Origin of the sequence: Streptomyces sp. NPDC048420 (assembly GCF_040651535.1) — a bacterium.
In the GTDB taxonomy this organism is placed as follows: domain Bacteria; phylum Actinomycetota; class Actinomycetes; order Streptomycetales; family Streptomycetaceae; genus Streptomyces.
In genome coordinates this window covers 1-56,654 of record NZ_JBEZKG010000026.1, presented here as the reverse complement: position 1 = coordinate 56,654, position 56,654 = coordinate 1, and the positions used below count along the sequence as shown (strand labels likewise).

The 56,654-nt window shown below is 71.1% G+C and carries 49 protein-coding genes, 1 tRNA gene and 2 pseudogenes (1 of these 52 running past the window's edge); 19 read left to right on the top strand and 33 right to left on the bottom strand.

Going from position 1 to position 56,654, the window contains the following annotated elements:
* Positions 1–697: the 5' portion of an AraC family transcriptional regulator gene (locus tag AB0D34_RS37500; RefSeq protein WP_362670174.1), read on the bottom strand. Its footprint begins 218 nt before the window's first position; the window shows 697 of its 915 coding nt (coding positions 1–697); its start codon is at positions 695–697; its stop codon lies beyond the left edge, outside the window.
* A 146-nt stretch (positions 698–843) separates the two neighbouring features.
* Here AB0D34_RS37500 and tkt point away from each other — a divergent pair, with 146 nt between their 5' ends.
* From tkt to AB0D34_RS37460, 8 genes are all read left to right on the top strand, one after another.
* Entirely contained in the window at positions 844–2,919 is a 2,076-nt protein-coding gene (tkt, locus tag AB0D34_RS37495) for a transketolase (protein WP_362670171.1), read from the top strand.
* A 19-nt stretch (positions 2,920–2,938) separates the two neighbouring features.
* Positions 2,939–4,084, top strand: a complete 1,146-nt coding sequence (tal, locus tag AB0D34_RS37490; RefSeq protein WP_362670169.1) for a transaldolase — start codon at positions 2,939–2,941, stop codon at positions 4,082–4,084.
* On the top strand, positions 4,081–5,640 hold the full coding sequence (gene zwf, locus AB0D34_RS37485; protein ID WP_362670166.1) for a glucose-6-phosphate dehydrogenase: 1,560 nt from the start codon (positions 4,081–4,083) through the stop codon (positions 5,638–5,640). Before tal ends, zwf begins: the two co-directional genes overlap by 4 nt.
* Positions 5,637–6,572, top strand: a complete 936-nt coding sequence (opcA, locus tag AB0D34_RS37480) for a glucose-6-phosphate dehydrogenase assembly protein OpcA (RefSeq protein WP_362670164.1) — start codon at positions 5,637–5,639, stop codon at positions 6,570–6,572. Before zwf ends, opcA begins: the two co-directional genes overlap by 4 nt.
* On the top strand, positions 6,565–8,217 hold the full coding sequence (gene pgi / locus AB0D34_RS37475) for a glucose-6-phosphate isomerase (protein WP_362670162.1): 1,653 nt from the start codon (positions 6,565–6,567) through the stop codon (positions 8,215–8,217). The genes opcA and pgi overlap by 8 nt, the downstream gene beginning before the upstream one ends.
* 10 nt (positions 8,218–8,227) lie before the next feature.
* Complete coding sequence (gene gnd / locus AB0D34_RS37470) at positions 8,228–9,106, top strand: phosphogluconate dehydrogenase (NAD(+)-dependent, decarboxylating) (protein WP_362670306.1); 879 nt, start codon at positions 8,228–8,230, stop codon at positions 9,104–9,106.
* 7 nt (positions 9,107–9,113) lie between these two features.
* Positions 9,114–9,701 (top strand): histidine phosphatase family protein, encoded by a 588-nt coding sequence (locus tag AB0D34_RS37465; protein ID WP_362670159.1) that lies wholly within the window; start codon positions 9,114–9,116, stop codon positions 9,699–9,701.
* A 102-nt stretch (positions 9,702–9,803) separates the two neighbouring features.
* On the top strand, positions 9,804–11,267 hold the full coding sequence (locus AB0D34_RS37460) for a membrane-associated oxidoreductase (RefSeq protein WP_362670157.1): 1,464 nt from the start codon (positions 9,804–9,806) through the stop codon (positions 11,265–11,267).
* Positions 11,268–11,274: 7 nt separating this feature from the next.
* Here AB0D34_RS37460 and AB0D34_RS37455 read toward each other — a convergent pair whose 3' ends face one another.
* Positions 11,275–12,150, bottom strand: coding sequence for a shikimate dehydrogenase (locus AB0D34_RS37455; protein ID WP_362670154.1), 876 nt, complete (start codon positions 12,148–12,150; stop codon positions 11,275–11,277).
* Between the two features lie 130 nt (positions 12,151–12,280).
* Here AB0D34_RS37455 and AB0D34_RS37450 point away from each other — a divergent pair, with 130 nt between their 5' ends.
* Both AB0D34_RS37450 and AB0D34_RS37445 read left to right on the top strand, forming a co-directional pair.
* Complete coding sequence (locus AB0D34_RS37450) at positions 12,281–12,946, top strand: TetR/AcrR family transcriptional regulator (RefSeq protein ID WP_362670152.1); 666 nt, start codon at positions 12,281–12,283, stop codon at positions 12,944–12,946.
* Positions 12,947–13,070: 124 nt separating this feature from the next.
* A complete protein-coding gene (locus AB0D34_RS37445; RefSeq protein ID WP_362670149.1) occupies positions 13,071–14,411 on the top strand; it encodes an MFS transporter in 1,341 nt (446 codons plus the stop codon).
* Positions 14,412–14,622: 211 nt separating this feature from the next.
* On the opposite strand, the pseudogene AB0D34_RS37440 reads toward AB0D34_RS37445, so the two are convergent.
* The 3 genes and pseudogenes from AB0D34_RS37440 to AB0D34_RS37430 form a co-directional block, all read right to left on the bottom strand.
* Positions 14,623–15,204, bottom strand: a pseudogene (locus AB0D34_RS37440) (VOC family protein).
* Between the two features lie 35 nt (positions 15,205–15,239).
* Positions 15,240–15,650, bottom strand: a complete 411-nt coding sequence (locus AB0D34_RS37435; RefSeq protein WP_362670146.1) for a VOC family protein — start codon at positions 15,648–15,650, stop codon at positions 15,240–15,242.
* Positions 15,651–15,921: 271 nt separating this feature from the next.
* Positions 15,922–16,365 (bottom strand): PPOX class F420-dependent oxidoreductase, encoded by a 444-nt coding sequence (locus AB0D34_RS37430; RefSeq protein WP_362670143.1) that lies wholly within the window; start codon positions 16,363–16,365, stop codon positions 15,922–15,924.
* A gap of 156 nt (positions 16,366–16,521) precedes the next feature.
* On the opposite strand from AB0D34_RS37430, the gene AB0D34_RS37425 reads away from it, so the two are divergent.
* Complete coding sequence (locus tag AB0D34_RS37425; RefSeq protein ID WP_362670141.1) at positions 16,522–17,748, top strand: serine hydrolase domain-containing protein; 1,227 nt, start codon at positions 16,522–16,524, stop codon at positions 17,746–17,748.
* 3 nt (positions 17,749–17,751) lie between these two features.
* Here AB0D34_RS37425 and AB0D34_RS37420 read toward each other — a convergent pair whose 3' ends face one another.
* From AB0D34_RS37420 to ribA, 5 genes are read right to left on the bottom strand one after another with little or no spacing between them, the layout of a single operon-like run.
* The gene (locus AB0D34_RS37420; RefSeq protein ID WP_362670139.1) at positions 17,752–18,906 is read right to left on the bottom strand and encodes a saccharopine dehydrogenase family protein; all 1,155 of its coding nucleotides are present in this window, start codon (positions 18,904–18,906) and stop codon (positions 17,752–17,754) included.
* Positions 18,899–19,963 carry a saccharopine dehydrogenase gene (locus tag AB0D34_RS37415; RefSeq protein ID WP_362670137.1) on the bottom strand — a complete coding sequence of 355 codons (1,065 nt, stop codon included), beginning with the start codon at positions 19,961–19,963 and terminating at the stop codon, positions 18,899–18,901. Before AB0D34_RS37415 ends, AB0D34_RS37420 begins: the two co-directional genes overlap by 8 nt.
* Complete coding sequence (locus tag AB0D34_RS37410) at positions 19,960–21,093, bottom strand: FAD-binding oxidoreductase (protein ID WP_362670134.1); 1,134 nt, start codon at positions 21,091–21,093, stop codon at positions 19,960–19,962. The genes AB0D34_RS37415 and AB0D34_RS37410 overlap by 4 nt, the downstream gene beginning before the upstream one ends.
* Complete coding sequence (locus AB0D34_RS37405) at positions 21,090–22,052, bottom strand: ornithine cyclodeaminase family protein (RefSeq protein WP_362670131.1); 963 nt, start codon at positions 22,050–22,052, stop codon at positions 21,090–21,092. Before AB0D34_RS37405 ends, AB0D34_RS37410 begins: the two co-directional genes overlap by 4 nt.
* A gap of 45 nt (positions 22,053–22,097) precedes the next feature.
* Positions 22,098–22,757 (bottom strand): GTP cyclohydrolase II, encoded by a 660-nt coding sequence (ribA, locus tag AB0D34_RS37400; protein ID WP_362670129.1) that lies wholly within the window; start codon positions 22,755–22,757, stop codon positions 22,098–22,100.
* 38 nt (positions 22,758–22,795) lie between these two features.
* On the opposite strand from ribA, the gene AB0D34_RS37395 reads away from it, so the two are divergent.
* Positions 22,796–23,548 (top strand): creatininase family protein, encoded by a 753-nt coding sequence (locus tag AB0D34_RS37395; protein ID WP_362670126.1) that lies wholly within the window; start codon positions 22,796–22,798, stop codon positions 23,546–23,548.
* Between the two features lie 113 nt (positions 23,549–23,661).
* On the opposite strand, the pseudogene AB0D34_RS37390 reads toward AB0D34_RS37395, so the two are convergent.
* From AB0D34_RS37390 to AB0D34_RS37370, 5 genes and pseudogenes are all read right to left on the bottom strand, one after another.
* A pseudogene (locus AB0D34_RS37390) lies at positions 23,662–24,786 on the bottom strand (lysylphosphatidylglycerol synthase transmembrane domain-containing protein); the annotation flags it as partial.
* Positions 24,783–25,790: a class I SAM-dependent methyltransferase gene (locus tag AB0D34_RS37385; protein ID WP_362670123.1), complete on the bottom strand. Its 1,008-nt coding sequence runs from the start codon at positions 25,788–25,790 to the stop codon at positions 24,783–24,785. The pseudogene AB0D34_RS37390 and the gene AB0D34_RS37385, both read right to left, overlap by 4 nt.
* The gene (locus tag AB0D34_RS37380; protein ID WP_362670121.1) at positions 25,787–26,971 is read right to left on the bottom strand and encodes a glycosyltransferase family 4 protein; all 1,185 of its coding nucleotides are present in this window, start codon (positions 26,969–26,971) and stop codon (positions 25,787–25,789) included. The genes AB0D34_RS37385 and AB0D34_RS37380 overlap by 4 nt, the downstream gene beginning before the upstream one ends.
* On the bottom strand, positions 26,968–27,366 hold the full coding sequence (locus tag AB0D34_RS37375; RefSeq protein ID WP_020123858.1) for a 6-carboxytetrahydropterin synthase: 399 nt from the start codon (positions 27,364–27,366) through the stop codon (positions 26,968–26,970). Before AB0D34_RS37375 ends, AB0D34_RS37380 begins: the two co-directional genes overlap by 4 nt.
* 116 nt (positions 27,367–27,482) lie before the next feature.
* Positions 27,483–28,463 (bottom strand): zinc-binding alcohol dehydrogenase, encoded by a 981-nt coding sequence (locus AB0D34_RS37370; protein ID WP_362670119.1) that lies wholly within the window; start codon positions 28,461–28,463, stop codon positions 27,483–27,485.
* A 122-nt stretch (positions 28,464–28,585) separates the two neighbouring features.
* On the opposite strand from AB0D34_RS37370, the gene AB0D34_RS37365 reads away from it, so the two are divergent.
* On the top strand, positions 28,586–29,377 hold the full coding sequence (locus tag AB0D34_RS37365) for a CDP-alcohol phosphatidyltransferase family protein (protein WP_362670304.1): 792 nt from the start codon (positions 28,586–28,588) through the stop codon (positions 29,375–29,377).
* 3 nt (positions 29,378–29,380) lie between these two features.
* Here AB0D34_RS37365 and AB0D34_RS37360 read toward each other — a convergent pair whose 3' ends face one another.
* The 5 genes from AB0D34_RS37360 to AB0D34_RS37340 all read right to left on the bottom strand — a co-directional run bounded on the left by AB0D34_RS37360 (position 29,381) and on the right by AB0D34_RS37340 (position 35,731).
* Positions 29,381–29,827 carry a GNAT family N-acetyltransferase gene (locus AB0D34_RS37360; RefSeq protein ID WP_362670116.1) on the bottom strand — a complete coding sequence of 149 codons (447 nt, stop codon included), beginning with the start codon at positions 29,825–29,827 and terminating at the stop codon, positions 29,381–29,383.
* Between the two features lie 881 nt (positions 29,828–30,708).
* Positions 30,709–31,920 (bottom strand): MFS transporter, encoded by a 1,212-nt coding sequence (locus tag AB0D34_RS37355; protein WP_362670113.1) that lies wholly within the window; start codon positions 31,918–31,920, stop codon positions 30,709–30,711.
* Positions 31,917–33,704 (bottom strand): ABC transporter permease subunit, encoded by a 1,788-nt coding sequence (locus tag AB0D34_RS37350; RefSeq protein ID WP_362670110.1) that lies wholly within the window; start codon positions 33,702–33,704, stop codon positions 31,917–31,919. Before AB0D34_RS37350 ends, AB0D34_RS37355 begins: the two co-directional genes overlap by 4 nt.
* A gap of 3 nt (positions 33,705–33,707) precedes the next feature.
* Positions 33,708–35,198: an ABC transporter substrate-binding protein gene (locus AB0D34_RS37345; RefSeq protein WP_362670107.1), complete on the bottom strand. Its 1,491-nt coding sequence runs from the start codon at positions 35,196–35,198 to the stop codon at positions 33,708–33,710.
* The gene (locus AB0D34_RS37340) at positions 35,195–35,731 is read right to left on the bottom strand and encodes a GNAT family N-acetyltransferase (RefSeq protein ID WP_362670104.1); all 537 of its coding nucleotides are present in this window, start codon (positions 35,729–35,731) and stop codon (positions 35,195–35,197) included. Before AB0D34_RS37340 ends, AB0D34_RS37345 begins: the two co-directional genes overlap by 4 nt.
* Positions 35,732–35,849: 118 nt before the next feature.
* Between AB0D34_RS37340 and AB0D34_RS37335 the strand changes: the two genes are divergently transcribed.
* Both AB0D34_RS37335 and AB0D34_RS37330 read left to right on the top strand, forming a co-directional pair.
* Positions 35,850–36,809: an ATP-binding protein gene (locus AB0D34_RS37335; RefSeq protein WP_362670102.1), complete on the top strand. Its 960-nt coding sequence runs from the start codon at positions 35,850–35,852 to the stop codon at positions 36,807–36,809.
* A 56-nt stretch (positions 36,810–36,865) separates the two neighbouring features.
* Positions 36,866–37,258 carry an SCO5389 family protein gene (locus AB0D34_RS37330; protein WP_362670099.1) on the top strand — a complete coding sequence of 131 codons (393 nt, stop codon included), beginning with the start codon at positions 36,866–36,868 and terminating at the stop codon, positions 37,256–37,258.
* A 360-nt stretch (positions 37,259–37,618) separates the two neighbouring features.
* On the opposite strand, the gene fusA is transcribed toward AB0D34_RS37330, so the two are convergent.
* The 3 genes from fusA to AB0D34_RS37315 all read right to left on the bottom strand — a co-directional run bounded on the left by fusA (position 37,619) and on the right by AB0D34_RS37315 (position 41,289).
* The gene (fusA, locus tag AB0D34_RS37325) at positions 37,619–39,652 is read right to left on the bottom strand and encodes an elongation factor G (protein ID WP_362670302.1); all 2,034 of its coding nucleotides are present in this window, start codon (positions 39,650–39,652) and stop codon (positions 37,619–37,621) included.
* 341 nt (positions 39,653–39,993) lie between these two features.
* Complete coding sequence (locus AB0D34_RS37320; RefSeq protein ID WP_362670096.1) at positions 39,994–41,103, bottom strand: serine hydrolase domain-containing protein; 1,110 nt, start codon at positions 41,101–41,103, stop codon at positions 39,994–39,996.
* Between the two features lie 98 nt (positions 41,104–41,201).
* Positions 41,202–41,289 (bottom strand) — tRNA-Leu (locus AB0D34_RS37315).
* A 158-nt stretch (positions 41,290–41,447) separates the two neighbouring features.
* Here AB0D34_RS37315 and AB0D34_RS37310 point away from each other — a divergent pair.
* Complete coding sequence (locus tag AB0D34_RS37310; RefSeq protein ID WP_362670094.1) at positions 41,448–41,882, top strand: PAS domain S-box protein; 435 nt, start codon at positions 41,448–41,450, stop codon at positions 41,880–41,882.
* A gap of 58 nt (positions 41,883–41,940) precedes the next feature.
* Here AB0D34_RS37310 and frc read toward each other — a convergent pair whose 3' ends face one another.
* Positions 41,941–43,212: a formyl-CoA transferase gene (gene frc / locus AB0D34_RS37305; RefSeq protein ID WP_362670091.1), complete on the bottom strand. Its 1,272-nt coding sequence runs from the start codon at positions 43,210–43,212 to the stop codon at positions 41,941–41,943.
* 29 nt (positions 43,213–43,241) lie between these two features.
* Positions 43,242–44,990 (bottom strand): oxalyl-CoA decarboxylase, encoded by a 1,749-nt coding sequence (gene oxc / locus AB0D34_RS37300; protein ID WP_362670089.1) that lies wholly within the window; start codon positions 44,988–44,990, stop codon positions 43,242–43,244.
* A gap of 255 nt (positions 44,991–45,245) precedes the next feature.
* Here oxc and AB0D34_RS37295 point away from each other — a divergent pair, with 255 nt between their 5' ends.
* Positions 45,246–46,832: a FadD7 family fatty acid--CoA ligase gene (locus AB0D34_RS37295; protein WP_362670088.1), complete on the top strand. Its 1,587-nt coding sequence runs from the start codon at positions 45,246–45,248 to the stop codon at positions 46,830–46,832.
* Positions 46,833–46,850: 18 nt separating this feature from the next.
* On the opposite strand, the gene AB0D34_RS37290 is transcribed toward AB0D34_RS37295, so the two are convergent.
* From AB0D34_RS37290 to AB0D34_RS37270, 5 genes are all read right to left on the bottom strand, one after another.
* Positions 46,851–47,783 (bottom strand): LysR family transcriptional regulator, encoded by a 933-nt coding sequence (locus tag AB0D34_RS37290; protein WP_362670086.1) that lies wholly within the window; start codon positions 47,781–47,783, stop codon positions 46,851–46,853.
* Between the two features lie 109 nt (positions 47,784–47,892).
* Positions 47,893–48,075 carry a formate dehydrogenase subunit delta gene (locus tag AB0D34_RS37285; protein WP_362670083.1) on the bottom strand — a complete coding sequence of 61 codons (183 nt, stop codon included), beginning with the start codon at positions 48,073–48,075 and terminating at the stop codon, positions 47,893–47,895.
* A gap of 31 nt (positions 48,076–48,106) precedes the next feature.
* Entirely contained in the window at positions 48,107–50,917 is a 2,811-nt protein-coding gene (gene fdhF / locus AB0D34_RS37280; RefSeq protein ID WP_362670081.1) for a formate dehydrogenase subunit alpha, read from the bottom strand.
* Positions 50,914–52,515 (bottom strand): NADH-ubiquinone oxidoreductase-F iron-sulfur binding region domain-containing protein, encoded by a 1,602-nt coding sequence (locus AB0D34_RS37275; protein ID WP_362670078.1) that lies wholly within the window; start codon positions 52,513–52,515, stop codon positions 50,914–50,916. The genes fdhF and AB0D34_RS37275 overlap by 4 nt, the downstream gene beginning before the upstream one ends.
* Positions 52,516–52,523: 8 nt before the next feature.
* On the bottom strand, positions 52,524–53,003 hold the full coding sequence (locus AB0D34_RS37270; RefSeq protein WP_362670075.1) for an NAD(P)H-dependent oxidoreductase subunit E: 480 nt from the start codon (positions 53,001–53,003) through the stop codon (positions 52,524–52,526).
* A gap of 254 nt (positions 53,004–53,257) precedes the next feature.
* Here AB0D34_RS37270 and AB0D34_RS37265 point away from each other — a divergent pair, with 254 nt between their 5' ends.
* Positions 53,258–53,947, top strand: a complete 690-nt coding sequence (locus tag AB0D34_RS37265; RefSeq protein WP_362670072.1) for a GntR family transcriptional regulator — start codon at positions 53,258–53,260, stop codon at positions 53,945–53,947.
* A 63-nt stretch (positions 53,948–54,010) separates the two neighbouring features.
* On the opposite strand, the gene AB0D34_RS37260 is transcribed toward AB0D34_RS37265, so the two are convergent.
* Positions 54,011–54,898, bottom strand: coding sequence for an acyl-CoA dehydrogenase family protein (locus AB0D34_RS37260; protein ID WP_362670070.1), 888 nt, complete (start codon positions 54,896–54,898; stop codon positions 54,011–54,013).
* Between the two features lie 164 nt (positions 54,899–55,062).
* On the opposite strand from AB0D34_RS37260, the gene AB0D34_RS37255 reads away from it, so the two are divergent.
* Entirely contained in the window at positions 55,063–55,755 is a 693-nt protein-coding gene (locus AB0D34_RS37255; protein ID WP_362670067.1) for a GntR family transcriptional regulator, read from the top strand.
* Between the two features lie 34 nt (positions 55,756–55,789).
* Here AB0D34_RS37255 and AB0D34_RS37250 read toward each other — a convergent pair whose 3' ends face one another.
* Both AB0D34_RS37250 and AB0D34_RS37245 read right to left on the bottom strand, forming a co-directional pair.
* Positions 55,790–56,311 carry a carbonic anhydrase gene (locus tag AB0D34_RS37250; RefSeq protein WP_362670066.1) on the bottom strand — a complete coding sequence of 174 codons (522 nt, stop codon included), beginning with the start codon at positions 56,309–56,311 and terminating at the stop codon, positions 55,790–55,792.
* A gap of 37 nt (positions 56,312–56,348) precedes the next feature.
* The coding region (locus AB0D34_RS37245; RefSeq protein ID WP_362670064.1) for a CoA transferase at positions 56,349–56,654 on the bottom strand (306 nt) is incomplete at its 5' end.

Genomic DNA, 56,654 nt, shown 5'->3' with positions numbered 1-56,654 from the left:
TCCGGCGGGAGTAACCGAGCGCGTCCGCATACGCGCTGACGCTGTGATTGGTGGCGAAGCCCTTCTCCACCGCGTCCCGGAACAGGGTGAACGTCGACTCCGCCTGCCGCCCCGCGTCCGCCGAACTCGCCGCCAGATGGGCGAGGCGCAGCAGGAACGCGGTCAGGGTGTGCCGCAGGACCGCGGTGTGCAGGCTCAGCGGGAGGGTCGCCGCGTCCTCGTACTCCCTCCCCAGTTGGGCCAGCCCCGCTTCGAGGCCCGCCAACTGGGGCCCGGAGGGCCGGAGCAGCGGCGGCAGGTCGTACCGGTAGAGCCCCGTCGCCTCCACCGTCGCCCGCGGCAGAAACCCGGGCTGCATGGTCAGGACGGTTCCGCGGTACTCGCTCGTCGGCGAGAAGCGGTGCACCTGGCCCGGACGGATCCACAGCAGGTCACCCGCCGTCGCCTCGTACTCGGCGAAGTCGATCATGTGGCGGACGGGGCCGCCGTCGAAGAGCATCACGACATGGAAGTCGATGCGGTGGACGCGCTCCAGCGGGGCATCCGCGTGCCAGGTGCGGCCCACTCCCATCGGGCCGACCTGCATACCGACTCCGCACACACTCAGCTCGCTGGGGAAGGGGAACGTTCTGATCGCGTCCACTCCGCCGTCACCGTCTCCACCTTGGATGGAGTCTTGGGTTGTTCTGTCCGCCATGTCCTGCTCGTGCCGCCTGCCTGGAGCGATGCGTGTCCCACTTTCACCACAGGCTGGCACACCGCGACCTACCCCCGTAAAAGTCAGACTTTTAGATTTGAACGCGTCAGAGTAGCTACCCCGCTCCGATCGAGGACTTCTTGAAGATGAGCACGCAGACACCGGACAGCTTCGAATGGACCGACCTCGACCGGCGTGCCGTCGACACCGCCCGGGTGCTCGCGGCCGACGCCGTGCAGAAGGTGGGCAACGGCCACCCCGGCACCGCGATGAGCCTGGCGCCGGCGGCGTACACGATCTTTCAGAAGGTGATGCGTCACGATCCGGCCGACCCCGAGTGGACCGGACGTGACCGTTTCGTCCTCTCCCCCGGCCACACCTCGCTGACGCTCTACACCCAGCTGTTCCTCTCCGGGTACGAGCTGGAGCTCGACGACCTCAAGGCCTTCCGGACCCACGGCTCCAAGACGCCCGGTCACCCCGAGTACGGGCACACCGCCGGCGTCGAGACCACCACCGGGCCGCTCGGACAGGGCGTCGCCAACGCCGTCGGGATGGCCATGGCCGCCCGCTACGAGCGCGGCCTCTTCGATCCCGAGGCCCCCGAGGGCGAGTCCCCCTTCGACCACACCGTCTGGGCGATCGTCTCCGACGGCGACCTGGAGGAGGGCATCTCCGCCGAGGCCTCCTCCCTCGCCGGCCACCAGAAGCTCGGCAACCTGGTCTTCGTCTACGACGACAACCACATCTCCATCGAGGGCGACACCGCGACCGCGTTCTCCGAGGACGTCCTGAAGCGCTACGAGGCCTACGGCTGGCACACCCAGCGCATCGAGCCCGGCGCCGACGGCGACATCGACGTACCCGCCCTGTACGCGGCCCTGAAGTCCGCGCAGGCCGAGACCGAGCGGCCCTCGATCATCGCGATGCGCACGATCATCGCCTGGCCCGCCCCGAACGCCCAGAACACCGAGGCCGCCCACGGCTCCGCGCTCGGCGCCGACGAGGTCGCCGCCACCAAGCGGGTCCTCGGCTTCGACCCCGAGCAGTCCTTCGAGGTGGCCGACGAGGTCCTCGCCCACGCCCGCAAGGCCCTGGACCGGGGCGCCGAGGCGCACGCGGCCTGGGACAAGCGGATCGCCGTGTGGCGCGGTGAGCAGCCCGAGCGCGCGCAGCTCTTCGACCGGGTCGTCGCCGGTCAGCTGCCCGAGGGCTGGGAGTCCGCGATCCCGGTGTTCGAGGAGGGCAGGTCCGTCGCCACCCGTGCCGCCTCCGGCAAGGTGCTCCAGGCGCTCGGCGCGGTGCTCCCCGAGCTGTGGGGCGGCTCCGCCGACCTCGCGGGCTCGAACAACACGACGATCGACAAGACCTCGTCCTTCCTGCCGAAGGGCAACCCGCTGCCCGAGGCCGACCCGTACGGCCGTACCGTCCACTTCGGTATCCGCGAGCACTCGATGGCCGCGGAGATGAACGGCATCGCGCTGCACGGCAACACGCGGATCTACGGCGGCACCTTCCTGGTGTTCTCCGACTACATGCGCAACGCGGTGCGCCTGTCCGCGCTGATGCAGCTGCCCGTCACCTACGTCTGGACGCACGACTCCATCGGACTCGGCGAGGACGGCCCCACGCACCAGCCGGTCGAGCATCTCGCGTCCCTGCGCGCGATCCCGGGCCTGAACATCGTCCGCCCGGCCGACGCCAACGAGACGGCGATCGCCTGGGCCGAGATCCTGAAGCGGCACGCCACCAACCCGGCCCCGCACGGCCTCGCCCTCACCCGTCAGGGTGTGCCGACGTACGCGCCGAACCCGGACGCCGCCAAGGGCGGTTACGTCCTTGAGGACTCGTCCAAGGAGACCCCGGACGTCGTCCTCATCGCCACCGGCTCCGAGGTCCGGCTCGCCGTCGCCGCACGGGAGCAACTGGAGGCCGAGGGCGTCGGCACCCGGGTGGTGTCGATGCCGTCCGTGGAGTGGTTCGAGGAGCAGCCGCGGGAGTACCGCGAGAGCGTCCTTCCGCCGTCCGTGCGAGCCCGCGTCGCAATCGAGGCCGGTATCGGTCTCACGTGGTACCGCTTCACAGGTGACGCAGGACGCATCGTCTCCCTCGAACACTTCGGCGCCTCCGCCGACGCGAAGACCCTGTTCGCCGAGTACGGCTTCACCGCCGAGAACGTCGCCGCCGCAGCCCGGGAATCCCTCGCTGCCGCCCGCGGTTGATCCGATCGCCAGAAAGAAGATGATCACAGTGACCGAAGCAACCGCGACCGCGGGAGCGCTCAAGCGCCTGTCCGACGAGGGCGTCTCCATCTGGCTGGACGACCTGTCGCGGCGGCGGATCGAGTCGGGGAACCTCACCGAGCTCATCGCCACGAAGCACGTCGTCGGCGTCACCACCAACCCCTCCATCTTCCAGGCCGCCATCGGCTCCGGAGAGGGCTACGAGGAGCAGCTGACCGACCTCGCCACCCGGGGCGTCACGGTCGACGAGGCCGTACGGATGATGACCACCGCCGACGTACGCTCCGCCGCCGACGTCCTCCGCCCGGTCTACGACGCCACCGGCGGCCGGGACGGCCGGGTCTCCATCGAGGTCGACCCGCGGCTCGCCCACGACACCCGGGCCACCGTCGCCGAGGCCAAGCAGCTCGCCTGGCTCGTCGACCGCCCGAACGTCATGATCAAGATCCCGGCGACCACGGCGGGCCTCCCGGCGATCACCGAGGTCATCGGCCTCGGGATCAGCGTCAACGTCACGCTGATCTTCTCCCTGGAGCGCTACCGCGAGGTCATGGACGCCTACCTCGCCGGTCTGGAGAAGGCCGCGAAGAAGGGCCTCGACCTCTCCACGATCCAGTCCGTGGCCTCCTTCTTCGTCTCCCGCGTCGACTCCGAGATCGACAAGCGGCTGACGGTCCTCGGCACGGACGCCGCCCTCGCCCTCAAGGGCAAGGCCGCCCTCGCCAACGCGCGGCTCGCCTACCAGGCGTACGAAGAGGTGTTCGCCGGTGACCGCTGGACCGCCCTCTCCGGCGCCCAGGCGAACAAGCAGCGCCCGCTGTGGGCCTCCACCGGCGTGAAGGACCCGGCCTACAAGTCGACCCTCTACGTCGACGACCTGGTCGCCCCCGGCACCGTCAACACCATGCCGGAGGCCACGCTGAACGCCACCGCCGAGCACGGCGAGATCACCGGCGACACGGTGACCGGCGGCTACGCCCAGGCCCGCGCCGACCTGGCCGCCGTAGAGGCGCTGGGGATCTCGTACGACGAGGTCGTGCAGCAGCTGGAGGACGAGGGTGTCGCCAAGTTCGAGGTGGCCTGGCAGGACCTGCTGGACGCCGTCACCAAGTCGCTGAACAGCAAGGGGGTCGAAGGGGAATGACCGAGCTTCCCGCCATCGACGAGCTTTCCACCACCGACTGGGACAACCCGCTGCGCGACCCGCGCGACCGGCGGCTGCCCCGTATCGCGGGCCCGTCCGGGCTCGTCATCTTCGGCGTCACGGGCGACCTGTCCCGCAAGAAGCTGATGCCCGCCGTCTACGACCTCGCCAACCGCGGCATGCTCCCGCCGGGTTTCTCGCTCGTCGGGTTCGCCCGCCGGGACTGGGAGGACGAGGACTTCGCGCAGATCGTGCACGACTCGGTGCGCGAGCACGCGCGGACCGAGTTCCGTGAGGAGGTCTGGCAGCAGCTCGCCGAGGGCATGCGGTTCATCCCGGGCGACTTCGACGACGACACGGCGTTCAAGCAGCTGCGCCAGACCGTCGAGGACCTCGACAAGGCGCGCGGCACCAGCGGCAACTACGCCTTCTACCTCTCCGTACCGCCGAAGTTCTTCCCGAAGGTCGTCCAGCAGCTCAAGAAGCACGGCCTGGCGAACGCGCCCGAGGGTTCCTGGCGGCGCGCGGTCATCGAGAAGCCGTTCGGGCGTGACCTGAAGAGCGCCCGCGAGCTCAACGCGCTGGTGCACGACGTGTTCGAGCCGGACCAGGTGTTCCGCATCGACCACTACCTCGGCAAGGAGACCGTCCAGAACATCCTGGCGCTCCGCTTCGCCAACCAGATGTACGAGCCCATCTGGAACCGGTCCTTCGTCGACCACGTGCAGATCACGATGGCCGAGGACATCGGCATCGGCGGCCGGGCCGGGTACTACGACGGCATCGGCGCCGCCCGTGACGTCATCCAGAACCACCTGCTCCAGCTGATGGCGCTCACCGCCATGGAGGAGCCCGCCGCTTTCGACGCCGAGTCGCTGCTCACCGAGAAGCTGAAGGTCCTCAGGGCCGTGAAGCTGCCCGAGGACATCGGTGCGCACGCCGTGCGCGGGCAGTACGCGGGTGCCTGGCAGGGCGGCGAGAAGGTGCTCGGCTATCTGGAGGAGGAGGGCATCGACCCCGCCTCCACGACGGACACGTTCGCGGCCATCAAGCTGAACGTCGACAACCGCCGCTGGGCGGGTGTGCCGTTCTACCTCAGGACCGGCAAGCGCCTGGGCCGTCGCGTCACCGAGATCGCGGTCGTCTTCCAGACCGCCCCGCACTCCCCCTTCGACCACAACGCGACCGAGGAGCTCGGCAAGAACGCGATCGTCATCCGCGTCCAGCCGGACGAGGGCATGACGGTCCGGTTCGGCTCCAAGGTGCCGGGCACCTCGATGGAGATCCGGGACGTGACGATGGACTTCGCCTACGGCGAGTCGTTCACGGAGTCCAGCCCGGAGGCGTACGAGCGCCTCATCCTGGATGTCCTCCTCGGGGACGCCAACCTGTTCCCCCGTCACCAGGAAGTGGAAGAGTCCTGGAAGATCCTCGACCCGATCGAGGACCACTGGGCGAACCACGGCCGTCCGGCGCAGTACGCGTCGGGCAGCTGGGGACCCGAGGAAGCCGACGAGATGCTCGCACGAGACGGACGGAGCTGGCGCAGGCCATGAAGATCGACCTGACCGACACCACGGCAAGCAAGATCAACAAGGCGCTGGTGCAGGGTCGCCGCGCCATCGGGACGCCCGCGGTGGGCATGGTCCTGACGATGGTGATCGTCACGGACGAGGAGAACGCCTACGACGCGATCAAGGCGGCCGAGGAGGCCTCGCACGAGCACCCCTCGCGCACCCTGGTCGTCATCAAGCGGCATGCCCGGACCCCGCGCGACCGCACCAACTCGCACCTGGACGCCGAGGTCCGGGTGGGCGCCGACGCCGGCACCGGCGAGACGGTGATCCTCAGGACGTACGGCGAGGTGTCCGACCACGCCGACTCCGTGGTGCTGCCGCTGCTGCTGCCGGACGCCCCGGTCGTCGTGTGGTGGCCGGTGGACGCGCCGCAGAACCCCGCGAAGGACCCGCTGGGCGCGCTGGCCCAGCGCCGGATCACCGACCTGTACGCGGTGGAGAACCCCCTCGACGTCCTCGCGACCCGGGTGCGCTCCTACGCGCCGGGCGACACCGACCTCGCCTGGACCCGGCTGACGCCGTGGCGCTCGATGCTGGCGGCGGCCCTGGACCAGGCCCGCGCGGAGATCATCTCCGGGGCCGTGGAGGCCGAGGCCGACAACCCGGCCGCCGAGCTGCTCGCGCGCTGGCTGGAGGCGCGCCTGAAGGTGAAGATCGACCGCGTGGTCACCGCCGGACCGGTCGTCACGGCCGTCCGGCTGGGCACCGCGAACGGCGAGATCGTCATCGACCGCCCCGAGGGCCCGCTGGCCACGCTCTCCCTCCCCGGCCAGCCCTCGCGCACCCTCGCGCTGAAGGTCCGCTCCACCTCCGAACTCATCGCCGAGGAGCTCCGCCGCCTCGACGCCGACGAGATGTACGCCGTCGCTCTGCGGGGCGAGGCCACCAAGGAGACCCCTGCTCATGTCTGACTCTCCCTTGCTGACGCGTCGCCCCGAGTGGACGGCCCTGGAGGACCATCGCGCCCAGGGCGTCACCCATCTGCGTGAGCTGTTCGCCACCGACCCCGGGCGCGCGGAGCGGTACGTCGTGCGCGTCGGCGATCTGCGCATCGACTACTCCAAGCACCTGATCACCGACGAAACCCTGGCCCTGCTGCAGGAACTGGCCACCGCCGCCGACGTGTTCGGGCTGCGGGACGCCATGTTCCGCGGTGAGCGGATCAACCTCACCGAGGACCGGGCGGTGCTGCACACCGCGCTGCGCGCCCCCGCGAACGCGGCCGTCGAGGTCGACGGCGAGAACGTCGTCCCGGGTGTGCACGCCGTCCTCGACAGGATGAGCGACTTCGCGAACCGCGTGCGCTCCGGCGAGTGGACCGGACACACCGGCAAGCGGATCAAGAACGTCGTCAACATCGGCATCGGCGGCTCGGACCTCGGTCCCGCGATGGCGTACGAGGCCCTGCGGGCCTACACGGCACGGGAGTTGACCTTCCGCTTCGTGTCCAACGTGGACGGCGCCGACCTGCACGAGGCGGTACGCGACCTGGACCCGGCGGAGACCCTGTTCATCGTCGCGTCCAAGACCTTCACCACGATCGAGACGATCACGAATGCCACCTCGGCCCGCACCTGGCTGCTCGACGGCCCGGCCGGTCTCCGCGACGACAAGGCCGTCGCGAAGCACTTCGTCGCCCTGTCGACCAACGCCGAGAAGGTCACGGACTTCGGTATCGACCCGGACAACATGTTCGAGTTCTGGGACTGGGTCGGCGGCCGCTACTCCTTCGACTCGGCGATCGGCCTCTCGCTGATGATCGCCATCGGCCCGGACCACTTCCGGGAGATGCTCGACGGTTTCCGGATCGTCGACGAGCACTTCCAGAACGCGCCCGCCGGCGACAACGCCCCGCTGATCCTTGGTCTGTTGGGCATCTGGTACGGCAACTTCCACGACGCCCAGTCGCACGCGGTGCTGCCGTACTCCCACTACCTCTCGAAGTTCACCGCCTACCTCCAGCAGCTGGACATGGAGTCCAACGGCAAGTCGGTGGACCGTGACGGCACCCCGGTGGAGTGGCAGACCGGTCCGGTCGTGTGGGGCACGCCCGGCACCAACGGCCAGCACGCCTACTACCAGTTGATCCACCAGGGCACCAAGCTCATCCCGGCCGACCTGATCGGCTTCGCCCGCCCGGTGGACGAACTGAGCGACGAACTCAAGGCGCAGCACGACCTGTTGATGGCCAACCTGTTCGCACAGGGACAGGCGCTCGCCTTCGGCAAGACCGCCGAGGAGGTGCGCGCGGAGGGCGTGGCCGAGGAGCAGGTGGCCCACCGCACCTTCCAGGGCAACCACCCGACCACGACCATCCTGGCCCGCGCGCTCACCCCTTCGGTGCTGGGCCAGCTGATCGCCCTCTACGAGCACAAGGTGTTCGTCCAGGGCGCGGTCTGGAACATCGACTCCTTCGACCAGTGGGGCGTCGAGCTCGGCAAGGTCCTCGCCAAGCGCGTCGAGCCCGCCCTGACCGAGGGCGCCGACGTCCCCGGCCTGGACCCCTCCACCACCGCCCTCGTGGCCGCCTACCGTGAACTGAAGGAAGTGCTCTGACATGACAGCGATGCAGCTCGGCCTCATCGGCCTGGGCAAGATGGGCGGCAACATGCGCGAGCGGATCCGCCGCGCCGGCCACACCGTCATCGGCTACGACCGCAACCCCGAGGTCTCCGACGTCGCGAGCCTGGCCGAACTGGTCGACAAGCTCGAAGCGCCCCGAGTGGTCTGGGTGATGGTGCCGGCCGGCGCGGCCACCCAGTCCGTCGTGGACGAGCTCGGCGAGCTCCTCTCCCCCGGTGACACCGTGGTCGACGGCGGCAACTCCCGCTGGACGGACGACGAGAAGCACGCCGAGGAGCTGGGCGCCAAGGGCATCGGCTTCGTCGACGCCGGTGTCTCTGGCGGTGTCTGGGGCCTGCAGAACGGGTACGCGCTGATGGTCGGCGGCGACAAGGAGCACGTGGAACGGCTCCAGCCGATCTTCCACGCGCTCAAGCCCGAGGGGCCGTACGGCTATGTCCACGCGGGCAAGGTCGGCGCCGGGCACTTCTCCAAGATGGTCCACAACGGCATCGAGTACGCCATGATGCAGGCGTACGCCGAGGGCTGGGAGCTCCTGGAGAAGGTCGAGTCGGTGGACAGCGTCCGGGAGGTGTTCCGCTCCTGGCAGGAGGGGACCGTCATCCGTTCCTGGCTGCTCGACCTCGCGGTCAACGCCCTGGACGAGGACGAGCACCTGGACAAGCTCAAGGGCTACGCCCAGGACTCCGGCGAGGGCCGCTGGACCGTGGAGGCGGCCGTGGACAACGCGGTACCGCTGCCGACGATCACCGCCTCCCTCTTCGCGCGGTTCGCGTCCCGCCAGGACGACTCCCCGCAGATGAAGATGATCGCGGCGCTGCGCAACCAGTTCGGCGGCCACGCCGTCGAAGCGAAGAAGTAGGCGCGCCGTGGGGGATCTTCTTCTGGTCCGCCACGGCGAGACGGAGTGGAGCGTGTCGGGACAGCACACCAGCTGGACCGACCTGCCCCTCACTCGGCACGGCGAGGAACAGGCCAAGTCACTCGCTCCGCTCCTCTCGGGCCGGACCTTCTCGCTCGCGCTCACCAGTGAGCTGGAACGCGCGATACGCACCGCCGAACTGGCGGGCATCACCGGGGCGTTGACCGACCCCGACCTCCACGAGTGGGACTACGGCGGCTACGAGGGCGTCACTACCGTCGAGATCCACCGCACCCGCCCCGACTGGTACCTGTGGACCGACGGCGTCCCGCCGGGCCCGGACGGGCACCCCGGGGAGTCCCCCGAGGAGGTGGGGCGCCGGGCCGACCGGGTCCTGTCCCGCGTGGACACCGCCCTCCCGGACGGGGACGTGATCCTCGTGGCCCACGCCCACTTCCTGCGGGTCCTGACGGCCCGCCGACTGGGGCTCGCCCCGGCGGACGGGCGCCTGTTCCAGCTGGCGACCGGGACGGTGAGCCGGTTGTCGACGGAGCACGACCGGCCGGTGGTCGCGGAGTGGAACACCAGGGCGTAGTACGGCATTCGAGACGGCGGCCCGGGAGCACAGGCTTCCGGGCCGCCACCGTCCTGAAGGGCCTGTTGACACCGGGGCGCGTGCGTTGGAGAGTCACCGCTGATGGAGATCAACAACCTGACACCCGCCGAACTGAGGGTGTGGCAGGCCTTTCCCCGGGGCGAGGCCGTGGACTTCCGGGCGGCACCGGACGAGGACGTGGCGGGCGGGGCCGAGTGGGGCGCCGAACGGACCGTGCGGGCCTCCGTGTTGCGGGCCCTGATGCTCAACGGGCCGCAGGAGGACGGGGAGATACCCGCCCTCAAGCTGGCGGGCGCCCGGATCACCGGTGTGCTCGCGCTCCAGTACGGGACCGTCGACCACGCCATACGCCTCAGCCAGTGCTACTTCGACGACGTACCGCTGCTGTACGGCTGCCGGCTGCGCCAGTTGAATCTCAGCAACTCCGTGCTGCCCGGACTGACTGCCGCCACGATGCACGTCGAGGCGGTGCTGCGGCTGACGGACTGCCGGGTGAACGGCCCGGTGCGACTCGGCGGGGCGCAGATCGCGGGGGCGCTGTTCATGGACCGCGCCGAGATCGTCGCGGACCAGGCCGGGGAACCCGCGCTCCAGCTCAACCACATGAGCATCGGCGACGACCTGTGGGCGCCGGGGCTCCGGGTCCACGGCGAGATGCGGCTCAACGGAGCCGGCGTCGCCGGGTCGGTCAACCTCAACGACGCCCGGCTCAGCCACCCCGGCGACATCGTCCTCGACGCGCAGACCCTCGTCGTGGAGGGCGACTTCCATCTGCGGCGGGTGCACACCTTCGGCTGGATCGGTCTGCGGGGCGCCCGGATCGCGGGGCGGCTCGACTTCTCCTACGCCCATCTGTCGAACCCGGGCGACGCGGCGCTGCGGGCGAACAGCTCCACCATCGGGGAGCTCTGGCTGCGCAAGGGGCCGCCCATGGACGGCACCCTCAGCCTGCGCCGCGCCCAGATCGACGATCTGTTCCTGGAACCCGAAGTGGTGCCGGAGGAGGTCCAGTTCAACAAGCTCGTCTACACCTCGCTCACCCCGCAGGAGCCCGCCGAGCGCCGACTGCCGATGCTGGAGCGGGACCGCGAGGGCTATGTCCCGCACGCCTACGAGCAGTTGACGGCCGCCTATCGCCGTATCGGGGACGACCGCGCCGCCCGGCAGGTCCAACTCGCCAAGCAGCGCCGCCATCGCGCCACTCTCGCCTGGTACGGGCGGCTGTGGGGCCACGTCCAGGACGCCACCGTCGGCTACGGCTTCCACCCGCTGCGCGCCGGCGTCTGGCTGGTCTCCCTGCTCGCCGTCGGCACGATCGCCTACGGCCTGCACCACCCGCCCCCGCTCAAGGCGGGTGAGGCCCCGCGTTTCAACGCGCTCTTCTACACCCTGGACCTCCTGCTCCCGGTGATCTCCTTCGGCCAGGAGGGCGCCTTCGCGCCACGAGGGTGGTACCAGTCGCTGTCGTACGCCTTGGTCATCGCGGGCTGGATCCTGGCCACGACGGTCTTCGCCGGTGTTACCCGTACCGTCAACCGCCAGTGAACAAGGGCTACTTGGGTGCTCCGACCACGCCCGCCAGCTCCGCGATGTCCGCCAGCATCCGCACCGCGTCCGGCTCCCGGCCGGTGAACAGCCGGAACGCGTCCACGGCCTGGAAGACGGCCATGCCGCCACCGTCGAGGGTGGCGCAGCCGACCGCACGGGCGGTGCGCAGCAGCTCGGTCTCCAGCGGGCGGTAGACCACCTCGGCGACCCACAGCCCGGGGCGGAGCAGCTCGGCCGGGAAGGGCAGACCGGGGTGGGCGGCCATGCCGGTGGGGGTGGCGTGCACGATGCCGTCGGCGTCGGCGAGCAGCTGGGGCAGCCGGTCCGGGGTGGCCGCGGCCGCGCGCCCGGCGCCGAAGTGGCGGTTCAGGGCGGTGGCGAGATCCGCGGCCCGGTCCGCCATCGCGTCGACGACCGTGACCCGCCCGGCGCCCAGGGTGAGCGTGGCGTGCGCGACCGCGGCGCCCGCACCCCCCGCGCCCAGCTGTACGACCCGGTCCAGGGGTACGTCGGGCAGCCCGCGCGCGAAGGACGCGGCGAAGCCGGTGACGTCGGTGTTGTGGCCGGTCGCACGGCCGTCCTCGAAGACGACGGTGTTGACCGCGCCGAGCGCCTCGGCCTGCGGGGAGAGGGCGTCCAGGTGCTCGATGACCAGCTGCTTGCAGGGATGGGTGATGTTCAGCCCGTCGAAGCCCAGGTCACGGGCGGCCCGCACCAGCTCGCCGACCGCCTCGGGGCGCACGCCGAGCGCGTCGATGTCGATCAGCCGGTACAGATAGCGCAGGCCCTGCCGGTCCGCCTCCCGCTCGTGCAGCGCCGGGCTCAGCGACGGGCCGATACCCGCGCCGATCAGTCCGACGAGAAACGAGTCCTTGGCCACGCGGACCTCCCGAGCCGAGCGTTAATGTACGAACCAGTACGTTAGCTATATCAGCCGTGCGCCCCGCAGGGAACCCCCGGCCGAGGCCTTCTAGACTCTGCGGCACCGGCCGCACTCCCGAAGGAACCCGATGACCAGCGTCGACGAACCGGCACGACCCAACGGACGGATCCGCGACGCCGCCCGCACCCAGGCCGAGATCCTCGACGTGGCGACCCAGGAGTTCGCGCGGGCCGGCTACGACGGAGCCCGCGTCGACGAGATCGCGGCCCGCACCCGCACCACCAAGCGGATGATCTACTACTACTTCGGCGGCAAGGAACAGCTGTTCACGGCCGTTCTGGAGCGGGCGTACACCGTGATCCGCGAGGCCGAGCAGGAGCTGGACGTCGAGCATCTGGACCCGGTCGCGGCGATCCGGCGCCTCGCCGAGGTGACCTTCGACCACCATGAGCAGCACCCCGACTTCATCCGCCTGGTCAGCATCGAGAACATCCACGGGGCCGAGCACATCGCCTCCTCGGAGAAGCTCGGCAAGATCGGCTCTCCCGCGCTGGACGTGATCCGCCGGATCCTGGCCTCGGGGCAGGAGTCCGGCCTGTTCACCGCCGACGTGGACGCGGTCGACCTGCACGCGATGATCAGCTCGTTCTGCTTCTTCCGGGTCGCCAACCGGCACACCTTCGGCGCCCTGTTCGGCCGCGACCTGGTCGCCCCCGAGCAGCGCGAGCACTACCGCAACATGCTCGGAGACATGGTGATCGCCTATCTGACGGCCGACCGCGCCGCGGACTGACCCCGCACGGCACCACCCCTTGACACGCGGGACATGCGGGCGCAACATCCTCCGCAACCGCTACTAACTATCCAGTGGGTTAATTAGCTGGATAGCTCCCGGAGTCCCCCCGAAGGAGCACCCCGTGTCCGTCCCCGCCGAAGCCGTCGGGCAGCCCAAAAAGGCGGCGACCGCCGCCTGGATCGGCAGCGCCCTCGAGTACTACGACTTCTTCATCTACGGCAGCGCAGCAGCCCTGATCTTCCCCAAGGTGTTCTTCGACGAGTCCGACCCGGCCACCGCGACCCTGCTGTCGCTGGCCACGTTCGGTGTCGCCTACGCGGCCCGGCCGGTCGGCGCGCTCTTCCTCGGACACTTCGGCGACCGGGTCGGCCGTAAGAAGATCATGGTCTTCACGCTGATCCTGATGGGTGTGTCGACCTTCCTCATCGGCTGTCTGCCGACCCGCGACCAGGTCGGCACCCTCGCCCCGGTCCTCCTTGTGCTGTGCCGGGTCCTGCAGGGCATCTCGGCGGCCGGTGAGCAGGCCAGCGCCAACTCCATGAGTCTGGAACACGCGCCGGCGCACCGGCGGGGCTTCTTCACGAGCTTCACGCTCAGCGGTACGCAGGGCGGGCAGCTGCTCGCGACGCTGGTCTTCCTGCCGGTCGCCGCGCTGCCCGAGGACCAGTTGCTGTCGTGGGGCTGGCGGGTGCCGTTCTGGATGAGTGTCGCGGTCGCCGTGGTCGGGTTCGTGATCCGCCGCAAGCTGGACGAGACACCTGCCTTCGAGCAGCAGGCCGCCTCCGGCGAGGTGGTGAAGCTGCCGCTCGCGGTGCTGCTGCGGGAGCACTGGGCGGACGTGTTGCGGGTGATCGGGGGTGCGCTGATCGCCTCGGTCTCCACGATCTTCACGGTGTGGGCGCTGGCGTACGCGACGAGCGACGCGGTCGGGATGAGCCGTTCCTCGATGCTGTGGGTGGGGGCGCTGGCCAACCTCGTCGCGCTCGCCGCGATCCCGCTGTGGGCCACGCTGTCGGACCGCATCGGGCGGCGCCCGGTCTTCCTGATCGGAGCGGTGGGCAGTGCGGTGACGATGTTCCTGTACCTGTGGGCGATCTCCACGGGCAACTACCCGCTGACGCTGCTGCTCGGCATCGTCACCTTCGGCGTCGTCTACAGCGCCGCGAACGGGGTCTGGCCGTCCTTCTACGGCGAGATGTTCTCCACCCGGGTGCGACTGTCCGGCATGGCGATCGGCACGCAGATCGGCTTCGCCGTGGCCGGTTTCGCGGTCACCTTCGCCGCGCAGATCGCGGGGCCCGACGGCTCCGACTGGTCCTCGGTCGCGCTGTTCACCGCGGCCCTGTGCGTCCCGCCGGTGATCGCCGCCGTCACGGCCCGCGAGACCCACAAGGTCGCCACGAACGACCTCGGCTCGCGCACCCCCCGGGAGCCGTCCCGCCCGGAGACGGTGTCGGCCTGACCCCGCGCCCCGCTCCGAGCCCCCGGACGCCCTGCCGGCGCCGGGGGCTCGCGCCTGCCCGATCAGCCGGAGACCGCGGCGACGCGGAACCCGTTGCCCTCCGGATCCGCCCTCACCACACGGCGCCCGCCGAACACAACCCGAACCCACGCCCCCGACCCCACCAACCGCCCAGCCCCAGCCCCAGCCCGCATACGCGCCCCCGTCGAGGTCAGCCACAGGCCGCAGCCACGCAGAACTCGTTGCCCTCCGGATCCGCCATCACCATGTGGTGCCCGCCGAACACGACCAGAACCCTCGCCCCGCCCCCACCAACCGCCCGGCCCCAGCCCGCATACGCACCCACCCCCCGTCCAGGTCAACCAGAGGCCGCAGCCACGCAGAACTCGTTGCCCTCCGGATCCGCCATCACCGTGTGGTGCCCGTCGAACTCCGCCAGGACGCTCGCACCCGCCCCCACCAGCCGCTCGGACTCGGCCCGGATGCGTGCCCACCGCTCCTCGGGGCCGCCGTGCCCCGGTACCCGGATGTCGATGTGGAGTCGGTTCTTGGCCGACTTGGGCTCGGGGACCTGGAGGATGGAGAGCCGGGGCCCGACGCCGTCGGGATCGCAGAGCCAGGCTCCGCCGCCCACCGGATCGTCCTCGGGCAGGTCGAACTGTGCGAGCCACTCCTCGCGGGTGGTGAAGGGCGCGGGTGGCGGCTCGTCGGCGTAGCCCAGGGCGGTCTTCCAGAACGCGGCCAGGACCGGAGCGTCGGCACAGTCCAGGGTGAGATCGAAAACGGCAGCCATGTCAGGACGGTACTGCGCGCCACCGACAACCGGCTCTAGACGTTGGACCAGCCCCGCGTGCACAGCACCAGCCGGTACCCGTCCGGGTCCTCCACGGTGACGCCCCACTCGTTCCAGTACGGGTTCGGCGAGCGCACCCGCTTGCCGCCGTGCGCCTCCAGGCGGGCGACGAGGTCCTCCGGCACCGGCCCGTCGACGTAGATCACCAGAAGGTCCTCCTCGGTGGGACGGGGCTCGACCGGCCGGCCCCGCTCGTGGACGAGTTCCAGGTGCCAGTCGGCGTCCGGCCAGCCGAGCATCAGCAGGTCGTGCTCGCCGGGTTCGGGGCCGCCCTCCGCACGCCATACGACACCCAGCCCGAGCCCCTCGACCCAGAACCGCTCGGCGGCGGCCAGGTCCCGGGAGGGGCGGGCGACTCGGATGTGACTGCGGCCGTTGACCGGCATGCTGACCTCTTCCGTCGATGTGCCGGTCAGCGTAGGCAGCGGCCGGCCTTCGGCACATCGGCCGTCCGCCCTGCTCCCCGGGCCCTAGGACCGCTCCCGCCGCCCACGCCCCGTTGACAGATGACGTTTCCGGCAAGAACATCGGCCCAAACAAGCAGAAAAGCACAGCGCTGGGCTGACCCGCGCGCAGACCACCGCGCACTCCGGCCGGTTTCAGGGGCGGCCGGGGTGCGCGGACCGCGCGTTCCGCGGTGGGTTCCGGCGGTGGATCTCAGCTTGCGGTGCCCGGGATCCCGTATGCCCGGTCCACCTTCAACCGCAGCACCAGCCGCCGGTCCCGGACCATCGCCGCCCGGTAGTCGTCCCAGTCGGGATGCTCGCCCAGGACGTCGCGGTACAGGCGGATCAGTTCCTCGACCGTGTCGTCGTGCGGGTCCTTGGCCACGGGTGTGAGGTCGGCCGTGCCCTCCGCCACCGTGTACGCCTGCCGGTCCGACGTCGTCACGTGGTACGAGGCGCGGGGGTCCCGGCGCAGGTTGCGGGTCTTGGCGCGGTCGTCCGTGAGGGAGACCCTGATGATCCGCTCCTCGGGGTAGTAGGCGTGGCTGACGTTCGACAGCTGGGGCCGTCCGTCGCGCTTGAGGGTGACGAGCACCCCGCCGTGGCCTTCGGAGAGCAGCCGGAGCAGTGCGTCCTGCGTCGCGTCCTGAGTCATGACAGCGGCAACCTGCCCGGCCGCAGGCGCATTCCCGTGGCCGCCGGTCCCGTCCGACCCGCAGACGGTCGCGTTTTCCTGAGCGACGATGATGTCTGAGGTGGTCCGGGCCGGGTATACCGGTTCGCACCTCGACGGACGCGACGGAGGAGAGCGATGGCACAGCTGCGGCAAGAGGTCGAACCGGGTGAGGTGGGGCTGGACGCGAAGGCGCTGGACCGCCTCGACCAGCACTTCGCCCACTATGTCGACGAGGGCCGGATGCCCGGCTTCCTGGTCTCCGTCGCCCGCGGCGGACGCGTCGCCCATCTCACCACGCACGGCCACCGCGACCTCGCGGCGGGACTTCCGGTCGAGGCCGACACCCTGTGGCGGATCTACTCGATGACCAAGCCGGTCACCGCGGTCGCCGCCCTGCTGCTGGTGGAGGAGGGGCGGCTGTCCCTGGACGACCCGGTCGCCGACTACCTGCCCGCGTTCGCGGAGCCCCGGGTCTATGTGGACGGTTCCGGCGACACCCTCACGACCCGCCCGGCCGACGGTCCGATCCTGGTCCGGCATCTGATGACCCACACCGCGGGCCTGACCTTCGCCTTCTACCACTGCCACCCCGTGGACGCCCTCTACCGCGAGGCCGGTCTGGAGTCGTCCGTGCTGCCCGGCTCGGACCTCGCGAAGACGGTCGACGTGTACGCGAGCCTGCCCCTGCAGTTCGAGCCGGGCACGCAGTGGAACTACTCGGTCGCCTCCAACGTGCTGGGCCGGGTCATCGAGGTCGTGTCCGGCCGGCCTCTCGACACCTTCTTCGCTGAACGGATCTTCACACCGCTCGGCATGCCCGACGCCGGCTTCTGCGTGGCGGACGAACAGGCGCACAGACTCTCCGAGTTGTACGGCGAGAAGGACGACGGCACGATCGAGCCGGTCCCCGGGCTGCCGCTCAGGGGCCGCCCCCGGCTGCTGTCCGGCAGCGGCGGCATGGCGGCCTCCGCGTACGACGTCCACCGCTTCGCGGAACTCCTGCGCCGCCGCGGCGAACTGGACGGCATCCGCCTGCTGTCCGCCGAGACGGTGGACCTGATGACCTCCAACCACCTTCCCGGCGGCGCCGACCTGCGCGCCTTCGGCACCAAACCGGCCCACGACGAGCCCGGCAACGACGGCGTCGGCTTCGGCCTCGGCGTCTCCGTGGTGATCGACCCCGCCCGCACCCTGGCCCCCTCGGGCCTCGGCTCCTACGGCTGGAGCGGGGCCGCCTCCACGACCTTCTGGGTCGACCCGGGCCGTGACCTGAGCGTTCAGTTCTTCACCCAGGTACGGCCCAGGACGCTGAAGCTGTTCCCGGACCTGAAGCGGCTGGTCCACGAAGCGGTCGTGGACTAGCGACTATTGATCGACCCGCAGCGTGAAGTGCACGCCGTCGCGGGCCAGTTCGCCCAGCCACTGCCGCGAGCGGGCGGCGGTCTCGGCGGCGCGGTTCAGGCCTGCCGGGAGAGTGCCGTCCAGAACGTGTCCCACTCCGAGTGCGAGGGTGCGGGAGACACAGCGGGCCATGGCGCTGTCCTCCTCGTCGCCCACCAGGTCGAGGAGGTAGCCACCCGACCAGGTGCGGCCGTCCTCCGCGCGCACGTCGAGGGAGACGGCGAGGACGACCCGGTCGCGGTCGGCGTCCGTCGTCGGGTAGCGGGCCGCCAACTCCTGTGCCAGGGCGGCGATCCGGGTGTCGTCGCCGGTCCGCAGCTCCTCGAAGACGGGCTCCCAGGCCCGCAGCCAGCCGTCCAGGCGCAGGGTGCCGCGTACGAAGGTGCGTGGGGCCCAGGCGGCCGGCAGTCCGTACTGCTCGACGAAGGGGAGGCTGTCGCGGTTGGGGTAGACCTCGAAGGTCTCGCCGTCCACGACATGGCGCCGGGTCGCCTCCCAGGGGCGGTCGGCGGTGGTGGGAGTGCCGTTGTCGATGTAACGGGCGGGCGAGCGCAGGGCGTTCAGGACTCCGGCGGGAGCCCAGCTGAAGCGGTACCTGAAGTCGTTCGGGACGGCGGGGATTCCGCCGCAGTAGGAGGTGAGTCCGTACGACGCCGGTGTCGTGTCGCCGATCGTCTCGCGGGCCCGGGCGACGAGGTCGTGCGCGAAGAGGTGGTCGATGCCCGGGTCGAGGCCGGCCTCGGTGAGGACGGTGACCCCTGCCTTCTGCGCCTCCGGTACCTGTTCGAGGACGGCGTCGGAGACATAGCTGGAGCAGGCGAAGTGTGCCTGCTCGCGCACGCAGGCGGCCAGGATCGCGGCGTGCTCGGGTGCGGGCAGCATCGACACCACGACGTCCCCGGGCGCCAGTTCGGCCGCGAGCGCGGACAGGGTGTAGGCGCGGGGCGCGGCCCTGCCGTTGAGTCCCAGCCCTTCGAGGGCCTCTTCCGCCCGCTCCTCGGTGCGGTGCCACAGCAGCACGCGGTCGGCGGTGTCGCACAGTGCGGCCAGGCCGCTGCCGGTGGAGAGTCCGGCGCCGATCCAGTGGACGGTGCCGGTCGCGGGTACGAGGTCAGACACTTCGGAACTCCCCTTCCTCGATGCCGAGTTCACGGCAGGCCTGGTGGAACCGCTCCAGACAGCGCCCCCAGGGACCGCCGACCCCGAACTCCAGCAGCAGGGGCAGCAGGGAGCCGGAGAAGCCGACGCTGGACTCCTCCGGGAGCAGGGACGGCAGGTTGTCGATGGCGATGAGGTCGAGCGGGGGTTCCTTGTGGAGCCGGCGGACGGGGTCGGTCCACTCGGTGGTGCGGTCGTAGACCGGCAGCACGTTCAGGGGCGAGCCGACGTCGCAGGTGACGTCGGAGAGGGTGCGCAGCCGGCGGGACGGGTCGTCCAGGTCCGCCTCGCGGACGAAGGGCGGGACCGGGGTGGTGGCAAGGACGCAGTTCACCAGCACGTCATGGGCGAGCAGGGCCGGGCGGTCCAGGTTGCGGGTCTCGTCGAGGTCCCAGCAGGTGGGCTCGATCCCGGCCGCCCGGAGTGCGACGCGGGCCCCCCGGCCGCTGCGGCCCAGGGCCCCGATCACCAGCGCGGTGAACTCCTCGTCCCCGGCGACGGGCCTCAGGAGCTCCTCCAGCTCCTCCCGCGAGGTGGGCGTGAGCGGCACGGTCAGCCTGCCCCGGTGCTGGAGCACGGCCAGGGCGGCGCCCAGGTATCCGGCCCAGTAGCCGAACGCGGCGAGCCTGCGGCCCTGGTCGTCCACCAGGTACTCCAGGTCGAGCAGCGCCCCTCCCCCGGCGGCGAACCGGCCCAGCAGGGCTGCGGCACCCGGCTGCTCCTTGTAGGCGTGGCCGAAGAAGACGTGACGGTGTGTCAGGGTGTCGGGTCCGTCGGGGAGTTCCTTCAGGCCGACGACCACCGCGTCCTGCGGCGCCCGTGCGGCCCAGGAACCCGCGGGTGCGACTGCGCAGCCGACCGCCTCGTACTCCTCGATCGGGAAGATCCGGTGCGGGGACTCCTCGACGGTCAGGGTCACGCCGCTGTCGACGAGCCGCCGGGCGTCGGACGGCACGATCGGGGTGCGTCGCTCGGTGGAACGGACCTCGTGGCGCAGCCACAGATGGAGCTCGGTCATACGCGGTTGGCCTCCGGGCGCGGGGCGTCGGCCGCGAACCGGCCGGCGCTGAGCGGGCTGACGTCCACGAAGGGTACGCGGCCCAGGTACAAGTCGCGGACGACCTCGCCGACGGCCGGTCCCTGGAGGAATCCGTGGCCGGAGAAGCCGGTGGCGTACAGGAAGCGGGAGACCGAAGTCGCCTCGCCGATCAGGGCGTTGTGGTCGGGGGTGAGCTCGTACAGGCCGGCCCAGCCGCCGGTGCGCCGCAGGTCGAGGAGGGCGGGGGCGCGGTGTGCCATGGCCTCGGCCAGGCGGGGGATCCAGCGGTCGTGGGTGGTGGTGTCGAAGCCGGGCCTCTCGTCGGGGTCGGACATGCCGACCAGGAGGCCGGGGCCCTCGCGGTGGTAGTAGAGGCTGCTGGTGAAGTCGATGGTCATGGGGAGGCCGGGCGGCAGTCCGTCGACCGGTTCGGTGACCGCGATCTGGCGGCGCAGCGGTTCGACCGGCAGGTCCACGCCGACCATGGCGCCGACGGCCCGCGACCAGGCACCGGCCGCGCAGATCACCGTGTCGGTGGCGATGCGGCCCCTGGTCGTGACCACCGCCGTGATGTCGTCGCCGTGCACTTCGACGCCGGTGACCTCGGTGTGCCGCAGGATTCTCGCGCCGTGGCGGCGGGCGTCGGCCGCATAGCCGTACACCACGGACTCGGGGGTGCAGTGCCCGTCCTCGGGCGAGAACGCGGCGGCGAGCAGCCCGTCGGTGGTGATGAGCGGGGAGAGCTCGCGTGCCTCGGCCGGGTCGATCATGCGGCTCGGGACGCCGAGGGAGTTCTGGAGCCGCACGCTCTCCTCGAAGGAGGCGACCTCCTCGGGTGTCGACAGCAGGAACAGGTAGCCGACCCGGTGCAGCCCGATGTCCTGTCCGGTCTCGGTGGCGAACCGCCCGAACGCCTCCAGGCTGCGCGCCCCGAGCCGGATGTTGAGCTCGTCGGAGAACTGCGCCCGCACCCCGCCCGCCGCCTTCGACGTGGAGCCGGAGGCCAGTTCGTCCCGCTCGACCAGGACGACGTCCGGTACGCCCGCCCGTGCCAGGTGGCGGGCGATGCTGGTGCCCATGACCCCGCCGCCGATCACGACCACACTCACGCGTGCTCCTTCCGAGTGGCCCGCACCACGGCCCAGGCGGCGGCCGCGTCCTGGATGCCGAGGCCGACGCTGTTGTAGTACACGAGGTCGCCGGGGGCCGTCCGGGCCACGACTCGTCCGGTCAGTACGTCGCCCAGGCCGACGAGATCGGTCAGCAGGCCCGTCCGGAGCGCGTCCACGACCGGTCCGGCGTGCTCCGCCGCGGTCGCCGGGTCGTCGACGACCACGGTCGCGGATCGCCGTAGGACCTCGGCGTCCACCTCGCGGCGGGTGGGCTCGAAGGACCCCACGCTCACCACCGTGCACCCGGGCGCCAGCCACTCCCCGCGCACCACCGGAGTCGTGCTGAGCGTGCAGGTCGCGACCAGGGAGGCGCCGGCCACCGCGTCCTCGGCGCTGCCGGCCGCTTCGACGGCGAACCCGAGGTCCGACAGGGTCTCGGCGGCGCGGGCGCGGTGGCGCGGGGTCGGGCTCCACAGCCGTACGGACTTCAGGTCCCGCACCCGGGAGATCGCCCGCACATGGGCCAGGGCCTGGGCGCCCGAGCCCAGGACGGCCAGGTCGGTGCTGTCGGGCGTGGCCAGGGCGTCGACGGCGACGGCGCTCGCGGCGGCGGTGCGCAGGGTGGTCACCGCGGCGCCGTCCATGACGGCGGCGAGGCGGCCGGTCACCGGGTCCAGCACCGACACCACGGCGTGGATCGTGGGCAGCCCGGCCGCCGCGTTGCCCGGGTTGACGCTGCCGAACTTCGCGACGGCCCCGGAGTCGGCGGAGAGCCGGGAGACGTACGCGAAGACCACGCTGTCGTCGAAACGGCTCGGATGCATGATCTTCGCCGGCAGGTCGGCCGCCCCGGAGCTCAGCGCGGTGAAGGCCGCGCGCTGCGAGGCGATGGCCGTGTCCACGTCGAGCAGGCGGGTGACCTGCTCTCCGGAGAGGAAGAGGACGTCGTCGGTCATTCCCTCTTCCTGTCCGGATTTCCCGTGCCGGAATCCGTCCGGCGATCAGGACAGGTGGGCCACCGCGTCCAGATGGGGCAGGACGTGGTCAAGACGCTCCCGCTTGGTGCGCAGATAGGTGATGTTGCTCTCGCACGGGGTTATCAGCAGCGGCACCGTCTCGGTGACCTTGATGCCGTGCCGCAGCAGCGCCTCGCGCTTGCGCGGGTTGTTGGACATCAGGCGCACCGAGTTCACGCCCAGGTCGTGGAAGATCCCGGCGGCGACGCCGTAGTCGCGGGAGTCCACGGGCAGGCCGAGCGCGAGGTTCGCCTCGACGGTGTCCAGGCCCTCCGCCTGCAGGGCCATCGCACGCAGCTTGGCGAGCAGTCCGATGCCCCGGCCCTCGTGGCCGCGCAGGTAGACGACGATGCCGCTGCCCGCCTTGACCACGGCCCGCAGCGCCGCGTCGAGCTGGTCGCCGCACTCGCAGTGCTGGGAGCCGAACGCGTCACCGGTCAGGCACTCGGAATGCAGCCGCACGAGGACGTCGTCCGAGCCGATGTCACCGTGGACCAGGGCGACTTGTTCGTCACCGCGGTCGTGATCGAGATAGCCGACGGCCTGGAATTTCCCGTACACGGTGGGCAGCGGCGCATTCACCACGCGCTCCACACCCGTACGCTGGGGGGCCTTCTTGCCGAGTACGCCAACTTTGTCTGTCATGATCTGGTTCCTAAGCAGAGACGAAAGGCCGTGAAAAGATGAGTGGTTCGGGAATACGGTCGGCGGCGTACGGTCTGTTGCCGACGGACACTACGGAAGACGTACGGACGCGGGGGGCGGGCGTCTCAACTCAGGTCGCCGTCCTTCCGGTCGGGAGCTTCGAACAACACGGTGCGTACCTGCCGCTGGCGACCGACACCCTGGTCGCCTGTGCCGTCGCGCGGGAGATCGCCGCGGCGTACCCCGTGCATCTCCTTCCGCCGGTCACGATCTCCTGCTCGCACGAGCACGCGGCCTGGCCGGGCACCGTCAGCATCTCCTCCGTCACCCTTCACGCGGTGGTACGGGACATCGCGGACTCGCTGCGCCGCTCCGGCGTCGAGGCACTGGTCGTGGTCAACGGACACGGCGGGAACTACGTGTTGGGCAACGTCGTCCAGGAGGCCTCCGCCCGCGGGGAGCGGATGGCGCTCTTCCCGGCCGCGGAGGACTGGGAGGCCGCGCGTCTGGATGCGGGGGTGGTCACCTCGCTGCTCACCGACATGCATGCGGGAGAAATCGAGACCTCCATTCTTCTGCACGAACATCCGGAATGTCTCCGACCCGGTTACGAGACCTCCGATTTCGTCGCGGACGACCGTCGTCATCTCCTCACCCTCGGTATGTCCGGTTACACCGATTCCGGTGTCATCGGGCGCCCTTCGCTGGGCTCGGCGGAAAAAGGGAAAGCGTTGCTGGAGAGCCTCGGGGCTTCCTTCGGAGCGTATTTCTCGATGCTCACGGAGGGATAGGACTCCGCCGGGTTCCGCAGTCCCTGGTACCAGCGGACGACGAGGACCACCGCGCCCGGCAGGCTCGCCACGAAGCTGAGGACGCCGTACACGATCGCGGTGGCGAGGCCGGCTTCGGCGCCGAGTCCCATGGCGGCGAACGCCCAGGCGGTGACGCCCTCCCGGGGGCCGAACCCGCCGATGTTCAGGGGCAGTCCCATGGCGAGCAGGGCGAGCACGGCCAGCGGCAGCAGTACGGCGACGGTGGCGCCGGAGCCCGCGATGCGGGCGGCGAGCACGAACATCCCGAGGTGGCCGGCGAGGACGACGGCCGAGGAGAGCGCGACGCCGGGCCAGTTGCGGCGGGACAGCAGTCCCTCGCGCGCCTCGCCGAGGGTCGCGCGCAGGGCCGTGCCCCGGCGGGAGGAGGGCGCCCGGTTCATGCGCAGGGCCACGACGACGGCGAGGGCGCCCAGGGCGGCGAGGCCCACGGCGGGGGCGAGATGACGGGCCTCGGCGAGCACCGGGGACGGCATAGTGAGCAGGACGACACCGCCGACGAGCGCCAACGCGATCTGTCCGGCGGCGCGTTCGAGGACGACCGCGCGCACACCGCGGCCCATGTCGCCGGCGCTCTGCCCGTGGCGCACCGCGCGGTGCACGTCGCCGAGGACGCCGCCGGGCAGGGCCGCGTTGAGGAACAGGGCACGGTAGTAGTCGGCCACGGCGGCGCCGAGCGGCAGCCGGATGCGCAGGCCCCGGGCCACCAACTGCCAGCGCCAGGCGCTGAACACGGTGGTCAGTACGCCGATCGCGAGGGCCGCCGCGAGTGCCGGGCCGTCGATCCGGCGCAGCCCGTCCAGGAAGACACCGGTGCCGAGCCGCCACAGCAGGACGGCGAGGATGGTGACGCCGGCCGCCGTGCCGAAGTGGGTGCGCAGGGCGCGGGAGTTGAGGGCCGAGCGCAGCGCGGTACGCCACCTGGGGGCCCGGGCGGCCGGAGGGCGGGCCTCGGTCACGATCACGCCGATCCGGTCGTGGGAGACGGCGGCGGCGGTGAGGTCCGCGACGGGCACTCCGGCGGCCGCGAGCAGCTCGGCCCGGGCGACGATCGCCTCGGTCCGCGCGGTGAGCGTCTCGTCCCGGGTCCTGAGCACCTCGGCCCGCAGCGTGCGGGCCCGGTCGGAGACGGAGCGCGACTCGACCGGTTCCGCCGGCCGCCGCACAGGCAGGCTCGGGCGCACCGTCTCCACGCTCATGACGCTCCGCCCGTCGGGCGGGACAGCGCCAGCAGGTCGCTGTGGTGGACGACGACCTTCAACTCGCCCGCGCGGCAGGCCTCCAGGCGGTCCTTGAGGTAGCGGTCGGCGCGTTCCTTCAGCTCGGGACGCTCCTCGACGGCCGCGCCGACCCAGCCGCGCAGCCACTGCGCGGTGAGCGCGGAGTCGGCGGGGCCCAGGCGCCAGGCGCTCGGGTGCAGCCGTACCGTCGCGCCCCGCTCGGAGAACGCCTCGCAGGCGACGGTGACGGCGTCCGGGCCGAGCAGTCCGCCGCGCCGCTGGTGGGCGTTGAACGCGTCGGTGATCTCCTCGTCCAGCGGGTCGGACGGGGTCAGTTCGACCCGCCCGGCCACGGAGAGCGTGAGCAGGGCCGGGCAGCCGGCGCCCGTGCAGGCCGCGGCGAGGGTGTCGATCTCCTCGCGGGTGAGGACGTCCAGGAGCGCGGAGGCGGTCACCAGGGAGGCGCCGGCGAGGGCGTCCGGGGTGAGCAGACCGACGTCACCGCGGCGCGTCTCGACGGTGACCCGGCTGCCGTCGGCGGCGGAGCGCGGGGACGCGACGGCCGCGAAGTGCAGGAGGTAGGGGTCCCGGTCGTGCAGGACCCAGTGCTGGGGGCCGTCCAGACGGGGCGCGAGCCAGCGGCCCATCGATCCGGTGCCGCAGCCCAGGTCGTGGATGACGAGCCCGGCCTTGCCGGGCAGGTTGGCCAGCCGGATCCGCAGCGGGTCGATCAGATCGCCGGCCCGGGCTGCCGCGTCGGGCCCCTCCCGCAGCTCCAGCCACTCGGGGGCGTACCGGGGAGCGTCGTCGGGGCCCGCGTCCCGCAGCCGTACGGTGGGACGCTCGCCGGGGCGGGCACTGGGACCGGCACCGGGAATGACCGATTCTGCGTCGACAGGGACACCGGACGTCACCGACGCCACCTCCCGAGGTCCCGGCTGTGCCGGGATCTTCCCGCTCTGCTTGGTCGCCGTCTTCCTCATGCCGCCCTCCTGGGCTCGCTCGGCAGTCGGCCGAGAACTCCGGCCAGGCTGCGGGCCGTGGTCGCCCAGCCGTCCAGGGCGGCCCGCCGGCCCCGGGCAGCCGCCTTGAGCCTGCGTCGTACGTCGGCCTCGCCGAACCAGCCGCGCAGTTCGGCGGCGAGGGCGGCGGGGTCCTCCGGCGGGACGAGGATGCCGGGCACGCCGCCGTCGGGGGCGCGTCCGACCGCCTCGGCGACTCCGCCGACGTCGGTGGCCAGCACCGGGATGCCGCGTGCGAGGGCCTCGGTGACCGCCATGCCGTAGGTCTCGGCATAGGAGGTGAGGACCATCAGGTCGGCGGCGGCGTAGCTGGCGTCGAGCTCGGCCCCGGCCCGCGGTCCGGCGAGGTGCAGGCGGTCCTGGAGGCCGTACTTCTTGATGAGCATCCGCAGATGGGCGACGTACTCGGGATCCTGGGTGATCCCGCCGACGCACACGCAGCTCCACGGCAGGTCCTGTGCGCCGGCCAGGGCCTCGATCAGCCGGTGCTGTCCCTTGCGGGGGGTCACCGCGGCCACGCACAGCAGTCTGGAGACGCCGTCGGTGCCGGAGGCGAGCGGGGCGATGTCGGCACCCGGGGTGGCGACGTGGACCCGCTCGGGGGCGAGGCCGTGGTGCGAGACGAGTCGCCGTACGGCCCAGTCGCTGGTGGCGATGACGGCGGGCACGGCCCGCAGCACCTCGCGCTCCTTGGCGTCCAGTTCGAGGGCGAGCCGCGGTTCGAGTCCGGTCTCGTCGCCGAGCGGCAGGTGGACGAGGACGGCGAGGCGCAGTCGCTCCGCCTCGGGGACGATGATCTCGGGGACCCCGCAGGCGACCAGGCCGTCGATGAGGACGACGGTGTCGTCGGGCAGGTCGCTCAGGGTGCGGGCCAGCTCCGTACGGGCCGGCGCTCCCGGGCGGGGCCAGCTGCCGGCCACCGCGTGCCGCTCGACCTGCCAGCCGAAGCCGGGCAGGTCCAGGCAGACCCGCCGGTCGTAGGCGTTGCCGCCGCTCGGCGCGGTCGGGTCGTCCACGCCGCCCGGCATCACGAAGTGCACGGAGCGCAGGGACATCGGGATGATCTCGGCCTTCTTGAGGGCGGCGTGCTGCACGGGCACGTAGTCGAGCGTGGCCGCCCGCCCGGTGGTCAGGTCGGTCACAGGGCACGCTCGTAACTCGCCCAGGCGACATGCGACTCGTGCAGGGTGACGGTCAGGCCCGCGAGCCCCTTGGCCCCTTCGCCGAGGGCGCCCTTCTCGATGCGCTCGGCGAGCCGGTCCGCGATGACCTTCGCCAGGAACTCCGTCGAGGTGTTGACCCCGGCGAAGTCGGGTTCGTTGTCGAGGTTGCGGTAGTTCAACTCGCTGACGACGGCACCGAGTTCCTGGGTGGCCAGTCCGATGTCGACGACGATGTTGTCGTCGTCCAGCTGTTCGCGCCGGAACGTGGCGTCCACCAGGAACGTCGCTCCGTGCAGACGCTGCGCGGGGCCGAAGACCTCGCCGCGGAAGCTGTGGGCGATCATGATGTGATCGCGGACGGTGATGCTGAACAACGGACGACCCTCCAGGTGCGGCGCGTCTGGTCCCCCGGCTGATCCCTGCCGGGGGATGCCGTGTAGTACGGCTCTCCGCTTCCCCGTGTTCAGCCGTCTCTCACTCTTTTCTCAGGTCAGGCGCTCTTGCCGTACCTCACAAGGTGACAGAGGGCCGGAACTTCCCCACTGGCCAGCTTCGGCATCACCTCCGGCAGTTCTTCGAACGCGCTTTCCCCCGTGATGAGGGCGTCGAGCGCCGGGTCGGCGAGCAGCTTCAACGCGAGGGCGAGCCGGTCGCCGTAGCTGCGGTTCGCGCGGGCCGGGGAGACCGTCCCGACCTGGCTGCTGCGGATGGCGAGCCGCCGGGAGTGGAAGGCTTCGCCGAGCGGCAGACTCACGCGGCGGTCGCCGTACCAGCTCAGTTCCACGACCGTGCCCTCGGCGCGCAGGAGTTCCAGCGAGCGGGCGAGTCCCTGCTCGGTGGCGCTGGCGTGGACGACGAGGTCGCAGTCGCCGAGGGCGTCGGCAGGGGACGCGAAGTCGACACCGAGGGCCTCGGCCGTCTTGGCGCGGGCGGCGTCGGCGTCCACCAACTGGACCCGCACGCCCGGGAAGCGGGCAAGGAGCGCGGCCACCGAACTGCCGACCATGCCGCCGCCGACCACCGCGATCCGGTCGCCGACCAGCGGGGCGGCGTCCCAGAGGGCGTTCACGGCGGTCTCGACGGTGCCGGCGAGGACGGCCCGTGCGGCGGGCACGTCGTCCGGTACGACGGTCACGGCGCTCAACGGGACTACGTACCGCGTCTGATGCGGGTACAGACAGAAGACGGTCCTGCCCTTCACTGCGGAGGGCCCCTCCTCGACCACTCCGACGCTGAGGTAGCCGTACTTCACGGGCCCGGGGAAGTCGCCCTCCTGGAACGGTGCCCGCATGGCCGCGTGCTGGCTCTCGGGCACCCCGCCGCGGAACACGAGTGTCTCCGTGCCCCTGCTGACTCCGGAGTACAGCGCGCGGACCAGCACCTCGTCCTCGCGGGGGGCCGGAAGGGTGAACTCCCGTATCTCGCCTTCACCCGGAGAGCGGAGCCAGAACGCACGTGCGGCGGGCTTCATCGAGAACCTCCTGAACGATCGGGAACTCGGGCACGTACCTCGTTCACGTAACCGAGATGTGCACAGGCCGCGCACAGTACGCGGCCTTGATCGACTCTGTCATCTGGCCGGAGGAATCTGCGGTGGCCCTGAACAACACTTACGAAGCAAGGCTGGTCCAGCAGGAGACCGCTGTCGGAGCGGGCGTTCAGATCCTGTTGCTGGCCCTGCTCGGTACGGCGATCGGCATGGGGCCGGCGGGCTGGCTGACCGGTCTCGCCTTCGCCGTCGCCACCTGGGCCGTGCTCTCCAGGGCGCTGCACCGCACCCGGCCGCGCTCCTTCGGTCCGGCCAACCGGGTGACCCTCGGCCGGGCGATCCTGGTCGGCGGAGTGACGGCCCTGGTCGCGGACTCCTTCCAGGACTCCCCGCCGGTGACGTTGTTCGTGGGTCTGACCGCGGTCGCCCTGATCCTCGACGGCGTCGACGGCAAGGTCGCCCGCGCGACGGGCACCTCGACCCCACTGGGCGCGCGGTTCGACATGGAGGTCGACGCGTTCCTGATCCTGGTGCTGAGTGTGTACGTGTCGATGTCGCAGGGCCCGTGGGTCCTGCTGATCGGCGCCATGCGCTACGGCTTCGTCGCCGCGGCCCGCGTCTGGTCGTGGCTGAACGCCCCGCTGCCGCCGAGCATGGCCCGCAAGACGGTGGCCGCGCTCCAGGGAATCCTGCTGCTGGTGGCCGCGTCGGGGTACCTGCCGCACACGGCGACGTTCGGGGTCGTCGCCGTCGCTCTGGGGACGCTGGTCTGGTCGTTCGGCCGGGACATCCTGTGGCTGTGGCGTACGCACCGGGCCGACGAGGCGGCGGTGGGCGAGCTGCTGGAGCTGGAGTTCGGGGCGGCGGAGCGGGAGCGGGAGGCCGTGGCTTCCTGACGGTCAGCCCTGAAGCGGTACCCGGTACACCGTCGACTCCCGCTGTCTGAACCCCTGTCGTTCGTACAGCCGGTTGGCCGCCGCCCGGTCCGGGCGGGAGGTGAGGTCGACGGTACGGGCCCCGGACTCCCGGGCGAGCCGAATGGCTTCCCTGATCAGCAGTCCCGCGATGCCCTGACCACGTGCCTCATGGTCGACGATCACGTCCTCGATACGGGCCCGCAGTCCGGCGGGCGCGGGGAACATGACCAGGGTGAGGGTGCCGACGACGGCTTCTGCGGACCGGGCGAGCAACATGGTGTTGGCGTCGCAGGCCAGGATCCGGTCGAGCGCCGCGAGATCGAGGGGCGCGGCCGTCGAGGACAGCTGCGGCAGCATCCGAGCGAAGGCATCGACCAGTTCCTGATCCGCCTTCCGGGCGATCTCCACCCGGGGCTCCTGGGTCTCCATGCGTGGACCTTATCGCCGTGCGGTGGGGGGCCTCCGGCGGTTCGTACGACCGTGGTGGGCGAGCCCTACGGCGGTTCGTGTCCCGGCGGTACGCGAGCCCTCCGACGGTTCGTATGACCGTGGTGGGCGAGCCCTACGGCGGTTCGGGTGCCGGCGGCACGCGAGCCTCCGACAGTTCGTGCACCCGCGGCACGCGAGCCTCCGACGCTTCGTGCACCCGCGGCACGCGAGCCTCCGACAGTTCGTGCACCCGCGGCACACAAACCCTCCGGCGAGTTCGTACCGTTGCGGCGCCCGAGCCCTTCGGCGGGCGGGCCGTACCGCTGGGGCCCCGCGTCCATCGGCAGGGCCCCACTGCCTCCACGCCCGGTCCCCGTCCAGCTAGCCGCACCACCACGCAAACCCCCAGCCCACCGGCAGGACCCCACCGCCTTCCACACCCAAGCCCCCTCCAGCAAGCCGCACCACCACGCAAACCCCCAGCCCACCGGCAGGACCCCACCGCCTTCCACACCCAAGCCCCCTCCAGGCGTACTGCTGCGGGGACCCTGGCCCTGCCAGCTCGCCCTCACTGTCCTCGCCCCCGGGTCCTCCGGCAGGCCGCTCCACTGCGGCACCCGAACCCTTCCGCAACACCCCCACCAGCTCCACGCCCCAGCCCTCCGACAAGCCACACCACCTCCGCACCCCACCCCGCCAACAGGCGCTCACCCTCTTCACACCCGAGCCCCCGGCAAGCCGCAACACTGCGGCACCCGACCCCTCCCGCAACACCCCCACCAGCTCCACGCCCCAGCCCTCCGACAAGCCACACCATTGCGGCGCCCACCCGAATCCTCCAGCGGGCCCCGCCCTCCCCGCCCGAGCCCTCCAGCAGTCCTCTACCGCCGCGGCAACAAGCCGATCGCCGCGACCGGTACGGCGGCCAGCACCAGCCACGGCACGGCGGGGGGCAGGTCGGTGTCCAGGAGTGAGCCGGTGATGGAGCTGCCGATCAGCACGATGAGGCCGGAGACCGAGGACAACGCCCCCGTGTACAGGCCGAGTCGGCTCTCCTCCGCGAGATCCGGGACCCAGGCCCGGGCCACCGGCGCGACGAGCATCTGCCCGAAGGTGAGCAGGACGACGAACCCGGCCGAGGGCAACAGTCCCGCCGTACCGGTCCAGTCGGCGGGCCTCGCCACCGCGACGATCGCGAACCCGGCGCCGATCAGCAGCAGTCCGGCCACGATGGACTGGCGCAGCGACAGCCTGGAGCCGACCCAGCGGGTCACGGGGAGCTGCGCGGTCACCACCAGCAGCGAGGACAGGGCGAACAGCCAGGCCAGCGCCGACTGCGACCCGGTCGCCCGCTCCACCTCGTCGGGGAGGGCGAGATAGAGCTGGTTGTAGGCGAGCAGATAGGCACCGTACGCGCAGCACAGGGCGAGAAAGCGCCGGTTGCGGAGCAACACCCGCATGCCGCCCTTGAGTTGGACGCGCCCCCGACCCGGTATGTGCTGCGGCAACAGCCACGCGTGCCCGGCGAGGACGAGCACGAAGATCCCGGCCCCCGCCAGACACACCGTGCGGAAGTCCACCGACAGCAACAGCGCACCGAGCAACGGCCCGACGAACGCCCCGGCCTGCCCGGCGACGGTGAACAGCGCGAGCACACGGGTCCGGGATCCGCCCTGCGCTTCCTGCACGACCGCCTGCCGCGCGACCTCGGACTCCACGGCCGGCGAGAACAGGGCCGCCGCGAACCCGATGAGCAGGACGGCACCGATGACCGTCCAGGTCTCCTCCGCGTACCCGAGCCAGGCGAACCCGGCGATCCGCAGCACACACCCCGCGAGCACGACCGGCCGGATGCCGTACCGGTCGGCCAACGCCCCGCCCACCACGAACAGCCCCTGCTGGCTGAAGGTCCTGAGCCCCAGCACGAACCCGACCAGCCACCCCGCCATGCCGAACGCCTGCCCCAGGTGCTCGGACAGGAAAGGCAGCACGGCGAAGAAGCCGATGTTGAAGGCGAGTTGGGTGAGGATCAGCAGCCGCAGCAGCGGTGAGAGCCGATCGGTCCGCGGCAGATCGACCGAAGCGGAGGTCATCCGGCCTCCACCAACTCCCGTGCGGAGACGGCGTGTTCAAGTTCCGCCGTGGTCGTACGACGCCGCACCCGCCGTCGCGGCCACCGCACCCCGCCCGCCGAACTCACCGCCAGCGCGCCCAGCAGGGCGAGTGCGGCGGCGGGGGCGAGGACGGCCCACGGGGCGCGTTCGGCGTAGGGCTGGTTCTCGGCGAGGAGCAGGCCCCACTCCGGGGAGGGCGGCTGAGCGCCGAGGCCGAGGAAGCCGAGGGAGGCGAGGGCCAGGGCGACGCCGGGCAGACGCAGCAGGGCGTGCCGGATGACGGACGGCAGGATCGCGGGCAGCAGTTCGTGCCGAAGGAGGTACCAGCGGGTCGCGCCCAGACCTCGGGTGGCCGTCAGATGCAGGGTGGCCCGCTCCTGGCGGAGCAGCGAGGAGGTGTGGGCGGCGAGCGCCGCCCAGGAGACGGTGGCCACGGCGATCGCGGGCGTGGCGGGGCCGCTCCCGGCGACGGCGGTCACGAGCAGCGCGGCGAGCACCGGCGGTACGGCGTTGACGGTGTCGACGAGCGGCCCGGACAGCCGGGGCACCAGTCCGAGCAGGACACCGACCACCAGCGCGCCGACACTGACGGCGAGGGCGACCAGCAGGGTGTCGAGGGCCCCGTGTCCGACCCGGGCGAGCAGGTCCCGGCCGAGCGCGTCGGTGCCGAACGGGTGGGCCCAGGAAGGGGATTGGAGACGGGCCCCGGTGTCCAGGGCGAGCGGATCGCGGAGCAGGCCGAGCGTGACGACGGCGGTCAGGAGGCCGCCGTACACGAGAGGCAGGGTGCTGCGGGTGGACCGGCGCGGCCGGTGCAGGGAGTCCAGGGCGCCGTCGCGCAGGGCCGGGCCGACCAGGAGGCGGACAGCGAGTGCCGCGAGGGCGGTTGCGGTGACCGCGAGGAGCAGGAGGGCGAGGGTGCCCGCCTGGAGGACGGGCAGGTCCTGGGCGAGGGCGGCCTGGAGGGTGGTGCGGCCGAGGCCCGGGATGTCGTAGATCCGCTCGACGGCGACGGATCCGGCGGTGAGGCCGACGACGAACAGGCCCAGGTTGGGCAGCAGTGCGGGGACGCAGCGGCGGACCGCCTTGGCGGCGATGGCGCGGCCCGGCAGTCCGCGCGCCTCCGCGGCCTGCGCCCAGGGTTCGGCGAAGGCGGCGGGCAGCAGGTCGTCGAGGAGGCGTCCCAGCACGGCCCCGGCGGGCAGGCCGAGGGCGAGCGCGGGCAGGACCGTCCACTGGGGGCCGTACCAGCCGAGGGCGGGCAGCCAGCCGAGCTGGACGCCGACGACGGTGGCGAGCACGGAGGCGGTGAGGAACTCGGGCAGCGCGGCGAGCATCGCCGAGGCACCGCCGCCGGCCCGTCGCTCGTCGAGGCGCCGGTGTGCGCCGAGCCGGAGGGTGCGGGCGCACACCAGGGCGGCGGTGCCGGCGGCGACCACGAGCGCCACCGTCACCAGCAGCAGGGACACGCCGAGTGCCTGGACGACGGTCGGGGTGACCTGTGTGCCGTTCAGCCATGACCGCCCCGCGTCCCCGCGGGGCAGCCCGCCGAGCCACTGGCCGAGCAGGTGCAAAGGGCCCTGTTCCAGGCCGAGTTGGGCTCTGATGTCGGCCAGGACCCGAGGGTCGGGGTCACGGTCCGCCGAGCGGGCCTTGAGCACGGTGAGCGCCGGGTCGGTGCCGGACAGCCATGGCAGCAGGCCGATCCCGCACACCAGGGCCGCCGCGAGCAGGACCCGCCACAGCAGGGTGGCAACTCGCATGGGTCAGCGTCGCGTTCCGATGCCGACCAGGGTCCGCTCGTACGGGTCGAGGACCACGCCCCGGACCTCGGTGCCGACGCCGACGATGATCCCCTGATGGGCCAGCGGGACCACGGCGTCGGTGCCGAGGATCGCCGCCTCGGCGCGCATGGCCGCGTCCTGCCGCTGACCGGTGTCGGCGACGGCGTCGGCCTCGGCGACCGCCCGGTCGACCTTCTGGTCGCACAACTGGGCGAGGTTGTAGCCGCCGTCGCAGGTGTAGTCGCTCGCGAGGACACCGACGGGGTCGCCGGTGTCGACGAGGCTGTTGCGGGCGCCGATGAACGCGTCGAACTTCCCGTCGAGCGCGTCGCTTTCGAGCCGCGAGTACTCGCGCACGACCAGGGTGACCTTGAACCCGGCCTTCTGGAGCTGCTGTTGGAGGACCTGGGCGACCTCGGGCAGTTCGGGCCGGTTGTCGTAGGTGGCGAGGGTGACGGAGATACCGTTCGGCTTCGCGGCCGCGGCCCGTCCGCTGGGCTGTACGCGTTTGCCCTCGGCCCAGGTCACGGCCGGTCCGTAGATGCCGGTGCCGGAATCGGCGTACCCCTCGAAGACACCCTTCACGAGCGCGGAGCCGTCGACGGCCTCGCGGGCGGCGGCGCGCAGCTTCGGGTTCTTGAAGGGGCCTGATTCCGTGTTGAGTTGGAGGCTGGTGGTGCGGGTGGTGGCGGTCTCCTTGAGAGTGGACTTGTCGAGGGTGGCGGCCTGGGCGACGGGGATCGCCTCGGCGATGTCGACCTGGCCGGTGCGCAGGGCGTTGGCGCGGGCGGTGCCGTCGGCGATGAAGCGGGCGTCGACGCCGGAGGCCTGGGCGCGGCCGCCCCAGTAGTCGTCGAAGCGGTCGAGGGTGGCGGAGGTGGAGCCGGTGACCTTGGTCAGTTCGAACGGCCCGGAGGCGGTGCCGACCGGGTCCACTTGGCCTTCGGTGTAGGCCTTGGCGGCGAACACGGCCAGGTTCGGACTGGACAGCCGGAGCGGCAGCACGGGGTCGGCCGTCTTCGTGGTGATGCGTACGGCGTCCCCCTGGGCCTTGGCGCTCAGCGTGACGCCGGAGAGCGCCGCCGGAGCGGGCTTGGCCTCGGTGGCGTGGGTGAGGGCGGCGGCGACCGCGGCCGGGGTGACCTCGGAGCCGTCCTGGAAGGTGGCCTCGCGCAGGGTGAACAGCCAGGTGCGGTCGTTCTCGCGGCGCCAGGACTCGGCGAGCGCGGGGGCGGCGGCACCGTTGGCGTCGAGCGCGGTCAGGCCCTCGGTGACGCCGAGGCGGCTGAGGAGGGTGGCGTCGGCACCGTACGGCGAGAGGTTCTCGGCGGGCGGGAAGGCGAGGGCGACGCGGAGACGGGAGCCGTCGCTCGCGGCACCTTCGGAGTCTCCCCCGGAGGAGGCGAAGCAGGCGGTGAGGACGGGGGCGAGCAGCAGGGAGCCGAGTATGTGACGGCGTCGCACGGTGGTCATCGCCCCATCGGTATCTCGAAGTGGACGACGCCACTCGCGCCGCCGGTGGTCTCGCGCTCGTCGTGCACGACCTTGCCGATCGACCGCCAGAAGGGTTCGGCGCCCGGGACCGACGGGTCGGTGTGCAGATAGACGGAGCGGTAGCCGCCGTCCGCGGCCGCGAAGGCGAGCAGCTCGTCGACCAGGCGGCGGGCGAGGCCGCGCCTGCGGTGCTCGGGGCGGACGTAGATCCGGCGCAGTTGTGCGGTCTGCCCCGAGGGGTAGCGCTCGGCCAGTTCACGCGGGTTCGGCGGGTGGGCGGGGCCGCGGGAGTCGAGGGCGCCGGTGGCCACGACAGTCCCGTTCTCCCGGTCGAGGGCAACGAGGAGGGTGTGGCGGGGCGGCACGAGGTAGGCGGCGGCCGGGTCGACGATGTCGCCGTGCCAGCGGGGCACGTACCCGGTTCTGAAGTCGCGGTAGACGGTGTCGAGCATCACGGCTCGCGCACCGTCGAGTTCGTCCGGGCTCGCCGCCCTGATGCTGTAGTCACGCACTTGCACATCATATGCATTTACTTTCCCGCCTTGATCGGCGGGGGTGATTTGACAGTGATCGACAGCACGCCATAAAACCTACTGACATGACATCCATTTTCAAAAAGATGGAGCGGTAGTGCGCATCGCGTTCGTCGGCAAGGGCGGCAGCGGCAAGACCACCCTGTCGGCGCTCTTCTCCCGCCATCTGGCCCGCTCCGGCGCACCGGTGCTGGCCGTGGACGGCGACATCAACCAGCACCTCGCGGAGGCGCTGGGCCACGACGGCGACGAGCCTTTGGACGCCCCTCCGTTGGGCGCGCATGTGGCCGAGATCAAGGACTTCCTGCGCGGCACCAATCCGCGGATCACCTCCCGCGAGGCGATGATCAAGACGACCCCGCCGGGCCGCGGCTCACGCCTCCTCGGCCTGCTGGGCGACGACGAGTTGCACGCTCGCCATGTCCGGCGGGTGGGTGACGTACCGCTGATGGTGACGGGCGAGTTCGACGAGAGCGATCTCGGCGTGGCCTGCTACCACTCCAAGCTGGGCGGGGTGGAGCTGTACCTCAACCACCTGGTCGACGGCCCCGGCGAGTACGTCGTGGTCGACATGACGGCCGGCGCGGACGCCTTCGCCTCGGGCCTGTTCACCCGCTTCGACATGACCTTCCTGGTGGCCGAACCCACCCGCAAGGGCGTCTCGGTCTACCGCCAGTACCGGGACCACGCACGGGAGTTCGGGATCCGGATCGCCGTGATCGGCAACAAGGTGACCGGCGAGGACGACCTGCTCTTCCTCAAGGAGCACGTCGGCGAAGACCTGTTGACCCACCTGGTCCAGTCGTCCTGGGTGCGCGCGGCCGAACAGGGCCGCGCGGAGGGCGACTTGGAGTCACTGGAGTCCCACAACCGGCACGCCTTGACGGTCCTGCGCGAGGCCGTCGACTCCCACCCCCGGGACTGGTCTGCGCTCCACCGCCACGCGGTGGAGTTCCACCTCCGCAACGCCCGCTCCTGGGCGAACGAGGCGACGGGCCTCGACCTGGCGGCCCAGGTGGACCCGGGCTTCGTACCGGGCCCTGCCGCCCTCAGCTGACCTTCCCCCTTGATTCACGATTCGCATCACGACAACAGGACAGGAACCCCCCTCACATGTCTCTCGACGTCTCCCCGAAGCTCCTCGCCGAAGCCGAGCAGGGCGATATCCGCGAGGCGGACTTCGTGGACACCGTCCGCACGTCCCTCCCCTACGCCTACGAGCTGATCGCCTCGCTGGCCGGTGAACTCAAGGGCGGCACCGCCGAGTTCACCGACAACCAGACCCCTCCCCCGTCGGAGAAGGAGCGCGGCCAGCTCCTGCGCGCCCTCGCCAGCGACGCCATCCGCGGCAGCCTGGAACGCCACTTCGGCGTGGCCCTGGCCTTCCAGAACTGCCACCGGGTGGCCGCGTTCCGCCCGGAGTCGGTGACGGGTGAGAAGTACGCCCGCTTCACTTCGGTGCGCTCGCAGGTGCTGAACCAGTCGCCGGAGTTCCGGGACTGCTGACCCCGGCGTCCCCGTCGCCGATTCGTTCGGACTCGGACAGGACTCACCGCGTGGGCCCCTGGGCGACGAGGTACGGGTGGAGAACTGGAACCCCGGGGAGTTGCTCCGGGAATGGCTGGGGACGAGTTCGTACCCAGGAAGCCGACCGCTCGACGGTGACTTCCGAGCCGCGCTTCCAGCGTTCGAGTGCCCTCGCCTCCACACACGCCCCCACCAGCGGACCTCGACGCACTCGTCGATCACCTGCGGAGGTGCCTGGACAGCGGTGTCGCCCTTGATGAGATCGGGATCAGAAGGGCGTAGGGCGGCAGTACCCGCCGCCCTACGCCCCCTTTACTCACGGGACTTCCGTCGCGTCCCTCACCGTGCCGGTGTCACCGCCGGAGCCGGCGCATACCCCGTCGGTCGGGCCGTGAAGGTGCCGCGGCCCTGGGTGCGGCTGCGCAACCTCGTGGCGTAGCCGAAGAGTTCGGCCAGCGGCACGGTCGCCGTGACGATCGCCGAACCGCCGCGCGTGACCGAGCCCGAGACCCGGCCGCGGCGCGCGGCGAGGTCGCCGAGCACCGCGCCGACGGCGTCCTCGGGCACGGTGACCGTGACCTCGACGACCGGTTCCAGGAGGACCATCGCGCAGGCGCGCAGGGCCTCCCGGAGGCCGAACCTGCCTGCCGTGCGGAAGGCCGTGTCCGAGGAGTCCTTCACATGGGTCGCCCCGTCGGTCAGGGTGACGCGCAGCCCGGTCACCGGGTGCCCGCCGAGGGGGCCCTCGGTCAGGGCGTCCCGGCAGCCGGCCTCGACCGCGCGGACGTACTCCTGCGGGACGCGTCCGCCGACGACCGTCGAGCGGAACTCGAAGCCCTCCTCGGCCGGTTCGACATCGAGCACGACGTGCGCGAACTGCCCTGCCCCGCCGTCCTGTTTGACGTGCCGGAAGACAAGGCCCGACACTCCACGCCCGACCGTCTCCCGGTAACTCACCCTCGGACGGCCGACGTTGAGCGCCATGCCGTGCTCGCGTCGCACCTTCTCCACAGCGACCTCCAGGTGCAGTTCGCCCATGCCGGACAGCAGGGTCTGACCGGTCTCGGCGTCGGTGCGGACGACGAGCGACGGGTCCTCCTCGGCCAGCCGCGCGAGCGCCGAGGCCAACCGGTCGGTGCCGAGCGAGCGTTGGGGTTCGACGGCCACGGACACGACCGGCTCGGCCACCCTCGGCGGTTCGAGCACGAGAGGGGCGTCCGGCGCGCACAGGGTCGATCCCGCACGGGCCGACTTCAGCCCGACGACCGCGACGATGTCGCCGGCGACCGCGCGCTCCAGCGGGTCGTGCCGGTCGGCCTGTACGCGCAGGATCCGCCCGATGCGCTCGGTGCGCCGCGCGCCCGCGTCCCATACGGTGGCTCCCTTCTCGATCGTTCCCGAGTACACCCGGACATACGTCAGCCGTCCCGTCGGAGTGGCGTTCACCTTGAACGCCAGTGCCGCGAAGGGTGCCGACGGGTCGCAGACCCTCTCCTCACCGTTCTCACCTCGTACGGCGGGCACGTCCAGCGGCGACGGCAGATACGCCACCACCGCGTCCAGCAGCGGTTCGATCCCGCGGTTGCGGTAGGCCGAACCGCACAGGACCACCACGCCGTCGCCGCTGCGGGTGAGGTCCCGCAGGGCGGCGGCGAGGGTGTCGGCGGAGAGGGTCGCCCGGTCGCAGAACTCCTCCAGGGCGGCCGGGTGCCGTTCGGCGACCGCTTCTTCCAGCAGCCGACGTCGCCGTACGGCCTCCTCGCGCAGACCGTCCGGCACGGGCCCCTCTTCGACGGCGGTGGTGCCGTCCGCCCAGGTCAGCGCCCGCATCCTCAGCAGGTCGACGACTCCGGTGAAGCCGTCCTCGCTGCCGATGGGCATCTGCACGACCAGCGGGGCCGGATGCAGCCGCCGCCGGATCGACTCGACGGCCGTGTCCAGGTCGGCGCCCGCCCGGTCCAGCTTGTTGACGAACGCGATCCTGGGCACACCGTGCCGGTCGGCCTGCCGCCACACCGACTCGCTCTGCGGTTCCACGCCCGCGACCGCGTCGAACACCGCGACCGCCCCGTCGAGCACCCTGAGCGAGCGCTCCACCTCGTCGGCGAAGTCGACATGCCCCGGGGTGTCGATCAGGTTGATGCGGTGCCCGACCCACGCGCAGCTCACGGCCGCCGCGAAGATGGTGATCCCGCGGTCCCGCTCCTGCGAATCGAAGTCGGTGACGGTGGTGCCGTCGTGGACCTCGCCCCGCTTGTGCGTGGTTCTGGTGGCGAACAGGATCCGCTCGGTGACGGTGGTCTTCCCGGCGTCGACATGGGCGAGGATGCCGAGGTTGCGGACGACGGCGAGCGGGTTGGGGTGGGTGGTGATACGCACGGCCCAGGGCCTTTCGAGTGGATGATGACAGGGCGGCGCGATGGCCCGTACGACGGCATGAGGCGACGTCAAAATGCCTTGGTGCGGCGGGAGTTGTGACGTCAGACAGGCGTGACGGGCGTCCGGTGCCGACCGCGCAGCGGGCACCGGAGGATCGAGGACACGAGGATCACGTCGTACGACGCCCGGGGAACGGCGACAGCGCTGCGCACGCACACGGCCGTACTCCCCTCACTCGTCGTTCCTCGTCATGGGCTGCGTGGTGAGTGTAGGGAAACAGGCAGGGGCGGGGCACGGTATTTTCCGCGCCCCGCCCCTGCTGGTCGGCGGGCTGCCTAGCGCAGGCCCTGGAGGCCGTCGTAGGCGGACATGACGAGGTCCAACCCCCGGGTGTCCTCGGCGGGTTCGCGCATCTGGTCGGTCGCGTACGCCACCACCATGCGGGCGTCGGGGTCGATCATGACGAGGGAGCCACCCCAGCCGCCCCAGCCGAAGGTGGTGCCGAAGAGGCCGTAGCCGAGGCCGTACCGCTGGGCCATGCCGATCACGCGGTCCTCGCCACTGAACTGTTCCTCCGTGGCGCGCTCGGCGCCCGCAGCCGACAGCAGCCGTACGTCCCGGACCGTTCCTCCGCAGGCGAGCGCGGACTGGACGAGCGCGACCGAACGGGCGTTGCCGAAGCCGCTGGCGGCGGGGATCTGCCCGCGCCGCCAGGCCACGCTGTTGGCGTCCCTGACGCGGAACGCGGTACCGGTGGCGGGGGCCGCGTCGGGGCCGGGGTTGGCTGCGGCCGCGGTGTAGTCCTCGTCCCGGCCGGGCGGCGGGACGGTGGGGGCGACGCGGTCGTCGTGTTCGGCGGGGAGCCCGATGTGGAAGTCGGCGCCGAGCGGGCCGGTCACTTCCTGGGCGAGGAACTGGCCCACGGTGCGGCCGGTGATCCGGCGCAGGACCTCGCCGACAAGGAATCCCTGGGTGAGCGAGTGGTAGCCGGCCGCGGTGCCCGGTTCCCAGAGGGGCGGCTGGGCGGCGAGCCGGGCGGTGACGGCCTCCCAGTCGTACATCTCCTCGACCGGGCCCTCCCAGTGCGGCAGCCCGGCGGTATGCGAGAGCAGGTGCCGTACCAGCACCTTCTCCTTGCCCGCCGCGGCGAACTCCGGCCAGTACCGGGCGACCGGGGCGTCCAGGTCGAGCTCGCCGCGGTCGGCCAGCATCAGCGCGCACAGCGCGGTCATCGTCTTGGTCGTGGAGAAGACGTTGGTGATCGTGTCCCGCTCCCACGGAGCGGTCCGGTCCGCGTCGGCGAAGCCGCCCCAGACGTCCACCACCGGTTCGCCGTCCACGAAGACGGTGACGGAGCCACCGACGTCCCCTTCGTCGAGCAGCGCTGCCAGCCTGGTGGGGACCGCGGAGAAGAGGTCGTCGTAGGTGCCCTGGATGTCGGCCATGCCGGGTATTGAGCGCCTGCCGCGTCGCCCAGGTCAACCGAATTCGGGGCGCCCGTAACGCCGTAACGCGAAAGACCCCACGTGAAGTGGGGTCTCACTGGTGTCCGAGGGGGGACTTGAACCCCCACGCCCGATAAAGGGCACTAGCACCTCAAGCTAGCGCGTCTGCCATTCCGCCACCCGGACCAGGTGTCTGCCGCCTGGCCGGGGGTGTTCCCCGCGGCGACAGGCACAACAATACCAAGCTTTCGGAGCGCCCTTCACCTGCATATCCGTCCCGTACGGGGACATGAAGACTGTATTCTGTATACTGTTGCCACCAATGACTCCGGCTCGGAGGCGACATGGAAGATCTGGATTCCGCGGTGGTGCTGGGCATGGCGGCGCAGGCACCCGACGGCATAGTGATCACCGACGACGAGGGGCTGATCCGTTACTGGAACCGGGGTGCGGAGCGCATCTTCGGGTTCGCGGCGGCCGACGTTGCGGGGCGCAGTCTGGACGTCATCATTCCCGAGCGGCATCGCAAGCGGCACCAGGAGGGATTCGAGGCGGCCATGGAGCGGGGGTACAGCAAGTACGGGGACGCGGACCTGCTGAACGTCCCCGCGCTGGCGGCGGACGGCCGCAAGCTGTCCATCGAGTTCAGCGTGGTGCTGCTGCCGGGTCCCGACGACAGCACCTACGTGGGGGCGGTCATCCGGGACGTCACCGTGCGCCGCGAGCGGGAGCGGGAGCTGATGCGGCGGCGGGCCGAGGCCGCCCAGGCATCGGTGTGATCGCTGCTTCGTGCCGAAGGGCCGTGACCTCGAAGGTCACGGCCCTTCGGCGTTCCGCTCAGACGATGACGCCGCTCTCCTTCAGCCGGCCGATGGTCTCCTCGTCGTAGCCCAGCTCGACCAGGACCTCGGAGCTGTGCTCGCCCAGCAGCGGGGCGCCGACGACCTCCGGCTTGAAGGAGGAGAACTTCACCGGGCTGCCGACGGTCAGATACGTGCCGCGGCCCTTCTGCTCGACCTCCACGACCGTGCCGCTCCTGCGCAGGTCCTCGTCGTAGGCGATCTCCTTCATGCTCATCACCGGGGCGCAGGGCACCTCCCACTCACGCAGGATGTTCACCGCCTCGTACTTGGTCTTGTCCGCGAGCCACTTCTCGATCTCCTCGAAGATCTCGAAGATGCGCGGCTGGCGGGCGCGCGCGGTGGCGTAGTCCGGGTCCTCGGCCCACTCGGGGTGGCCGATCGCCTCGGCGGTGCGCTTCCAGTTCTGCTCCTGGACGGTGAAGTAGATGTACGCGTTCGGGTCGGTCTCCCAGCCCTTGCACTTGAGCACCCAGCCGGGCTGGCCGCCGCCGCCCGCGTTGCCGCCGCGCGGCACCACGTCGGTGAACTCGCCGTTCGGGTACTGCGGGTACTCCTCCAGGTAGCCGACCCGCTCCAGGCGCTGCTGGTCGCGCAGCTTGACCCGGCAGAGGTTGAGCACGGCGTCCTGCATGGAGACGGACACCTTCTGGCCCCGGCCGGTCCTGCCGCGGTCGATGATCGCGGTGAGGATGCCGATCGCCAGGTGCATCCCGGTGTTGGTGTCGCCCAGGGCCGCGCCGGAGATGGTCGGCGGGCCGTCCCAGAAGCCGGTGGTGGAGGCGGCGCCGCCCGCGCACTGGGCGACGTTCTCGTAGACCTTGAGATCGTTCCAGGAGGACTGGTCGTTGAAGCCCTTGACCGAGCCGAAGATCAGCCGCGGGTTGAGCTCCTGGATGCGCTCCCAGGAGAAGCCCATACGGTCCAGGGCACCCGGCGCGAAGTTCTCCACCAGGACGTCGGCGTCCTTGATGAGCTTCTCCAGGACCTCCTTGCCCTCCGCGGTCTTGGTGTTGATGGCGAGGGAGCGCTTGTTGCTGTTGAGCATCGTGAAGTAGAGCGCGTCGAGGTCCTCGATGTCCCGCAGCTGCTTGCGGGTGACGTCGCCGCCGTTGGGGCGCTCCACCTTCAGGACGTCGGCGCCGAACCAGGCGAGCATCTGCGTGCAGGCGGGACCGGCCTGGACCCCGGTGAAGTCGATCACCTTGATTCCGGCGAGCGGCATGTCCCTAGAAGATGCAGTACTCATGTCTGCTTCCTTTTCGTGAAGTTGTGTGATCACTGCTTGGCCGGCGTGATGTTGCCGCCGGTGATGCCCTTGGGGTTGAGGTGCGCGATGTGGCCGCTCTCGGTGCCGGCCGAGGGGTCGATGACACAGTCGATGAGCGCCGGCCCGCCGGACGCCAGGGCCTCGGTGAGGGCGGCGGTGACCTCGGCGGGCGTGGTGACGCGGTAGCCCTTGCCGCCGAACGCCTCGATGAGCAGGTCGTGGCGGGCCGCCGACATGAGGGTCGTGGGCGAGGGGGCGTCGTCGTAGGGGTTGGTGTCGTCACCGCGGTAGACACCGCCGTTGTTCATGATCACGGTGACGACGGGCAGCTTGTAGCGGCAGATCGTCTCGATCTCGATGCCGCTGAACCCGAACGCGCTGTCACCCTCGATGGCCACGACCGGGGCGCCGCTCTCGACGGCGGCGGCGATGGCGTACCCCATGCCGATGCCCATGACGCCCCAGGTGCCGCTGTCGAGGCGGTGGCGCGGTACGTGCATGTCGATGACGTTGCGCGCGATGTCCAGGGCGTTGGCGCCCTCGTTGACGATGTACGTCTCCGGGTGCCGGCGCACGACGTCCCGTACGGCCTTCAGGGCGCCCATGAACTGCATGGGGTGCGGGTCGGCCTCAAGTCGCTCGGCCATCTTGGCGACGTTCTGCGCCGAGCGCGCCCCGAGCTCCTCGCGCCAGGCCGAAGGGGCCGTGATCTGGCCGGGTTTGGTGCGTTCGGCGAGTGCGTCGAGCACGGACTCGATGTCACCGACGAGCGGCGCGGCGATGGGCTGGTTGCTGTCCATCTCCTTGGGGTCGATGTCGATCTGGACGAACTTGGCGTCGGGGTTCCACCCCGCCTGGCCGTGGCCGAGGAGCCAGTTGAGGCGGGCGCCGATCAGCATCACGACGTCGGCCTTCTTCAGCGCCAGGGAACGGGCGGTGGCCGCCGACTGCGGGTGGTCGTCGGGCAGCAGGCCCTTCGCCATCGACATCGGTACGTACGGGATGCCCGTCGCCTCGATGAACTCCCGTACCTTGCCGTCGGCTTGGGCGTACGCGGCGCCCTTGCCCAGCACCACCAGCGGGCGCTCCGCGGAGGCGAGCAGCTCGATCGCGCGGTCCACGGCCTCCGGCGCGGGCAGTTGGCGCGGGGCGGGGTCGACGAGCCGGCTCAGCGTCCTGTCGCCCTCCTCCTTGGGCATGATGGCGCCGAGCACCGCGGCGGGGATGTCGAGGTAGACACCGCCGGGGCGCCCGGAGATCGCGGTGCGCAGGGCGCGGGCGATACCGCGGCCGATGTCCTCGACCCGGCTGATCCGGTACGCGGCCTTCACGAAGGGCTGCGCGGCGGCGAGTTGGTCCATCTCCTCGTAGTCGCCCTGCTTGAGGTCGACGAGGTGGCGCTCGCTGGAGCCGGAGATCTGGACCATGGGGAAGCAGTTGGTGGTCGCGTTCGCCAGCGCGACCAGGCCGTTCAGGAAGCCGGGCGCCGAGACCGTGAGGGCCACGCCGGGCTTCTTGGTGAGGTAGCCGGCGATGGCCGCCGCGTGTCCGGCGTTGCTCTCGTGGCGGAAGCCGATGTAGCGCATGCCCTGCGCCTGCGCGAGACGGGCCAGGTCGGTGATCGGAATGCCGACCACCCCGTAGATGGTGTCGACGTCGTTCAGCTTCAGAGCGTCGACGACCAGGTGGTACCCGTCGGTGAGCTCGGTCGGAACGTCGGCTGCTGCCGCGGTCTCCATAGTCGAGGGGGCGGTCATGGTCCGAGGTCCTCCTTGGGCAGGTCCTGCCGGAGCGGCTACTTCTCTCACCATCGGCAGCGCGCTCGTCCGCGTCCAAGACCCATCGGCGACCAGCCGATAAACGACGTCTATCGAGGGCTGGCCAGGGGCTCGGCAACTGCCTTGATAGACAGCCGCTATCGGCCGTTCGCCAGCGGGTATTGGACGCGCCACAGGTGTCACCGCACGCTCGCAGAGGATGTTCCATCGGACCTGGCGCTAGGGGGTGGGGTCATGGCCGTTCCGGCCGCGGCATCCGTGCGTGACGCGAACCGGTACCGGCCTCTGGAGGTCACCGGCCTCGTCGACCTCCTCGACCGGCAGGTGCGTGAACGCCCGTACGCCCGGGCCCTCGTGGTGACCGGGGAGCGCGTGCAGCTGTCGTACGGTGCTCTGTCCGCTCTCGCCCAGGACGTGGCCGCCCGGCTCGGCGGGGCGGGGTTGCGCCCCGGTGACGCCGTCGGGCTGATCGGTGCCAACACGGCGGAGTTCGTCGTAGGACTGCTGGGCGCGGCGCGGGCCGGGCTGGTGACGGCTCCGCTGGACCCCTCGCTACCCGCGCCCCAACTGGCCGTACGGCTGGACGCGTTGGCTGCACGGGCGGTTCTGCTCGATCCGTCGGCTCCTGACGCCGCGCTGCCGGCTCCCGCGTGGCCTCTTCGGGTGGACGTCTCCCGTGCGGGCACGGCGGCGGTCGTACTGGAGCCGGGCGCGGTTCCTCAAGTCCCGCGGGCGGCGGCCGAGTTGTCCAGGCGGGATGCCCTGGTCCTGTTCACCGCCGGGACCAGCGCCCGGGCGAAGATGGTCCCGCTCACCCACGCCAACGTGGCCGCCTCCCTCCAGAACATCTGCGCCACCTACGAGTTGGGGCCCGGGGACGCGACGGTCGCGGTGATGCCGTTCTTCCACGGGCACGGGCTGTTCGCGGCGCTGCTGGCGTCCCTGGCGAGCGGGGGCTGTGTGCTGCTGCCCGCGCGGGGCCGGTTCTCGGCGGGCACGTTCTGGGACGACATGCGGGCTGTGGACGCCACCTGGTTCACCGCGGTGCCGGCCATCCACGAGATCCTGCTGGAGCGGTCGGAGCGGGCAGAGCGGTCCGAGCGGGAGTACGCGGGCGGGCAGACTCTGAAGTTCATGCGCAGTTGCAGCGCGCCTCTCAACACGGCGACGCAGCGGGCGTTGGAGCGCACGTTCGGGGCGCCGCTGCTGTCCGCGTACGGGATGACCGAGTCCTCGCACCAGGCGACCAGCGAACCGCTGCCGCAGCGGGGTGCGCTGCGGCAGGGGTCGGTGGGCCGGCCGACCGGGGTGGAGGTACGGGTAGTCGACCGGAGCGGGCGGTCCTGCCCGGTGGGGGTGGAGGGCGAGGTGTGGGTGCAGGGGCCGACCGTCGCCGGCGGCTATCTCGGCGACGGCGAGGAGTCGGCGCGCACCTTCGTCGACGGGTGGCTGCACACCGGTGATCTGGGGGTCCTGGACGCGGACGGGTATCTGTCCCTGACCGGACGGATCAAGAACCTCATCAACCGCGGCGGCGAGAAGATCTCGCCCGAGCATGTCGAGGACATTCTCGCCGGGTGCCCGGGGGTCGCGGAGGCGGCCGTGTTCGCGGTGCCCGACCCGGTGTACGGGCAGCGGGTCGGCGCGGCCGTGGTGGTGCGGGAGGGTGACGGCGCCGGGCGCGAGGAGATCCTGCGGTACTGCCGCGACCGGCTGGCCGCGTTCGAGGTGCCGGACCGGATCGAGCTGGTGGCGGAGTTGCCGTACACCGCGAAGGGCGGGCTGGACCGGAAGGCGTTGCAGGCGCGGTACGGGGTGTGACGGAGGTGGTTCCCGGGTTCAGCGCACGCGGTGCTCGTCCGGCACGGGCCGGGCGAAGAAGTCGTCCAGGGACAGGCCGGTCGCCGCGTTGACGAACGCGCGGGCGGCGACCGACCCGGGGGTCGCCGCGTGGATCGCGACCGAGACCTGGGCGCCGGCCTCCGGGTCGACCAACGGCAGCGCTCTCGTCCGCCCGACCACAGGCATCGCGCGCAGCCAGGTGTGCGGCACGATGCTCGCCCAGCCGCCGCCGCCCACGTGCGCGTAGAGGGAGGCGATGGAGTCCGTCTCGACCTGGGGGGTCACCACGAACCCCTTCTCGGCGAAGACGGTGTCTGCAATCTGCCGGATCCGCATGTCGGGCGTCAGCAGGGCGAGCGGCAACTGGGCCGCCTCCGCCCAGGTCACGGTGGCGGACTGGGCCACCAGCTGCTCGTCCGAGACCAGCAGCATGTAGCGCTCCTGGTAGAGGGGGACGACCTGGAGGCCCTCCTGGTCGTCCGGGTCGAAGTGGGCGATGGCCACGTCGAGTTCGTAGTCGCGCAGCTGGCGGTGGAGTTCCTTTGTGGACAGCCGGGAGCGGACCTGGACCTTGGCCAGCGGGTGCGCCGCGCAGAAGGCGGCCACGGGGAGGGCGAGGGTGGTGGACGCGGTGGGGTCGGTGCCGAGGCGGAGGGTCCCGGTGATGCCTGACTGCACGGCGGCCACCTCGGCCTTGAAGGCGTCCTGTTCGGCGAGGATCCGTTTGGCCCATACGACGAGCCGCTCGCCCTCCGGGGTGAGGCCCTGGTAGTTGTGCCCGCGGTTGATGAGCGTGACGTTCAGCTCCCGCTCCAGCTTGGCGATCGCCGCGGAGAGCGCGGGCTGGGAGACGTAACAGGATTCCGCCGCCCGGGCGAAGTGCCGTTCCCTCGCCACCGCCACGAAGTACTCGAGCTGCCGGAACAGCATGAGCGGCTCCTCCCTGCCCATGGGATCAGCCCATGAGATCGGACCATGGGAACACTGGCTCCATACTGTATGCAGTGTGGGGCGATGTACAGGGAGGAGACCACACAGGTCAGCGCAGGAGTTTCACCGCGGCCACCACCAAGGGGTCCAGTCCCTCCACTCCGGCGTCGACGAACTCGTGGAGCCGGGCGCGCATGCGCGGGTCCCAGAACCTGCCGATGTGGCCCGCGATGGCCTCGGCGGCCCCCTCTCCCGGCAGGTGGCCGAGGTTTCTGGCGATGTCGTTGGCCATTCTGCATTCGGACGGCACGGTCGCTGTCATCTCAGTCCACCACCGTCACGAGGTCGGCGGCCCCGGTCTCGCTGGACCGCTCCGGGCGGGCGAGGGCCACCTGTACGGCGGTCACCTTGTACTCGGGGCAGTTGGTGGCCCAGTCGGAGTTCTCGGTGGTCACCACGTTGGCGCCGGTGACGGGGTGGTGGAACGTGGTGTACACGACCCCGGTCGGCATGCGGTCGGAGATCTCCGCCCGCAGCGTGGTCTGGCCGACACGGCTGGCCAGGGTGACCATGTCGCCGTCGCTGATGCCGCGGTCCTCGGCGTCGTGCGGATGCAGCTCCAGGATGTCCTCGGGGTGCCAGGCGACGTTGCCGGTACGGCGGGTCTGGGCGCCGACGTTGTACTGGCTGAGGATGCGGCCCGTGGTGAGGACCAGCGGGAAGCGCCGGGTGCTGCGCTCGCTGGTCGGCACATAGGAGGTGACCACGAACTTGCCCTTGCCGCGCACGAATTCGTCCACGTGCATGATGGGCGTGCCCTCGGGTGCCGCCTCGTTGCACGGCCACTGGACGCTGCCGAGTTTGTCGAGGAGGTCGAAGGAGACCCCGGTGAACGTCGGGGTGACCGAGGCGATCTCGTCCATGATCTGGCCGGGATGGTCGTACGACATCTCGTAGCCCATGGCGGTGGCGATCTCGCTGACGATCTGCCACTCGTGCTTGCCCGTCTTGGGTTTCATCACCGAGCGCACCCGGTTGATGCGGCGTTCGGCGTTGGTGAAGGTGCCGTCCTTCTCCAGGAAGGAGGCTCCGGGCAGGAAGACATGCGCGAACTTGGCCGTCTCGTTGAGGAACAGGTCCTGGACGACGACCAGTTCCATGGCTGCGAGCGCGGCGGTGACGTGCTTCAGGTTGGGGTCGGACTGGGCGATGTCCTCGCCGTGCACGAACAGGCCGCGGAAGGTGCCGTCGATGGCCGCGTCGAACATGTTGGGGATGCGAAGTCCCGGTTCGGCGAGGAGAGTTCCGCCCCAGAGGTTCTCGAAGACGGTACGTACCGCGTCGTCGGAGACGTGCCGGTAGCCGGGGAGTTCGTGCGGGAAGGAGCCCATGTCGCAGGATCCCTGCACGTTGTTCTGGCCGCGCAGCGGGTTCACACCGACGCCGTCGCGGCCAATGTTCCCGCAGGCCATCGCCAAGTTGGCCATCCCCATGACCATCGTGGAGCCCTGACTGTGCTCGGTGACGCCGAGGCCGTAGTAGATGGCGCCGTTGGGTGCCTCGGCGTACAGCCGTGCGGCGGCCCGGAGTTCGGCGGCCGGGACGCCGGTGATGGGTTCCACCGCTTCCGGGCTGTTCTCGGGGCGGGCGATGAACTCGGCCCATTCGTCGAAGCCTTCGCACCTCTGCTCCACGAAGGACCGGTCGACGAGTCCCTCGGTGACGACCACATGCGCCATCGCGTTGACGACGGCCACGTTGGTGCTGGGCCTGAGCTGGAGGTGGTGGGCGGCCTCGATGTGCGGCGAGCGCACCAGGTCGATGCGGCGTGGGTCGACCACGATCAGCTTCGCGCCCTCACGCAGCCGTCGCTTCATCCGGGAGGCGAACACCGGGTGTCCGTCGGTGGGGTTGGCGCCGATGACCATGATGACGTCGGCCTCGGCGACCGAGCGGAAGTCCTGGGTGCCGGCCGACTCGCCGAAGGTCTGCTTGAGCCCGTATCCCGTCGGGGAGTGGCAGACGCGGGCGCAGGTGTCGACGTTGTTGTTGCCGAAGGCGGCTCGCACCATCTTCTGTACGACGTAGACCTCTTCGTTGGTGCAGCGCGAGGAGGTGATGGCGCCGACGGAGCTCGTGCCGTAGCGGTCCTGGAGTCCGCGCATCCGCCGGGCGACGGTGCCGATCGCCTCGTCCCACTCGACCTCGCGCCAGGGGTCGGTGATCTTCTCCCGGATCATGGGCTTGAGCTGACGGTCGGGATGCGTGGCGTAGCCGAAGGCGAAGCGGCCCTTCACGCAGGAGTGGCCCTCGTTGGCCCCGCCGTCCTTGTACGGCACCATGCGCACGAGTTCGTCGCCGCGCAGCTCGGCCTTGAAGGAGCAGCCGACTCCGCAGTACGCGCAAGTGGTCACAACTGACCGTGTAGGCATACCGAGTTCGACGACCGAGCGCTCCTGGAGCGTGGACGTGGGGCAGGCCTGGACACAGGCACCGCAGGAGACGCACTCGGAGTCCATGAAGGTCTCCCCCGCTCCCGGCGAGACCTTGGAGTCGAAGCCGCGCCCCTCGATGGTGAGCGCGAACGTGCCCTGGACCTCGCCGCAGGCCCGTACGCAGCGGGAGCAGGCGATGCACTTGGCGGGGTCGAAGTCGAAGTAGGGGTTGGAGGTGTCCTTCTCGGCATCGAGATGGTTCTCACCCTCGTAGCCGTAACGGACCTGCCTGAGGCCCACCACCCCTGCCATGTCCTGGAGTTCGCAGTCGCCGTTGGCCGGGCAGGTGAGGCAGTCGAGGGGGTGGTCGGAGATGTAGAGCTCCATGACGCCCTGGCGGAGCTTCTCCACCTTCGGTGTCTGGGTGCTGACCTTCATGCCGTCGGCGCACGGGGTGGTGCAGGACGCCGGGGTGCCGCGGCGGCCGTCGATCTCCACCACGCAGAGCCGGCAGGAGCCGAAGGCCTCCAGGCTGTCGGTGGCGCACAACTTGGGTATGTCGACGCCCGCCTGTGCCGCCGCGCGCATCACCGAGGTGCCCTCGGGGACGGTCACCGGCAGACCGTCCACCTCCACGGACACCGTTGCCGGGCCGGGCCGTTCGGGGGTTCCGAAGTCGGGTTCCTTGAGCAGGCTCATGCCGTGCCCTCCGTCGCTCGTACGGGGTGGATCTCCAGGAGTCGACGGCCGCCGAGGAAGTCGTCGGGGAAGTGGGTGAGGGCACTGCGCACGGGCAGCGGGGTCAGCCCGCCCATCGCGCACAGCGAGCCCTCGGTCATCAGGTCGCAGAGGTCTTCGAGCAGGGCGAGGTTCTCGTCCCGGTGCGTACCGGCGACGATCTTGTCGATCACCTCGACACCGCGCACCGCGCCGACCCGGCACGGGGTGCACTTGCCGCAGGACTCCTCCGCGCAGAACTCCATCGCGAAGCGGGCCTGCGCGGCCATGTCCACGGTGTCGTCGAAGAGGACGATCCCACCGTGGCCGACCATCGCCCCGGCCGCCGCGAACGCCTCGTAGTCCATGGGCAGGTCGAACATCGACTCGGGCAGATACGCCCCCAGCGGCCCGCCGATCTGGGCGGTGCGCACCGGGCGTCCGGAGTGGGTCCCGCCGCCGTACTCCTCGATGAGCTCGCGCAGGGTGATGCCGAAGGCCGTCTCGACGATGCCGCCGCGCGCGATGTTGCCGCCGAGCTGGAACACCTGGGTGCCGCGGGAGCGTTCGACGCCGAGTTCCTGGTACGCCTGCGCGCCCTCGGCCATGACCACGGGCACGGTGGCGAGCGTGAGCACGTTGTTCACCACGGTCGGTTTGCCGAACAGGCCCTCGATCGCGGGGATCGGCGGTTTCGCGCGGACCATGCCGCGCTTGCCCTCCAGGCTCTCCAGCATGGAGGTCTCCTCGCCGCAGATGTACGCGCCGGCGCCGACGCGGACGTGCAGGTCGAAGTCGAGGGCGGAGCCGAGGATGCCCTTGCCGAGCCAGCCGTGCTCGCGTGCGATGGCGATCGCCTGGCGCATCGTGGCGATGGCGTCGGGGTATTCGGAGCGGATGTAGAGGTAGCCCTCGCTCGCGCCGACCGCGTGGGCGGCGATCGTCATGCCCTCGATGAGCATGAACGGATCGCCCTCCATGACCATCCGGTCGGCGAAAGTACCGCTGTCACCCTCGTCGGCGTTGCAGCAGACGAACTTCAGCTCGTCGGCGCAGTCGAGCACGGTCTTCCACTTGATGCCGGCGGGGAATCCGGCGCCGCCGCGGCCGCGCAGTCCGGACGCGGTGACCTCGGCGACGACGTCCGCGGGGGCGAGCGCCAGCGCGGCGCGCAGTCCTGCGAGGCCGCCGTGGGCCTCGTAGTCCTCGGCCGAGAGGGGGTCCGTAACGCCGACTCTGGCGAAGGTGACACGGTTCTGGCGTGCCAGCCACGGCAGTTCGTCGACGATACCGAGGCGCAGCGGGTGATCGGCCCCGTCGAGCAGGCCGGCGGCGAGGAGTCCTTCCACGTCCTCGGGAGCGACGGGGCCGTAACCCACGCGGCCCTGCGGGGTGGCGACCTCGACGAGGGGCTCCAGCCACAGCATCCCGCGCGATCCGTTGCGTACGACGTCCAGGGCGAAGTCCCCCCGGTCGGCGGCGTGTTGCAGAGCCCGGGCGACCTCGTCGGCGCCGACGGACCTGGCCGCGGAGTCGCGGGGGACGTAGACCGTTGCCACGCAAGGCGATGGGGTGTTCATGGGGTTGATCATGAGGAGACCGTCCCGTTGAGGATCGAGCCCAGTTGGGCGGGGCCAACTCGTCCGTACAGCCGTCCGTTGGCCTCCACGGACGGACCGAGCGCGCAGTTGCCCAGGCAGAAGACCTGCTCGACGGTGACCGAGCCGTCCGCCGCCGTCTCCCCCAGGGGCAGTCCGGACTCGCGCGCGTAGCTCACCAGTCGGTCCGCGCCCAGGGCCTGACAGGCCTCGGCGCGGCAGATGCGCACGGTGGTGCGGCCAACGGGCTCACGACGGAAGTCGTGGTAGAAGGTCACCACTCCATAGACGTCCGCCCGGGAGAGGTTGAGCTCCTCGGCGAGCACCGGCACGGCCTCCTGCGGCACATGGCCCAACTCGGCCTGGACGGCGTGCAGTACGGGCAGCAGCGCACCTCGCTCGCCCCGGTGACGGGCCACCACCCTCCGGACCACGCTCTCGACCGTCACGTCACTTCCGCTGGTCGTCATGATCGCTTCGCCTTCCGTCAACACGGGTCCCCGGCGAGGGGTGCAGGAGACAGAGACCATACTCCATACAGACTTCTGTATACACAACCCCATCGAGCGGTTCCGACGACTACGTCAACCGCCGTGGGCACGGCGGCGACGGCCGCAAGGTTGCATACCAAAACCTGTAGGCTGACGCGGCCGTCGGCAACCTTCCGAACGGCTCCCACTCGGCAAAGGCGCCGCCACCAGCCCGGCGGCAGAACGGGACAACCATGCGCGAGGCACTCACGGCCGCAGCGTCCCGGCGCGTCACCCGCCCGGCACCCCTGCGTCAGGCCGTGTACGACGCCCTGACCGAGCTGATCATCAACGGCTCCCTCAAGCCCGGCCAGCACCTGGTCGAGGCCGAGCTCGCCGAACATCTCGGCGTCAGCCGGCAGCCGGTGCGCGAGGCCCTGCAGCGGCTCCAGACGGCCGGCTGGGTCGATCTGCGGCCCGCCCAGGGCGCCTTCGTCCACTCCCCCACGGAGAAGGAGGCGGCCCAACTCCTCGGCGTCCGCTCGGTCCTGGAGACCTACTCGGCCCAGCTCGCCGCACGCAACGCGCTGCCCGAGGACATCGCACGTCTCGACGAGCTCCAGTTGGACGGTGTCACCGCTCTCGCCGACGGTGACGTCGAGCGCCTGGTCGCGGCCAACACCGCGCTGCACGACTTCATCACCACCATGGCCGACAACGCCGTACTGGCCGAACTGATCGCCCAGGTCGGCCAGAAGGTCCGCTGGTACTACACGCCCATCGCCAAACCCCGCGGCAAGGAGGCCTGGAACGAGCACACCCAGCTCATCAGGGCCATCGCCAAGCGCGACGCGGACCAGGCGGGCGAGATCATGCGCAGGCACACCGAACGCACGACCGCGTTCTACCGCAGGCAGATCGCCGCCAAGGCGGACCAGGGCTGACCCGACTGGCTCGACCGACCCAACCGACCTGGCTGACCCGACGTGCCGCTCCCCGGGCACGGTTCAGGATGCGGCAAGGGTACCGGCGGGCCGGCGGGCGCTCCCGAAGGAGACGTCGATGGCCGGTGGGCGCGGCGGCTCGGCGGCGGCCCGCAGTTCGAGCAGCCAGGGCAGGACCGTGCGCAGCATGATGTCGAGGCCGCCGCCGTCCGTGCCGAGCATCGCCTCGGCGGGGACGAGGACCGGGTCGGCGAACACCGTGGAGGTCGCGCTGCCGCGGGGCCCCGTGAGGCCGGGCCGGGCCGGGACGAACAGGTCCGGGGCGTGTGCCGGGACCGCCCAGAGCGTGAGGCCGTTGGGCGCGGTGAGGGGCCTGGAGGACCAGAGGTAGGTGTCGGCCTCCCCCGCCGCGACCACCCTTCGCTTGCGGGCCCGCAGGGCGACCACGTCACCGGAACGGGTGGCAATGGAGCGCGGCGCGAGGAACTGGGTCTCCGCTGCCGGCCCGTGAGGCGCCGCGTCCGGCACAGGCCGGAACTGGGTCTCCGCTGCCGGCCCGTGAGGCGCCGCGTCCGGCACAGGCCGGAACTGCGGCTCCGGCTCCGGCCGGGACTCCGCGAGCGCAAGGCTGGCGAGGTGGCGGCCGGCGGCGATCTCGCGGCGCACCCAGGAACCGCCATGCGCTTCGATGACGGCGACCGCCGTGTAGTGGGACTGGAGCACGGCCGCCGTCGCCGGGCAGACACGCGCGGTCCGTGCCACCACGTCGAGGGCTTGAGTCAGCCCCTGTCCGCCGCCGCCGCGTTCGGTGGAGACGGTGAGCCCCAGGAGTCCTGCGCGGCCGAGGGCCGTCACGGCGCCGCGGGGAAACCGGTCCTGGACGCGGATCGTCTCGGCGGCGGGTCCGATGACGCTGGTCAGGACTTCGGAGAGAGCGGTGCGGTACGACATGGGGCGACCCCCTCGGGAGTGGCTGCGGTCCACTGTCGGACGGTGATTGCATACAGTATTCTGCATGTGAAGGTGACCGCGCCAGGGGTCCAGCCGGGCAATTTCCGAGAGATGGCACTTGGCGGACGGCTCGACCCACCAGTCGAACGAGGGAGACAGGGCCCATGCCCGACACACCCGCCGTGACAGCCCGGGGCCCGATCAGCAGGCCCGTCCCGCTCCGCCAGGCCGCTTACGAGGCCCTCACCGAACTGATCATCAACGGCGCACTCAAACCCGGCCAGCACCTCGTCGAGGCCGAGCTGGCCGAGAGCCTCGGGGTCAGCCGCCAGCCGATACGTGAGGCGCTGCAGCGGCTGCAGACCGCCGGCTGGGTCGATCTGAGGCCCTCCCAGGGCGCCTTCGTCCACTCCCCCACCACGGAGGAGTGCGCCCAACTGCTCAGCGTCCGGGCCCTCTTGGAGACCCACTCCGCGCGTGGCGCCGCCCAGCACGCCACTCCGCGGGACGTCGCCCGGCTGTGGGAGCTCCAGCAGACCGGCCTGACCGCCCTGGCGACCGGGGACGCCCGGGCCATCGTGGAGGCGAACGCCGCCCTCCACGGCCACATCACGCTCCTGTCCCGCAACGCGGTCCTCGCCGAACTCATCCCCCAGGTCGACCGGCGCGTGCGCTGGTACTACATGCCCATCGCCAAGCCGCGCGGCAAGGACGCCTGGAGCGAGCACGCCAGGATCATCGAGGCCATTGGTGAGGGTGCCCCGGACCGTGCCGAGGCGCTCATGCGCCGGCACACCCGCAACACCACCGACTTCTACTGCGAGCAGATCGCCGCGGTGGTCGGCCGGGGGGAATGACCCCGGCCGACCACCGTCAACCGGCAGCAGGAGATCAGGAGTTCGGGGTGATCTCCCGCAGCAGTCCCGTCGTCACGTCGAAGACGAAGCCGCGCACGTCGTCGGTGTGCGGCAGGAACGGCGAGGTGCGCACTCGCTGGATGGACTGCCGTACGTCCTGGTCGACGTCCCGGAACGCCTCCACCGCCCAGGCCGGGCGCTGGCCGACCTCCAGTTCCAGTTCATGCCGGAAATCCTCCGTCAGGGTCTGCAGACCGCAACCGGTGTGATGGATGAGGACGACGCTGCGAGTGCCGAGGGCACGCTGGCTGATCGTCAGGGAGCGGATCGTGTCGTCGGTGACGACCCCGCCGGCGTTGCGGATGGTGTGGCAGTCGCCGAGGTGCAGGCCGAGTGCGGCGTGCAGGTCGATACGGGCGTCCATACAGGCCACGACGGCGACGCCCAGGACGGGACGGGCGCCCATGCCGGGGTCGGCGAATCCGGCGGCGTAGGCCCGGTTGGCTTCCACGAGTCGGTCGGTGACCGTCGCGGTTCGGGGTGCTGAAGTCGACATGGTTTGGCTGCCTCTCTCCGGTCGGCGGTCGATTGGGTCAGATGACGCCCTGCGCCTTGAGCAACGGCAACTCGTCGTGGGACAAGCCGAGTTCCTCCGCGTAGATCTCTTCGTTGTGTTGGCCGAGGAGGGGTGGGGTGGTGATGGTGGTGGGGGAGTCGGAGAGTTTCAGCGGGTTGCCGACCGTGGTGAAGGTGCCGCGCTGGGGGTGCTCGACCTCGACGATCATGCCGTTCGCGGCCAGTGACGCGTCCTGGATGATCTCTTTCGGGGACAGGATCGGCCCGCACGGAATGTTGTGCGCGTTCAGCTGCGCAAGGACCTGCCACTTGGGCAGGGCCGT

Bases quoted from the DNA above. Each gene is read 5' to 3' on its own strand.
- AB0D34_RS37360 (WP_362670116.1), bottom strand. From the start codon at position 29,827: ATGGAGACCCAGGAGCCCCGGGTGGAGATCGCCCGGAAGGCGGATCAG.
- AB0D34_RS37430 (WP_362670143.1), bottom strand. From the start codon at position 16,365: ATGACTCAGGACGCGACGCAGGACGCACTGCTCCGGCTGCTCTCCGAA.
- AB0D34_RS37355 (WP_362670113.1), bottom strand. From the start codon at position 31,920: ATGACCTCCGCTTCGGTCGATCTGCCGCGGACCGATCGGCTCTCACCG.
- AB0D34_RS37405 (WP_362670131.1), bottom strand. From the start codon at position 22,052: ATGACCGACGACGTCCTCTTCCTCTCCGGAGAGCAGGTCACCCGCCTG.
- opcA (WP_362670164.1), top strand. From the start codon at position 5,637: ATGAAGATCGACCTGACCGACACCACGGCAAGCAAGATCAACAAGGCG.
- AB0D34_RS37270 (WP_362670075.1), bottom strand. From the start codon at position 53,003: ATGACGACCAGCGGAAGTGACGTGACGGTCGAGAGCGTGGTCCGGAGG.
- ribA (WP_362670129.1), bottom strand. From the start codon at position 22,757: ATGACAGACAAAGTTGGCGTACTCGGCAAGAAGGCCCCCCAGCGTACG.
- AB0D34_RS37435 (WP_362670146.1), bottom strand. From the start codon at position 15,650: ATGCCGGTCAACGGCCGCAGTCACATCCGAGTCGCCCGCCCCTCCCGG.
- AB0D34_RS37395 (WP_362670126.1), top strand. From the start codon at position 22,796: ATGAGTGGTTCGGGAATACGGTCGGCGGCGTACGGTCTGTTGCCGACG.
- AB0D34_RS37250 (WP_362670066.1), bottom strand. From the start codon at position 56,311: ATGTCGACTTCAGCACCCCGAACCGCGACGGTCACCGACCGACTCGTG.
- AB0D34_RS37330 (WP_362670099.1), top strand. From the start codon at position 36,866: ATGTCTCTCGACGTCTCCCCGAAGCTCCTCGCCGAAGCCGAGCAGGGC.
- gnd (WP_362670306.1), top strand. From the start codon at position 8,228: ATGCAGCTCGGCCTCATCGGCCTGGGCAAGATGGGCGGCAACATGCGC.
- AB0D34_RS37385 (WP_362670123.1), bottom strand. From the start codon at position 25,790: ATGAGGAAGACGGCGACCAAGCAGAGCGGGAAGATCCCGGCACAGCCG.
- AB0D34_RS37275 (WP_362670078.1), bottom strand. From the start codon at position 52,515: ATGAACACCCCATCGCCTTGCGTGGCAACGGTCTACGTCCCCCGCGAC.
- tkt (WP_362670171.1), top strand. From the start codon at position 844: ATGAGCACGCAGACACCGGACAGCTTCGAATGGACCGACCTCGACCGG.
- AB0D34_RS37285 (WP_362670083.1), bottom strand. From the start codon at position 48,075: ATGGCCAACGACATCGCCAGAAACCTCGGCCACCTGCCGGGAGAGGGG.
- AB0D34_RS37310 (WP_362670094.1), top strand. From the start codon at position 41,448: ATGGAAGATCTGGATTCCGCGGTGGTGCTGGGCATGGCGGCGCAGGCA.
- AB0D34_RS37415 (WP_362670137.1), bottom strand. From the start codon at position 19,963: ATGACCGAGCTCCATCTGTGGCTGCGCCACGAGGTCCGTTCCACCGAG.
- AB0D34_RS37255 (WP_362670067.1), top strand. From the start codon at position 55,063: ATGCCCGACACACCCGCCGTGACAGCCCGGGGCCCGATCAGCAGGCCC.
- AB0D34_RS37320 (WP_362670096.1), bottom strand. From the start codon at position 41,103: ATGGCCGACATCCAGGGCACCTACGACGACCTCTTCTCCGCGGTCCCC.
- oxc (WP_362670089.1), bottom strand. From the start codon at position 44,990: ATGACCGCCCCCTCGACTATGGAGACCGCGGCAGCAGCCGACGTTCCG.
- frc (WP_362670091.1), bottom strand. From the start codon at position 43,212: ATGAGTACTGCATCTTCTAGGGACATGCCGCTCGCCGGAATCAAGGTG.
- tal (WP_362670169.1), top strand. From the start codon at position 2,939: ATGATCACAGTGACCGAAGCAACCGCGACCGCGGGAGCGCTCAAGCGC.
- pgi (WP_362670162.1), top strand. From the start codon at position 6,565: ATGTCTGACTCTCCCTTGCTGACGCGTCGCCCCGAGTGGACGGCCCTG.
- AB0D34_RS37295 (WP_362670088.1), top strand. From the start codon at position 45,246: ATGGCCGTTCCGGCCGCGGCATCCGTGCGTGACGCGAACCGGTACCGG.
- AB0D34_RS37370 (WP_362670119.1), bottom strand. From the start codon at position 28,463: ATGAAGCCCGCCGCACGTGCGTTCTGGCTCCGCTCTCCGGGTGAAGGC.
- AB0D34_RS37450 (WP_362670152.1), top strand. From the start codon at position 12,281: ATGACCAGCGTCGACGAACCGGCACGACCCAACGGACGGATCCGCGAC.
- AB0D34_RS37425 (WP_362670141.1), top strand. From the start codon at position 16,522: ATGGCACAGCTGCGGCAAGAGGTCGAACCGGGTGAGGTGGGGCTGGAC.
- fdhF (WP_362670081.1), bottom strand. From the start codon at position 50,917: ATGAGCCTGCTCAAGGAACCCGACTTCGGAACCCCCGAACGGCCCGGC.
- zwf (WP_362670166.1), top strand. From the start codon at position 4,081: ATGACCGAGCTTCCCGCCATCGACGAGCTTTCCACCACCGACTGGGAC.
- AB0D34_RS37350 (WP_362670110.1), bottom strand. From the start codon at position 33,704: ATGCGAGTTGCCACCCTGCTGTGGCGGGTCCTGCTCGCGGCGGCCCTG.
- AB0D34_RS37460 (WP_362670157.1), top strand. From the start codon at position 9,804: ATGGAGATCAACAACCTGACACCCGCCGAACTGAGGGTGTGGCAGGCC.
- AB0D34_RS37345 (WP_362670107.1), bottom strand. From the start codon at position 35,198: ATGACCACCGTGCGACGCCGTCACATACTCGGCTCCCTGCTGCTCGCC.
- AB0D34_RS37290 (WP_362670086.1), bottom strand. From the start codon at position 47,783: ATGCTGTTCCGGCAGCTCGAGTACTTCGTGGCGGTGGCGAGGGAACGG.
- AB0D34_RS37260 (WP_362670070.1), bottom strand. From the start codon at position 54,898: ATGTCGTACCGCACCGCTCTCTCCGAAGTCCTGACCAGCGTCATCGGA.
- AB0D34_RS37265 (WP_362670072.1), top strand. From the start codon at position 53,258: ATGCGCGAGGCACTCACGGCCGCAGCGTCCCGGCGCGTCACCCGCCCG.